This window comes from Nocardiopsis chromatogenes YIM 90109 (genome assembly GCF_000341185.1).
In the GTDB taxonomy this organism is placed as follows: Bacteria; Actinomycetota; Actinomycetes; order Streptosporangiales; family Streptosporangiaceae; genus Nocardiopsis_A; species Nocardiopsis_A chromatogenes.
Map to the genome: position 1 here is coordinate 1 of NZ_ANBH01000124.1, position 49,552 is coordinate 49,552.

Here is a 49,552-nt window from a genome sequence, read left to right on the forward strand (position 1 = left end):
TCTTCGTCTTCAGCGTCGCCGCCGCCCTGGTGTTCGGCTCGCTCTTCTTCCCCGAGTTCAGCCCGGTCGCCGGGGTGCTCGCGTCCTTCGCCACCTTCGCCGTCGGCTTCCTCGCCCGCCCCCTGGGCGGGATCATCGGCGGCCAGCTGGGCGACACCTACGGCCGCAAGCCGGTCCTGGTGTGGGCGCTGGTGGCGATGGGCGCCGCCACCACCGCCATCGGGCTGCTGCCCTCCCACGAGGCCATCGGCATCGCCGCCCCCGTGGCCCTGGTGGTACTGCGCCTGGTCCAGGGGATCGCCGTGGGCATGCAGTGGGGCGGCGCGGCCCTCCTCGCCACCGAGTACGCCCCCGAGGGCCGCCGCGGCCTCTACGGCAGCCTGGTCCAGATGGGCGTGCCGATCGGGCTCGTCGCCGCCTACGGCGTCTACTTCGCGGTCAGTTTCGCCACCGGCGAGGAGTCCTTCGCCGCCTGGGGGTGGCGGATCCCGTTCCTGCTCGGCGTCTTCGTCCTGGTCCTGGCCTGGCTGATCCACCGAAACGTCGAGGAGACCCCCGACTTCCGCCGCGCCGCCGCCGAACGGAGCGGGCAGCGCTCGCCCCTGCGCGACATCCTGCGCTCCCACAAGGCCACGGTGCTCCTGGCCGGGGGCAGTTTCGCGGTCAACTCGGCGACCTTCTACATCCTCATCACCGGAATCCTGGACTACGCGACCCGTGAACTCGGGATGGATCGGGTGCACGTGCTCGCGGTTGCCCTGGCGCTCAGCCTGTTCCAGCTCCCGTTGATGCCGATCGCCGCGTCGGTGTCCGACCGGATCGGGCGCATCCGCGTCTACACGTTCGGGATCGTCGGCCTCTGCCTGTGGGCGGTGCCGCTGTTCCTCCTCGTCGACACCGGCGACATCCTGTTCATGGCCGTCGGGATGTTCGTCGCCGGGGTCTTCCTGAGCATCATGTACGCCCCGCAGGCCGCCCTGTTCGCCGAGCTGTTCTCGGCCGAGGTGCGCTACACCGGCGCCTCGCTCGGATACCAGATCGCCTCGGTGGTCGGCGGCGGCTTCGCCCCGTTCGCGATGGTGGCGCTGCTCAGCGTGGCGGGCACGTCGATGGCGGTGTCGGCCTACCTCATCGCGCTGGGCCTGGTGGCCCTGCTCTCGGTCGGCCTGCTGGTCCGCGGCCGCAGCGCCCGTGAGGAGGCGGGCGCCGAAGGGTGAACGGGCCCGGGGGCGGCCGGTGTCCGAACAGGCCCCCGCGCCAGGGCCGGGGCGGCGCTTCCGTGCCGCCCCGGACCGCGTGTTCCGCGGCCCGGGGCGGCCGGGCCGTGGAACCGCCGGTCACGGCTGCGGCAGGGGGGCCCCCCCCCCCCCCCCGNACCGCCGCCGGGCCCGGGCCGTCCGGGCGCAGGGCGCTCAGGAGCAGGTCGGCGTAGTGGTCGCCGATCTCGGTGGGGGCCAGTTCGCCGTCGGGGCGGTACCAGGTGCTCAGGTGGTGCACCGACCCGAAGTAGAAGTCGACCACGATGTCGGCGGGCACCCGGTCGGTGAACACGCCCTCCCGCTGGCCCTCGGTGATCAGGGAGCGGAACACCTCGTGGTAGGTGCGGCGCTGGGACCGCACCTCGCGCTGCTTGCCCTCGCTGAGCTGGTGCAGGGACCGGAAGAAGATCGTCGCGTCGTCCAGGTTGGCGATGGTGGTCACCACGACGTCGGCCGCCGCGCGCCGGACCCGCTCGGCCACCGGGCCGCCCTCGGCGGCGATGGCCTCCAGGCGCTCCATCTGCATGCGCAGGACGCGGGCGTAGACCTCCGCCAGCAGGTCGTCCTTGGAGTCGAAGTAGTGGTACATGGCGCCCTTGGTGACCCGGGCGGTCTCCACGATCTCCTGCACGGAGGTGCGGTCGAAGCCCTTGTCGGCGAACAGGCGGGGGGGCACCGCCCNGGGACCGGGTTGTCGGGTGAGGCGGCGGCGATCAGCGCGGTGTCGGGCGCGGTCGCGGTCGGCTTGGCCCGACCGCCGCGGGTACGCACGGCCACGGCACGGCCTTTCTGTCGGGGGCGCGGACCGGGTGGTCCGACGGGCTGGTGGGCCTTGGGAAGGCTTGGGAACACAATAGACCGGTTGGACTGTTACCGGTCGGTCTCTTCGGTGGGATCCCTCACCGGGGGCGGGGGCGGGAGGACCCGGGGCCCTGCGAGGAGGGCTCCCGGGTCCCCGCCGCCATGACGGGCTCGTACGGCCTGATCAGTGCACGTACCGCAGCGCCGGGCGGCTCTCGTGGTGCAGGCGGTCCAGCGCCGTCACATAGTAGGTCCGGTCGCCGCCGTCGTCCGGAGCGGTGAACACCGTCTCCCCGTCGCCGGACGCCCGCACGGTGCCGATCATGTTCCTCGGGTCCTTGAGTCCGCACCACCGGTCGTGCGGGTTCGGCTTCCCGTCGAATCCGTACACGGCGTAGTAGGCCGGAGAGGAGTGCCAGTGCGGCCGGATCCTCAGCTCGGTGCCGTCCCCACCGGTCTCCGCGTCCACCACGTGCGGCCGCCACGGGGCGCGCCCGCCCAGGTCGTCCTTGACGGGCACCAGCGCCGGGTTCCCGTAGTGGTCCTCGACCGCCCGGTCCATCGCCGCGCGCGCGTTGGTCCGCAGCGACGTCGCGCTGAAGTACACGTCGCCCAGCACCTCGGGGTGCTCCCGGTTCAGGTCCAGGTGCCGGGAGAGCTCCCGCGGGTCGGACCACGCGCCGTCGTTGCCCGCCTTGTAGGCGGCCTGCCCGATGTACAGGTGCACGCCGGTGCCCTCGACCGTCTCGGCCCACCACGGAACCAGGACCGCGTAGTCGGCCACCGGCAGCCCGATCTCCCAGTACACCTGCGGGTTGATGTAGTCCACCCACCCCTCGCGAACCCATGTGCGGCTGTCGGCGTAGATACCGCTGTAGGACTCGAACCCGGAGGTGTCCGAGCCCTCGGGGTCGCTGGAGGCGTTCCGCCAGATCCCGAACGGGCTGATGCCGAACTTCACGTGCGGCTTGGCCGCGTGCACGGCCTCGTCCATCTCCTCGACCAGCAGGTCGACGTTGTCCCGCCGCCAGTCCTCGATGTCGTCGAAGCCGCGCCCGTGCTCGGCGAAGGTGTCGGCGTCGGGGAGCTCCTGCCCGCCGGAGGGGTAGGGGTAGAAGTAGTCGTCGAAGTGCACGCCGTCCAGGTCGTAGTTCTCGACGGCGTCCATCATCGCCTCGACCACGAACTCCCGGACCTCGGGCACGCCCGGGTCGTAGTAGAGCCGTCCGCCGTAGGAGAAGACCCAGTCGGGGTTCTCCCGCGCCGGGTGGTCCCCGGTCAGCCGCTCGGGGTCGTCGTGCATGGCCACCCGGTAGGGGTTGAACCAGCCGTGGAACTCCAGGTTGCGCTCGTGCGCCTCCTCCACGGCGTAGGCCAGCGGGTCGTATCCGGGGTCGCGCCCCTGCTCCCCGGTGAGCCATTCGGACCACGGCTCGTGCGGGGAGGGCCAGAACGCGTCGGCGGTGGGGCGGATCTGCACGAAGACCGCGTTGAGGCCGTCGGCCTGCGCCCGGTCGTAGAGGGCGTCCAGCTCCCGGCGCTGCTCGTCCGGGCTGAGCCCTTGCTCGCTGGGCCAGTCGATGTTGACGACGCTGGCGATCCATTCGGCGCGCATCTGTCGCTTGGGCGGTGCGTCGGCCCCCGGCGCGCATCCGCCCTCGGGCGGGCCGGGGGCGGCCGATGCCGGCGGCGCGGCCAGGAGCGGGACGGCCAGGAGGGCGGCGAGGGTGCCGCACAGGGCGGCGGTTCGGGGGGATCGGGGGATGCGGGCCGCGTCCGCGTCGCGGGGCGACGGGCGCTCGGTCCGGTCGGGGCGGGCCAAGGGGGGCTCCTTCCGCTCAACGTTATGTGCAGAGTGTAGTCAATTGACCACACGCCGCGTGTGACGCCGTGCGCCGCGCCCGCGTCCCGGCGCCCGCCGGGCGGGGCGCGCCCTCGGGTCTCCCCGCGTGAGGGGGATAGGAGGAAACCTTCACGATCGGCGCTCCGAACGCAATCCTTCTCCGGCGGTTCGGGGCGGGTGGGACGGACGGGCAGGGGGAGGCGGCGGGGGAGCGGCCCGGGTCACAGACCAAGTGGTATGTTGGTTCGCCGACCGCCCACCCCCGACCACCCCGAGCGAGGAGCACGCGTGGACGACCGCGGCACGCCCCCACCTGGACTGGACCCCGAACGCCTCCGGGCGCACCTGGACGCCGAGCGTCCGGGCCTGGCGGCCGGCCCGCTGACCGCGCGGCTCATCGCCGGGGGCCGCTCCAACCTCACCTACGAGGTCTCCGACGGCACCCGCCGGTTCGTCGTGCGCCGCCCCCCACTCGGCCACGTCCTGCCCACCGCCCACGACATGGCCCGCGAGCACCGCGTGGTCAGCGCCCTGGCCCCCACCCCCGTGCCGGTCCCGCGCACCGAGCTGCTGTGCACCGACACCGACGTGCTCGGCGCGCCCTTCTACGTCATGGAGTACGTGGAGGGCACCCCCTACCGCACGGCCGACCAGCTCACCGCCCTCGGCCCCGATCGCACCCGTGCCGTCGTGCTCGACCTGGTCGACACCCTCGTGGCCCTGCACGCCGTCGACCCCGCCGAGGTGGGCCTGGAGGACTTCGGCCGCCCCGACGGGTTCCTCGAGCGCCAGGTCCGCCGCTGGGGCAAGCAGCTCGACGCCTCCCGCAGCCGCGACCTGCCCGGCGCCGACGAGCTGCGCGCGGGCCTGGCCGCCCGCATCCCCGCCTCGCCCGCCCCCGCCGTGGTGCACGGCGACTACCGGCTGGACAACGTCCTGGTCGCCTCCGAGGGCGGCGCCGATTGCATCACCGCCGTGCTGGACTGGGAGATGTCCACCCTCGGCGACCCGCTGACCGACCTGGCGCTGATCGCCGTCTACAGCGGGGCCGAGGTGCCCTCGGTGCCGGGTGTGGGCGACGCCGCGGCCGCCGAGGGCTTCCCCGCCGTGGACGAGCTGGTGGCCCGGTACGCCGAGCGCTCCGGGCGGGACCTGTCCGACTTCGACTGGTACGTCTCCTTCGCCTTCTTCAAGCTGGCGGTGATCCTGGAGGGCATCCACTACCGCTTCACCCAGGGCAAGACCGTCGGGGGGGACTTCGCGCACATCGGCGAGGCCGTGCCCGGCCTGGTCGCCGCCGGGCTCAAGCGCCTGGGCGCGGGCTGACCACCCGCGGCCCCGCCCCGGCCCCCTCGGCCCCGCCCAGGCGGGCGCGGTCGTGCTGGGCGGCGAAGTCGGGCAGCGGCCCCGCGGGCACGATCCGGCGCGGGTTCAGCGCCCCGTGGGTGATGTAGTAGTGCCGCCGGATGTGGCCGAAGTCGGTGGTGGAGCCGAACGCGGGGTCGGCGTACAGGTCCCGCGCGTACCCCCACAGGTTCGGGTAGTCCTGCAGCCGCCGCAGGTTGGCCTTGAAGTGGGTGCCGTAGACGGTGTCGAAGCGCGCCAGCGTCGGCCACAGCCGCACGTCCGCCACGGTGAGCCGGTCCCCGGCCAGGTAGCGCCGGTCGGCCAGCCTCTCCTCCAGGCCGTCGAGTGCCTCGAAGAGCGCCGCCACCGCCTCGTCGTAGGCCTCCTGGGAGGGGGCGAAGCCGCACTTGTACACCCCGTTGTTCACGGCGGCGTACAGGTGGCGGTCGAGCGCGTCGATCTCCTCGCGCAGGTCCGCCGGGTACAGGTCGACGCGGTTCTTCGCCCAGGCGTTGAAGCAGGCGTTCAGGTCCAGCGTGATCTCGTCGAACCGGTTGGAGACGATGCGCCGGGTGTCGGTGTCCCACAGCACCGGCACCGACACGTGCCCGTCGTACCCGGGCTCGGTGCCCTCGTACAGGTCGCGCAGCAGCGCGAAGTGCCCGACGGTGTCCGGGCCGTGCCCCGGGCCCTCGCGGAACGCCCACCCCCGGCCGTCCCGGACCGGATCGACGACGGCGACCGAGACCGCGTCCTCCAGGCCCTTGAGCGCGCGCACGATGAGCGTCCGGTGCGCCCACGGGCACGCGTAGGAGACGTACAGGCGGTAGCGCCCCGCCTCGGCGGGGAAGCGCTCGGAGCCGATCCGGCCGCCGAAGCGGTAGGCAGGGCGCTCGAACGCGGCGCCCTTCGGGGAGGTCATGGAGCCTCCGTAGTCGCCGTAGCGGGCGAAGTCGACGGGGGCGGCGGTCGTGACGGTCGTCATGGTGGTCCTCCCGGGGAACTCCAGGCTCCGACCGGTGGCCGGCACCGGTGCGCGCGCCAGTCCCCCCATACCCGCTCTCCGCTGCGGCGACGCCGCGGGGACGCCCGCTACCCGCCCCGGGGCCGGGCCGGAACGGGCCCCGGGGCCCCGGCGGCGGCCGCGGTTCATATACCGGGCGGTAGCTCGATACTCTGCTGTCCGTTCTGACATGGTCTTACCGCGCTCAGCAGCGCGTACGGAGGTGCCCTTACATGTCCCGCTCGGCACTGGTCACCGGCGGCAGCCGGGGGATCGGCCTGGCCATCGCCCGTGAACTCGCCGCCGCCGGGGACGACGTCGCCGTGACCTACCGGTCCGGTGAGCCGCCGGAAGGGCTGCTCGGCGTCCCCTGCGACATCACCGACACCGCCCAGGTCGACTCCGCCTTCAAGCGCGTCGAGGAGGAGCAGGGCCCGGTCGAGGTGCTGGTGGCCAACGCCGGCATCACCAAGGACCAGCTCCTCGCACTGATGAGCGAGGACGACTTCTCATCGGTCCTGGAGACCAACCTGACCGGCACGTTCCGCGTCGCCAAGCGCGCCGTGCGCGGGATGATGCGCAAGCGCACCGGCCGGATCGTCCTCATCTCCTCGGTGGTGGGGATGCTCGGCTCGGGCGGGCAGGCCAACTACGCCGCCTCCAAGGCCGGCCTCATCGGCTTCGGCCGCTCCCTGGCCCGCGAGCTCGGCTCCCGCAACATCACCGTCAACGTGGTCGCCCCCGGGTTCATCGAGACCGACATGACCGCGGCCCTGCCCGAGGACCGCCAGGCCGAGATCAAGAAGAGCGTGCCGCTGGGCCGCTACGGCACCACCGAGGAGATCGCCAAGGCCGTCCGCTTCCTGGCCTCCGAGGACGCCGCCTACATCACCGGTGCGGTCATCCCGGTCGACGGCGGCCTGGGCATGGGCCACTAGCCGCCCTCCCCGGCCGCACGCACGAACACCTGACAAGGACTCTCATGGGAATTCTCGAAGGCAAGCGCATCCTGGTCACCGGGGTGATCACGGACTCCTCGATCGCCTACCACGTCGCCCGGCTGTGCCAGGAGCAGGGCGCCACCGTCGTACTCACCGGCTACGGCCGGCTGAGCCTGGTCGAGCGCATCGCCCAGCGCCTGCCCGACGCGCCGCCGGTGCTCGAACTCGACGTCACCGACGAGGAGCACCTGGCCAGCCTCGCCGACCGGGTGCGCGGGCACGTGGACGGGCTCGACGGCGTCGTGCACGCCATCGGCTTCACCCCGCAGTCCGGCCTGGGCGGCAACTTCCTCAACACCCCGTGGGAGGACGTGGCCAACGCCATGCACACCTCCGCCTTCTCCCTCAAGGCGCTCACCACCGCGGTGCTGCCCCTGATGAAGGACGGCGGGTCCGTCGTGGCCATGGACTTCGACAACAGCGTGTCCTACCCCATCTACGACTGGATGGGCGTGGCCAAGTCGGCGCTCACCTCCACCGCCCGCTACCTGGCCCGCTACCTGGGCGAGCACAACGTGCGGGTGAACCTGGTCTCGGCCGGGCCGCTGCGCACCATGGCCGCGCGCAGCATCCCCGGCTTCGACGAGCTGGCCGCGCACTGGCCCGAGCGCGCCCCGCTGGGCTGGGACACCACCGACCCCGAGCCGGCCGCCCGCGCCGTGGTGGGCCTGCTGTCGGACTGGTTCCCCGCCACCACCGGCGAGATCGTGCACGTCGACGGCGGGTTCCACTCCACCGGGGCCTGACACCGGCGGACACGGCCCGGCGCGCCGGGCCGGGCACGCGCTCCGGCGTAGCCTGGGAGGCGGCGGACGTCCACGCGGTGGGCGCCCCTCTGCGGAGGGGCGCCCACCGCCGCTTTCGCGGCCCCGACGGCGCCGCGGAACGAAGGGGAACGAGGGGACGAGGAGAGGACACATGGATCTGGGACTCAAGGGCGCCCGCGCCGTGGTGACCGGCGCCAGCCGGGGCATCGGCCGCGCCATCGCGCGGGTCCTCGCCGAGGAGGGCGCCGACCTGGCGGTGTGCGCGCGCTCGGCCGGGCCGCTGGCCGAGGCCGCCGAAGAGCTGCGCGCCACCGGCGCCACCGTGGTCGAGGGCGCGCTCGACGTGGCCGACCCCGAGGCCCTGCGCGCCTTCCTGGACCGGGCCGCCGACGGGCTCGGCGGCATCGACGTGCTCGTGTCCAACGTCTCGGCGGGCGGCTCGGCCGGATGGGAGGCGGGCTTCGCCACCGACGTGATGCCGTTCGTGACCATGGCCGAGCACGCCCGGCCGCACCTGGCCGCCTCCGAACGCGGCGGGTCGGTGGTGCTGGTGTCCACCACCTCGGCCCTGCACAGCGGCCCGCCGTCGGGCCCGCGCGCCTACGGCGCCCTGAAGGCGGCCCTCAACCACCACGCCGCCGCGCTCGCGCGCACCCTGCCCCCCGAGGGCATCCGGGTGAACACGGTCTCCCCGGGGCCGGTCGAGTTCCCCGGCGGGAGCTGGGCGCGGCGCAAGGAGAACGACCCCCCGTTCTACGAGGCCGTCCGCGACGCGATCCCGATGGGGCGCCTGGGCGCCCCCGAGGAGGTGGCGCGCGCCGTGGCGTTCCTGGCGAGCCCGGCCTCGTCCTTCACCTCCGGCGCCAACCTGGTGGTCGACGGCGGGTTCGTGGACCGGGTCTGAGGCGGCGCTGACCGTGGCGGGGCCGCCCCGCCCCCGTGCGGAAAGCGGGGGGCGGCCGCGCCACGGCCGGTCAGGCGAGCCCCAGTTCCCGGGCGGCCCACTCGCGGAGCTCGACCTTGCGGACCTTGCCGCTGACGGTCATGGGGAAGGACTCCACGGCCCGCACGTAGCGCGGGATCTTGTAGTGGGCCAGCCGCCCCTTGCAGAAGGCGGCGATCTCCTCCCGCGTGGGCGGGTCGGCGGGGTCGGCCGGAAGCACGCAGGCCGCCAGCTCCTCGCCGTACTTGGCGTCGGGGACGCCCACCACCTGCACATCGGCCACCTTGGGGTGGGTGTGCAGGAACTCCTCGATCTCGCGCGGGTACACGTTCTCCCCACCGCGGATCACCATGTCCTTGATCCGCCCGACGACGGACACGTATCCGTCCTCGCGCATCACCGCCAGGTCGCCGGTGTGCATCCACCGGGCCGCGTCGATCACCTCGGCGGTGCGCTCGGGCTCGTCCCAGTACCCCAGCATCACCGAGTAGCCGCGGGTGCACAGCTCCCCGGCCTCGCCGCGGGGCAGCACGGTGCCGGTGGCCGGGTCCTCCACCTTGACCTCCACGTGCGGCACCACCCGGCCGACCGTCCCGGTGCGGCGCTCCAGGTCGTCGTCGACCCGGGTCTGGGTGGACACCGGCGAGGTCTCGGTCATGCCGTAGCAGATGGCCACCTCGGACATGTGCATCTCCGCCACCACCCGCTTCATGATCTCCACCGGGCAGGGCGACCCGGCCATGATGCCGGTGCGCAGGCTCGACAGGTCGTATTCGGCGAAGCCGGGGTGGCCCAGCTCGGCGACGAACATGGTGGGCACCCCGTACAGCGAGGTGGCGCGCTCGGCCGCGACCGCCGACAGCGTCGCCGCCGGGTCGAACGCCGGGGCCGGGATGATCGTGCAGGCCCCGTGGCTGGTCGCCGCCAGGTTGCCCATGACCATGCCGAAGCAGTGGTAGAAGGGCACCGGCAGGCAGATCCGGTCGTGCTCGGTGTAGCCCAGCAGCTCGCCGACGAAGTAGCCGTTGTTGACGATGTTGTGGTGGGAGAGCGTCGCGCCCTTGGGGAACCCGGTGGTGCCCGAGGTGTACTGGATGTTGATCGGGTCGTCGGCGGACAGCCCGGCGGCGCGCTCCACCAGCTCCTGCGGGGCCACGTAGTCGGCCCCGGCCAGCAGCTCGTCCCATGCGGGGTCGTCGAAGAAGACGAGTTCGCGCAGCGAGGGCGCCAGGGGGCGGGCCTCCTCGGCCATGGCCCTGTAGTCGCTGCCCTTGTGCTCCTGGGCCGACACGAGCATGCGCACGCCCGCCTGGCGCAGCACGAACTCCAGTTCGCTGCGCCGGTAGGCGGGGTTGATGTTGACCAGTACCGCGCCGATCTTGGCGGTGGCGTACTGCACCAGGGTCCACTCGGCGCGGTTGGGCGACCAGATGCCCACCCGCTCTCCCACGGCCACCCCGGCGGCCATCAGGGCGCGGGCGGCACGGTCCACCTGGGCGCCGAACTCGGCGTAGGTCCACCGCAGGCCCTGGGCGACGTCGACGACCGCCTCCCGGTCGGGGTGGGCGGCGACCGCGCGGTCGAGGTTCTCCCCGATGGTGTCGCCCAGCAGGGGGGTCTGCGACACCCCGCAGGCGTAGGACTTCGACATGCTCCGCTCCTCCAACGCGTTCGCCGCGCCACGTGGATCCGCGGCCGACCGCCACGATGGTGGTGCATGTGAGGCAGGTCTCATTACCCCCGAACGGGGGTATGCCGGAGGCGGTATGCCGACGGGTCGGCTCGGCGGGCCTTTGCGCACCGGCGCGCGATCGTGTTGCATGTGACCCACCTCTCGAAGGACGACGGCCCCTGGACGGACCCGGGGACGGCACCCCTTGGAGCACGCCATGAGGTCTCACACCGACCGCGACGCCACCGCCGAGATCGGCTCCGCCCTGCCCGGACTGCGCCGCGCCAGCGGCCTTCCGGTGGTGTTCGGGGGAGCGGCGCGGGCCAACCAGCGCGTCCACTACACCGAGCTGTTCGGCGCCGGGACCGACGCGATCCGCGGGCTGGTCGTACAGCCCGGACGCGGGCTGGGAGGCAAGGCGGCGGCGATGCGCCGCCCGCTGTGGGTCCCCGACTACCTGCACGCCGAGCAGATCAGCCACGACTACGACGCGGCGGTGCGCGCCGAGGGCCTCAAGGCACTGGTGGCGACCCCGATCGTGGTGGGCGGCCGTACCCGCGGCGTGCTGCTGGGCGGGCTGCGCCGGTCGCTGACGCTGGGCGACCGCACGGTGGCCGCCTTCGAGGAGGCCGCGCGCGAGGCGGGCCAGCGCATCGCCGTCCGGGACGAGGCGCGCCGCCGCGCCGCCGAGGCCGAGCGCGCGCGGGCGGCCGCCGACGAGCCCGGCCCGGGGTCGCCCCGGTGGGCGGAGGTGCGGGCGCTCAACGCCGAGCTGCGGTCGCTGGCCGCCGACGTGGACGACGTGGAGATGCGGGACCGGCTGCTGGAGGTGTGCGCCCGTATGGACACCGCGGCGGCGGCCCGGACCCGACCGGACGCCCCGCGCCTGGCCCCGAGGGAGGTCGACGTGCTGGCGTGTGTGGCCGACGGGTGCACCAACGCCGACGCCGCGCGGCGCCTCGGGCTGCGCCCGGAGACGGTCAAGGCCTACCTGCGCACCGCGATGCGCAGGCTGGAGGCGCACACCCGCATAGAGGCCGTGACGCAGGCGAAGCGGTACGGCCTGCTGGCGTGAGCGGAAGGCGGGCACGTCCTCTGTGTCGGGGCGCGAGGATCGCGGTTCGCCTGGCCGGCCTTCGACGAGTCCGATGCCGCGGCCCGAGCGCGAACAGAGCGGTGGCGGCCCCCTGTGGGCAGGGATACGCTGGAGGCGGCCGAAGGAGGCGGAGATGACCACGGTGCTTGAGCAGGCCCACTCCACTTTGCGTCGCTTCGGTGATGAGGTCAAGGGCTACAAAGTGGAGATCCTCCGGGGGCACATCATGATGAGTCCGGTGAGGCCCGTGCACAATTCGACGATCCGGCGCGTATGGAACGCGTTCGAAGAGCAGGTCGGAGTTGAGTGGGGCTTCATCAGTGATGTCGGTTCAGAGTTTACGGAGGCGGACACCGAGCTCTGCCCGGACCTGGCGATCCTTCCCAAAGAGGAGGAGGTCAAGAATCTGAGTAAATACTCCCCGGAACTTTTCGAGGTCGTCGTTGAGGTGATCTCTCCAGGGAGTATTCTTCGTGATTATGATGTGAAGGCGGAGTTCTACGCTAATGCGGGAATCCCCTTCTATGTCATTCTTGACCCCTATGAAGCGCAGTGCACCTGGTTGAGTACCCCTGAAGCAGGGCGGTACACGGACCGAGGGCGATGCGGATACGGCGGCGAGGTCATCTTGGCAACGCCGGTCGGTGACCTACGCCTGGATACATCGAAGCTCCCGACCGACCCGGGCAGCTGAGGGCCCTCACCCCTCCCGGATGACGTCGCGCAGGCGGGTCGTGCGGGGCAGGGACGTCTTCTCCTTCACGGCCTCGGCCAGCTCCGGGCCCGCCGCGTGCACGATGGACACGTGGCGCACCCCCCGGGTCAGGGCCGTGTAGACCTGCGGGCGCGACCCCCGCGTCTCCGGGCCGAACACCGCCACCGCCCCGGGCCAGCGCGAGCCGTGCGCGGCGGCCACCGTCACCGCCCAGCCCGGCCGCAGGTGCGCCGGGTCCACGGGCACGGGCGCACCGCCGCCCGCGAGTTCCACGAACGGGCGGGCATCGCCCTCCGGGCCGGTGCGCAGGTACCCCACGTCGCCCGCGGAGTAGCCGGGGCCCCCGCCCGACAGCAGCACCCTGTCGCCCGCGTCCAGCCCGCCGAGCGCGCCCGGGCCGGGGTTGAAGCGCTCCTTGCAGGCCCGGTTGAGCGCGTCGGCCCCCGCCTCGCCGCCGCGCGTGGCGGCCACGATCTGCACCTGCTCGGCCGGGATGCCCAGCGCCCGGGGGATCGAGTCGCCCACGAGCTGCACCGCCCGGTGCGCCGCCTCGGCGCCCGACGACGCGGGCACCAGCACGACCTCCCGGTCCGGTGCCTCCACCCGGGCCAGGTCGCCCCCGGCGACGGCGGCGGCCAGCTCCCCGAGCGGCCCGGGGGAGGGCGCGTCGGGCAGGTCGGCCACGGCGGCCATCCGCGACTCGGCCACGTCCCGCACCACGTGGCCGGGGCGGGCCGACGGCGCCTCCGCCGGGTCGGCCAGCAGCACCAGGTGGGTGCCGTCCTCGCAGGCCTCGACCAGTGCGGCCGCCCGCTCCACGTCCAGCGCCATGGCGTCGGAGACCACGACGATCCCGGCGGGCACGGGGCCGCCGGCCTCCAGCAGCCGCCCGAGCGGGACCGCTCCGGCGGCGACGACGGGGGAGGGGGCCGCCCCGGCGGCCTCCCCGTCCTCCTCGGCGCCGTGCCCGGCATCGCCGCCGCCCGCCGCCCGCACGTCGGGTCCGGAGACGGCGCCCGGCCCGGGAACGGCGCCCGGCCCGGGAGCGGCGCTCGGCGCGGCGGCGGCCAGGGCGCCGCCCAGCAGGCCGTCGAGGACCGCCGCCGACTGCGCGGTGGGGGAGGCGACGGCCAGCCCCACCCCGCTGTCCTCGGCCGCCGCGGCCAGGCACGCCAGGGTGTGGCGCACCGCCGCGCCCGCCGCGGGGCCGTGCCGCAGCACCGTCACCCCGCGCATGATCGCGGCGATCGCCGCCGCGGAGGTCTGGGGCCCGACCTCCTCGCCGATCCGCTCGGCGGCGGCCTCGGCGGTCTCCGAGGCGGTCGCCGGGTCCATGATGGGCTCGCTGGTGCCGATCAGCCGCGCCAGCCCCTCGCCCAGCTCCTGCTCGGCCAGGCCCACACGGGTGGGGGCGAGGAAGCGGTCGGGGTCGGGCATCTCCGGCGCCTCGCCGTCCTCGAACCCGTCGTCGGCGTCCTCGGGGAAGACCTCGAACACCATGGCCGAGCCGTCGTCCAGCGCCGCCTCGACCGCCGGGCGGGGGTCGGCGACGCGCATGCCGCGCAGGGCCCGGCCCAGCTCGCGCTCGTCCACGGCCGTGGAGCCCTCCCGGACCGCGGCGGCCAGCGCCCGCCCGACCAGGGCGCGGCCGCGCCGGGGGTCGTCGGGGGCGGCGGCCTCGCCCAGGGCCCGGCGGGCGCAGAAGTCGGCCTGCTCGGGCGTGACCGCGGGCAGGGCCAGCAGCCGCCAGGGGTCCGCGGCGAGCTCTTCGGCGGCGCCGGGGCCCAGGGCACCGACCAGCGGCCCGGCCAGGGACTCCGGTGCGCCCATCCCCGCCAGCACGGCGGCGGTGCGCTCGGGGGCGTCTGACATGCGGGAAGCGTCCTCTCCACGGGGCGGTCGACGAGAGAGCAGCCTAGCGAGGAACGCCGACGACGGCGTCCCGGACGCCGCCGACCGGTGGACTGCGGGGGGCCGGGCTCCGGCGGTCCCGGGGAGGACGGTCTCATCCCGGTCGCCGTGGGGGTCGGCGCGGATCGGCCGTGCCGGTCTCGGAGGGATGCGGAGGACGCGGAGGACGCCGGGCGGACGTCGACAGGATCGCCGGCCAGGGCTCCGGGGCGCTGCGCCGCCCGTCCGCGCGTCCCCCGAACCCGACGTCCCGACAGAGGCCCGGGAGCCGTGGGGGGCCGGGACGCCCCGCTCACCCGCCCGTGCGACCCCCGTGCCGCGCGGTCTGAAGGCCCTCCCTCTGCGCCGGTTCCCCGAGCGGTGCCCTGCCTGGGGGCGGTTCGGCCTTCAGTCGACCACCCATGGCGGCCATGACCGCCGAAAACCGCACCGCGTCAGCGGAGGCCGCCCCGGCCTCCCCGAGGACGGCGGTCCCGCACGTGGGAGCTCACCGCTTCCGGGACGCGTCGTCCAGCGCCTCGCGGATCTCTTCCGGCAGGTGCACGTCGTCGCTCCCGAGGACCTCGTCGAGCTGGGCCGCCGTGCGCGGACCGATGGCCACCGACACCACCCCCGGCCGGTCGCGCACCCAGCTCAGCGCCACCGCCAGCGGCGACACGCCCAGCCCCTCGGCCGCCGTGCACACCGACTCCACCACCCGGCGGCTGGGCTCGCCCAGGTAGGGCTCCACGTACGGCGCCATCTGCGGCCGGGAGGCGCGCGAGCCCTGCGGGACGCCCCGCCGGTACTTGCCGCTCAGCACCCCGCGCCCCAGCGACGCCCAGGCGATCACCCCGGCCCCCAGCGCCGCGGCCGCCGGAAGCAGGTCGCGCTCGGGCTCCCGGCACAGCAGCGAGTACTCGGCCGCCGCCGTCACCACCGGGTTGCGCCCGGAGGCCCCCGCGCGCTGCCAGGCCGCGTAGGCGGCGAACTGCCACGCCGTCGTGTTGCCCACGCCCACGTAGCGGGCCTTGCCCGACTCCACCGCCGCGTCCAGCGCCGACAGCGTCTCCTCGATCGGGGTGGCCGGGTCGTGGGCGTGCAGCTGCCACAGGTCCACGTGGTCGGTCTGCAGCCGCCGCAGCGATGCCTCCAGCGAGGCCAGCAGGTGCCGCCGGGAGGTGTCCACCGGCCGGTGGCCGTCGGTGGCGTGCCCCGTCTTGGTGGCGATGATCACATCGCTGCGCCGCACCACCCCGTTGAGCAGGCGCCCCAGGATGCGCTCCCCCTCGCCGCCGTTGTACACGTCGGCGGTGTCGACCAGCGTCCCCCCGGCATCGACGAAGGCGGTCAGCAGATCCGAGGACTCCGCCTGGTCGGTGTCGTTGCCCCAGGTCATGGTCCCCAGAGCGGTGGACGACACCCACAGCCCCGAGCCGCCCGCCTGTCGCTGTTCCATGGCGTGCGAGGTTACCCGGTCGGCGGGCGGGCGGCCGAGGCCCGCCGGGAGAACCCCAGTTCGGGCGGGATGCGGCGGTCCGGCCGGAAGGACCCGGTGGCCCGACCGGAACGGCCGGGGCCCGCGCGGGCCCTGCTCGCGCGGGCGGAACGGGGTAGTAAGCTGCCCCAGTCGCCGCCGGACGAGGCGGCCGGGAGGCCGACGGGGCCGACCGGCCCCGCCCCCCGCGGCGGCGGACCGCCCAGCCCCCAGCCGCGAACCCCCGCCGCGGCTCTTCGCCGAACCTGCCGACTGGAGCCGAGCCCGCCGTGTCCATCATCGAGGCCATCATCCTTGGACTCGTCCAAGGGCTGACCGAAATGCTGCCGATCTCCTCCAGCGGGCACCTGCGGGTGATCTCCGCGTTCTTCGGGTGGCCGGACCCGGGGGCGGCGTTCACCGCGGTCAGCCAGATCGGCACCGAGCTCGCGGTGCTGATCTACTTCCGCAACCGGATCTGGGCGATCCTGTCCACCTGGACGCGCTCCCTGTTCGACAAGGAGCTGCGCCGCGACATCAACGCCCGGATGGGCTGGTACGTCATCATCGGCACGCTGCCCATCGGCGTGCTGGGGCTGCTGCTGGAGGAGCAGATCGACACGGTCTTCCGGGACCTGCGGCTGATCGCGCTCACCCTGATCGTGTTCGGCGTCATCCTCGGCGCCACCGACCGCTACACCCGCAAGCACCGGGTGCTGGCCGACCTGACCGTCACCCGCGGCGTCACCTTCGGCCTCTTCCAGTGCCTGGCGCTCATCCCCGGCGTCTCCCGCTCCGGCGGCACCATCACCGGCGGGATGCTCATGGGCTTCAAGCGCAAGGACGCCGCCGAGTTCTCCTTCCTGCTGGCCATGCCCGCGGTGTTCGCCTCGGGCCTGTACAAGATGACCGACATCGGCGGCAACGAGTACGCCGGGTGGCTGGCCACCGCCGTGGGCACCGTGGTGGCGGGCGTCGTCGGCTACGTCGTGGTGGCGTGGCTGATGAAGTTCATCTCCACCCACAGCTTCATGCCCTTCGTCTACTACCGCATCGGGCTGGGCGTGCTGGTGCTGACGCTGGTCAGCTTCGGCGTCCTGGACCCCCGGGGCGGCACCGAGGAGCGGCACGACAAGGGCGAGATCGTCGCCGACGCCTCCCCGGAGCCGAGCGAGGAGCCCTCCCCGTCGCCCTCGCCCGAGCCGTCCCCCTCGCCGAGCCTCGACCCGGCCACCGGGTGGGAGATCGACCCCGAGGTGGGGCTGCCGGTCAACCCCGAGTCGGGGCTGCACTACGACCCCGAGCTGCAGATGGACGTGTCCCTCGACCCGCAGACCGGACTCCCGGTCAACCCCCTGACCAACGAGGTCTACGACCCGAAGGAGCGCGACGCCGCCCAGGACGGCGCCGCCGACGGGACCGGCGGCAGCGCGGGCGAGGGCACCGTCGGCGGGCAGGACGGCCAGGACGGCACCGGGCAGCAGCAGGGCGCCGGGCAGGGCCAGGAGGGCGTCCCCACCGGCTGACCCGAGCCGGGGCGGCAGGGCCGCCCCCGCCCTCCCGCCGCGCTTCTCCCGCACTTCTCCGGTGCCGGGCCGCCCCGGCGGGCGCCCTGGCACCGTGGACTACCCTGGACGGCCATGGGCACCCCAGCGAACGCCTCCGCCACCCTCGTCCTGCTCCGCCACGGCCTCACCGCCGTCACCGGCAGCGTCCTGGCAGGCCGCAGCCCCGGCATCGACCTGGACGAACGCGGTCGGCGCCAGGCCGAGGACACCGCCCGCCGCCTGTCCGGGCTGCACCTGGACGCGATCGTCACCAGCCCGCTGGAGCGGTGCCGCCGGACCGCCGAGCCGCTCGCCGCCGCCCTGGGCCTCGAACCCGTGGTGGACGAGCGCTTCAGCGAATGCGACTACGGCACCTGGACCGGGCGGACCCTGGAGGAGCTGAAGGACGAGCCCGAGTGGTCCGTCGTCCAGCAGCACCCCTCGGCGGCCCGGTTCCCCGGCGGGGAGTCCCTCGCCCAGGTCTCGGCCCGCACGGTGGGGGCCGTACGCGACTGGAACGCGCGCCTGGCCGCCGCCTCCGACACCGGCCACCCCCGCTATCTGGTCTGCGCCCACGGCGACGTGATCAAGGCGGTCGCCGCCGACGCCCTGGGCATGCACCTGGACCTGTTCCAGCGCATCCAGGTCGACCCGTGCTCGGTCACCGCCGTCCGCTACACGCCCGCGCGGCCGTTCCTGCTGCGCCTCAACGACGTCGGGGCGACCGCCGACGGGCTGGCGCCGCCCCCGCGGGAAGGGGTCGGGGAAGAGGGCGGGGACGCCGTCGTGGGCGGCGGCGCGGGTGCCGCCCGCCCGTGACCGGGGCGGTCCCGATCGCTCTGGAGCCCGCGATCCTCTAGGGTTCTTGGCATGTCGCTGTACTTGTACGACCCGCCGAACCGCTTCGTGGCCGGGACCGTCGGCCAGCCTGGGGAGCGGACCTTCTTCCTCCAGGCGAGCGGAGGCGGCCGCATCACCTCCGTCGTGCTGGAGAAGGCCCAGGTGTCCGCGCTCGCCGAGCGTGTGGAGGAGCTGCTGGAGGAGGTGCGGGTGCGCTTCGGCGACCCGCTGCCCGAGGCCTCAGGGAACGGGGGCGACGTCGACGACGACCCCCTGGAGCAGCCCATCGACGAGGACTTCCGGGTCGGAACCCTGGCCCTGGCCTGGGACTCCGAGGCATCCCGGGTGATCATCGAGGCCCAGGAGGCCGTGCAGGAGGCGGACGGGGAGACCGAGGAGCAGAGCGAGGTGGAGGTCTTCAGCGAGACCGCGCCCGCCGACCGCGACGTGCTGCGGGTGCACCTGACGCCGTCGGCCGCGCGCGCCTTCGCCGGGCGCGCCATGCGGGTCGTCGCCGCCGGTCGGCCCAACTGCCCGCTGTGCGGGCGGCCGCTGGACCCCGCGGGGCACATCTGCCCCCGGCAGAACGGCTACCGGCCCTCGGGCGCGTGACCGGGGAGCGGGGCGTGCCGGGAGCGCAGCCCGGGGGCATGTCCGGCGCCGCGGCCGCGGAGCTGCTGCGCAGCGGCACGCTGGAGGTCGTGGGGCGGCTGACCGCCGCCTCCAACGCCACGTTCTACGCGGCCGTCTCCTCCCCGGAGGGGGAGGCCGCCTGCGTGTACAAGCCGGTGGCCGGGGAGCGGCCGCTGTGGGACTTCCCGGACGGGACCCTGGCCGGGCGGGAGGTGGCGGCCTTCGCGGTCTCCGAGGCGCTGGGGTGGGGCGTGGTGCCGCCGACCGTGCACCGGGAGGGCCCCTTCGGCGAGGGCATGGTGCAGCTGTGGGTGGACGCCGACCCCGAGGTGGACCTGGTCGCCCTCGCCCAGGACGGGCAGAGCGCGCCGCTGCGCCGGATGGCGGTCTTCGACGCGGTCATCAACAACTCCGACCGCAAGATCGGGCACCTGCTGCCGCTGCCCGGCGGGCACCTGTACGGGTGCGACCACGGGGTGGCCTTCGCCGAGGAGTACAAGCTGCGCACGGTACTGTGGCAGTGGCAGGGGGGGGCGCNNCCCTGGCGGGCCTGGAGTCCCTCTCCGGACACCTGGAGGAGCCCGGCGGCGAGCTGTCGGCGGAACTGGAACGCCACCTGACCCCTCCCGAGCGCTACGCCCTGCGCAGGCGGGTGGAGCTCCTCCTGGAGCACAAGGTGCACCCCTTCCCGTCCCCGGCCTGGCCCGCCGTCCCCTGGCCGCCGGTGTAGAGAACGAGGCGGGGCGGCCTCGGGGTCGCGACACCGGCCACCAAGCGCACCTCGACGAAGCCCTCTCGCATGCTGATACGCCGCCCCCGCCATGCGGCCCCGCACCCGTGCCGTCGCCCCGCGGCCCGGAGCGGAGTACCTGCCGAGCCGTCGCCCGCCTGCACTGCGAGGAGCCCGCCGCCCGGCAGGCAGGGCCTGGGAACCGCCTCGCTCACGCCGCCGCCGCCGATCACGGTGACCAGGCACGTGCCGGGCGCCCCACAGCGCTGCTGGAAGGGGCGCTGATCTTCGTCGCCGCCCTGCCACCCCCACCTCGACGGCCCGGTGCTCGCCCGGGGGCCGCGGGCGGGCACCGGCTGGACCGCCTCCCGGACTGCGAGGAACCTCTGTCGCTCGGCAGGGAAGGCAGGGGAATCGCTCCGCTCCCGCCGTCGTCCCGCTCAGCCGCTCGGGGTCGGCTCCATCCGGGGGTCCCGGTCGCGTTCGGCCGTCTCGCGGCGGGCCTCCTCCCGGGCGATCAGGCGGTCGTCGACCAGCCGCACCGCGGTGATCAGCGCCATCGCCGCGGCCGCCACGCCCAGCCCGGTCCAGAGCTTGTGCGGCTCGCTCACGTCCAAAGCGAAGAACGCCTGCCCCACCGGCGTCAGCATCGCCGTCAGCAGCAGCCCCACCATCGCCCCGACCAGTACGACCTTCCACCACACATACGGTTTGGCCACCAGCAGCAGCACCCACAGCGTGGTGGCGCACAGCGTGACCACCACCGCCGTCCGGTCGGCCGGGTCCGGGACCGACCGGCCGCCCAGCACCAGCAGGTAGGTCGTCACCGCCGCCGCCCCCGCGACCAGCCCCGACGGCACGGCCAGCCGCAGCGTCCGCCGCACGAACCCCGGACGCGCCCGCTCGGAGTTGGGCGCCAGCGCCAGGAAGAACGACGGGATGCCGAACGTCACCGCGTTGATCAGCGTCGCGTGCCGCGGGAAGAAGGGGTAGGCCACCGACAGCACGCTGACCATCGTGGCCATCGTCATCGAGTACACGGTCTTGGTCAGGAACAGGTTGGCGACCCGCTCGATGTTGCCGATGACCCGCCGCCCCTCGGCCACCACCGCCGGAAGCGCCGAGAAGCGGTCGCCCAGCAGCACGATCTGCGCCACCGCGCGCGAGGCCGGGCTGCCCGCCCCCATGGCCACCCCGATGTCGGCCTCCTTGAGCGCCAGCACGTCGTTGACGCCGTCGCCGGTCATCGCGACCGTGCGGCCGCGCGCCCGCAGCCCCCGCACCAGGTCCCGCTTCTGCTCCGGCGTCACCCGGCCGAACACCGAGGCGCGGTCGGCCTCCGCCGCGAACCCCTCGGCGTCGGCGGGCAGCTCCCGCGCGTCCCTGGGGTCGTCGGCCCCCGCGAGCCCGACCGACCGGGCCACCGCCCCCACCGACACCGCGTTGTCCCCCGAGACGATCTTGACCCGCACGTCCTGCTCGGCGAAGAAGTCCAGGGTGTCCTTGGCGTCGCCGCGCACCCGCTGGTCCAGGACGACCAGGGCCACCGGCCGCACCGGGCCCGGCGCCTCCGGCGCGTCCACCCGCTCGGCGGCCTGCCCCAGCAGCAGCACCCGCAGCCCGGTGCCGCCGATCCGCTCGGCCTCGGCCGCCTCCGGGCCGCCCCCGGGCGCCAGCACGTCGGGGGCGCCGAGCACCCAGTGCTCCTCGCCGTCCGGCGTCGAGAACGACGCCCCGCTCCACTTGCGCGCCGAGGAGAACGCGGCCCGCGCCACGACCGTCCAGCCGTCCGGCGGCGCCCCCAGGGCCTCGGCGACCGCCGCGACGCTGGGGTTGGGGCGCGGGTCGGCTCCGGCCAGGGCCGCCAGGGCCGCCCGCGCCGGGGCGCCCCCGGCACCGCCCATCTCGTGCACCTCGGCCAGGCGCATGCCGTTCTCGGTCAGGGTGCCGGTCTTGTCGGTGCACACCACGTCCACCCGGGCCAGCCCCTCGATGGCGGGCAGCTCCTGTACCAGGCACTTGTGCCGCCCCAGCCGCACGACCCCCACCGCGAAGGCGATGCTGACCAGCAGCACCAGCCCCTCGGGCACCATCGACACCAGGGCGGCCACCATGCCGCGCAGCGCGTCCGCCAGCGGGCCGCTGATCTGCCCCCCGCCCGCCGCGCCGCCGACCGCGCCGTCGACGGTGACCTGGCCGTTGAGGGCGAGCTGGCTGAACACCAGCAGCCCGCCGATGGGGAACAGCGCCCAGGTGATGAACCGCAGGATGCGGTCGATGCCCGAGCGCAGCTCGGAGTGGACCAGACTGAACCGGCTCGCCTCCTCGGCCAGGCGGGCGGCGTAGGCGTGCCGCCCCACCTTCGAGGCGCGGTAGCGGCCCGTGCCCGCGACGATGAAGCTGCCCGACATGACCGTGTCCCCGGGCCGCTTGAACACGGGGTCGGCCTCGCCGGTCAGCAGCGACTCGTCGACCTCCAGCGCCTCGGCGGCGACGACGGCCCCGTCCACCACCACCTGGTCGCCCGGGGCGCACTCGATCACGTCGTCCAGCACGATCTCCTGGGCGGTGACCGGGGTGGCCGCGCCGTCGCGCACCACGCGCGGGTGTGCCGCGTTCACGATCGCCAGCTTGTCCAGGGTGCGCTTGGCGCGCAGCTCCTGGGCGATGCCGATGAGCGTGTTCACCACGATCACCATCGCGAACAGGCCGTCCTGGACCGGGCCGATCACCGCGATGATCGCGAACAGCACCGCCACCATGGCGTTGATGCGGGTCAGCACGTTGCCGCGGACGATCGCGCCGATGCTGCGGCTGGCCCGCACCGGCACGTCGTTGGTCCGCCCGTCGGCCACCCGCGCGGCGACCTCGGCCGCGGTCAGCCCCCGCCCGTCGTCGGACACGGGGACGGGCGGGTCCTGCTGTTCGCGGGGGGCGGGCATGCACGCTCCAGGTGGTCGGTCGCGGGGCGGCCGGGGCCGCGTGGGCCGGTCGGCGCGCCGAGGACGAAGCAGAGGGGGCGGAGGGCGCGCGGTGGCCTCCTCCGCCGTGAAGGCGAATATCCCGGATCGTCTTCGGCCCGTGGCCGCCTGCGGCCGGGTCCGTTGACCGCCCGGGGCCGGGTCCGTGGCGCCCGCTGCTCCGGGAGGCCCGAACGGCCGCCCGGGTCGGACCCCGCGCCCCGTGACCCGGCCCGTGAGCGGAGTCCGTCCCCCTTCGCCCCTCCGCCGCCCAGGCGGCGTCGGAACGTCAGGGGGCGGCGCCGCTCGCTTGCCGAAGAGCATCCGAGAAACACGCCCTGCGGCGTGTCGCACGGGCCGTGCCCTCGCGACGGACGTGATCCGCACGACGCGCCGTAGCAGAGCTTAGGGGACACCCGGGGCTCACCGCGGTCGGGCAGGCGCGCCGTGCGCGGGTGGTGCCCGCACCCCGCCGCCGCGGCGGGGTGGCCGGGGCGCCATAGTGGTGGCAGCGCCGCCGACGGCGGCACGGAGGAACCGCGGGAGGCGCCGAATGTGCACGGTCATCACCGGATTCGACCCGTCGGCGCCGGTTCCGCTGGTGCTGGCCGCGGTCCGCGACGAGCTGCTGCTGCGGCCCTGGGAACCGCCCGCGCGGCACTGGCCCGGCCACCCCGGCCTGGTGGGCGGGCGCGACACCGAGGCGGGCGGCACCTGGCTCGCGGTGCGCACCGGCGCCGGGGCACGGGTGTGCGCGGTGCTCAACGCGGCCCCTCGCGGCGGGTCGGAGGCGGAGCCGCCCGTACGGACGGTCCCGCCCGGGGCCCAGCTGAGCCGCGGCCGCCTGCCGCTGCTCTGCGCCGACGGCGGGGCCGAGGCGGCCGAGCGCGAGGACCTGGCCCGCTACGAACCCTTCCACCTGGTCGTCGCGGACCCGTCGGGCGGTGCCGTGCTCACCTGGGACGCCCGGGAGCTTCGCCGGGAACCGCTGCCCTCCGGGGTGAGCGTGGTGACCAACTCCGGGCTCGACGCAAACGCGCCGCGAGCGGTGCGGCACGCGCCGGTGTTCGGCGACGCCCGGCCCGCACCCGGGGCGAGTGGGCTGGAGGCCGCCCGCACGCCGAAGGAGGTGTGGGGCGAGTGGCCGCGCCTGCTCGACGAGGGGGTGCGCGGCCCGGCCCGTACCGGGGGCTACGGCGCGGGGGAGGACGACCCGGCGTCGCTGGCGGCCCGCGTCGAACTGGGGCCGGACCGGGTATGGGCGACGTCGTCCATGGCATTGGCGGCCGTGGCGGTGGAGGGGGCGCGGATGGCGTTCAGCGCCGAGCCGGGCGTCCCGGAGGCGTGGCGGATGGTCGACGAGGTCCACTGAGGTGCCGCGGAGCGGTGATCGCCGGTGGTCGCCCGGTGGCCGGTACCCGGTGCCTGCCGCGCGGCGCCCGGCGCGCTGACCGGTGCCCTCGGCGCGGTGCCCGCCGCCTGGTGTGCGAAGGCGGAAGCGTTCTCGGCTGCGGCTTCCCGGGTGCGGCCCGGTGCGCTTGCCCCGCCTGGAAACGGACACGGCACCGCCGTCGAGCCCCTGCGCCCGGACGGCAGGGATGAGGGGACGACGGGGGCGGGGGAAGCGGCGGAGCCGCGGCCCCGTGCGTCGGCCGCGGCCAGATGCTGCGTTTCGGCGTTCCCCTCGGAGTGTGCGTCGGGCGAGGGGCGGGTCACACCGTGTCAACCCCGAATCCGTGGTCAACGTCTGAAAGGGGACAGAGGGGGTGACGTCCCCCTCCGGACCGAGATCGGGAACGGGAAGGCCCTATGAACCGCCACGGGATCCGGCGGACACTGACCCGCCTGCAGGAGCTGCGCGGGTGGACCGGGCTGCGTGGGCCCGCCGGGGGGCGGCCCTCCACCCGCACCGAGCGGGCCTCCTACTGGCTGCTGTACGTGGTGGCGGTCGCGGCGGCCCTGACGCACTGGAACGCGGGGAACACCCCGGTCGCGGTCGTGTGCGCCCTGGCGGCGGCCGCCGCCGTGCGCGCCATCGTGCGCGCGTCCGGCGGCTCCGGGCGGGACGGCGGGCCCGAACAACGTTCGGTCTGAGTTATTCCCGCGCGGAATCGGCGAATGATCTCGTTCGGCGCGCCCTGGGGCCGGGAGGTTTCGCCGTACTTGGCCGGATAATCTCGGTGTCATGCGTTCTTGGTCTGCGCCCGACATCGTCCGCCTGCCCGGCAGCGGCGGACCGCTCCGCATCCACGACACCGTCACGGGGGGCCGGCGGGCCACCACCCCCGGGCCGACGGCCCGCATGTACGTCTGCGGGATCACGCCCTACGACGCCGCGCACATCGGCCATGCCTTCACCTACCTGACCTTCGACCTGGTGAACCGGGTGTGGCGGGACGCGGGGCACGCCGTGGACTACGTGCAGAACACCACGGACGTGGACGACCCGCTGCTGGAGCGGGCGGAGGCCACCGGCGAGGCGTGGAGGGACCTGGCGGCCCGCGAGATCCAGGTGTTCCGCGAGGACATGGAGGCGCTGCGGGTGCTGCCGCCCCGCGCCTACGTGGGCGTCGTGGAGTCGATCGACCTCATCGCCGAGTTCGTCGACCGGCTGCGGGCCGCGGGCGCCGCCTACGACCTGGAGGGCGACATCTACTTCGCGGTCGAGGCCGCCGACCGCTTCGGCGAGATCGGCGGCATGGACCGCGACGAGATGCTGCGCCTGTTCGGCGAGCGCGGCGGCGACCCGGACCGGCCCGGCAAGAAGGACCCCTTGGACTGGCTGCTGTGGCGGGCCGAGCGCCCCGGGGAGCCCTCCTGGGACAGCCCCCTGGGGCGGGGCCGCCCCGGATGGCACGTGGAGTGCAGCGCCATCTCCCTGCACGAGCTCGGGATGGGCTTCGACCTCAACGGCGGCGGGAGCGACCTGGTCTTCCCGCACCACGAGATGGGGGCCGCCGAGGCGTGTAAGGCGACCGGCTCGCACCCGCACGCGCAGAACTACATGCACGTGGGCATGGTCGGGCTCGACGGCGAGAAGATGTCCAAGTCCCTGGGCAACCTGGTGTTCGTCTCCAAGCTCCGCGAGGAGGGCGCCGACCCGATGGCGGTGCGCCTGGCGATGCTGCCGAACCACTACCGCACCGACTGGGGGTGGACCCCCAAGGGACTGGAGGAGGCCGGTGAGCGCCTGGCGCGCTGGCGCTCGGCCGCCGCCCGGGACTCGGGTCCGGACGCCGCCCCGGTGCTGGCCGAGGTGCGCAGGGCGCTGGCGGACGACCTGGACACCCCGGCCGCCCTGGCGGCCGTCGACGCGTGGGCCGAGCAGGCCAACGCGGGCACGGGCGACGACCCGGCGGCCCCGGCCCTGGTGCGCGACACGGTGGACGCACTGCTGGGCGTGGAGCTGTAAGAGGCTCTAAGAAGACGGAGACCGTGCGCGTGGGACGCGCACGAAGGCGTGAGGCGGGCACCCGGCCGGGTGCCCGCCTCACGCCTTCCGCGGGGGTGGTGTGAGCAGGCGGTGACGGGCGGCGGTGGAGCCGGTGCCCCGCTTCCCCCGGGCCGTCCGGCGGGCCGCCAAGGTGCAAGGGAAAGGGAGAGGGCGGTGGCGGAGTGAGCGGGGCGGTTCTCCGGTCCTGCCCGCCGCCCGGCGGGCTTCTCTTGTTCCGGGAGGGGCGGTGGAGCCGGGGTTCGCGGTCGTCGGCACCCGGGGCGCGCCTCTGGCCTGCACCGCAAAACCCAGCAGTGCTGTGACATGGGCGAATACTCCGCGTTAGGTGCGGGCGGGGGTGGGGAGCACGCCCAACGACGCCCTTGGCGGTCCCGGAGCGACGATGTCGGCGATACCTGAACGGGATCGAGAGAGGAATTGCCCCGTTCGGGCCTGATTGGGGTGTTCCTGTCGGACGCAGAGGCGGGGGTGGTGCCGTTCGGGTCTCCCCGTCCGGCGCTCGGGGTCTGCTCCGGACGGATATCGGCTACACGCGGTGACATCGAGTCCGGCGAACGGCCGCGCTGTGCCGTTCAGGGGCCCGGTGGCACCGAATCCCGTTCCGGTATCGCGATGAACGCCTGTCGGGCTGCGGCGGGCCGGGGTCCTGTGGGCGGGGGGGCGGCGCGATGTCCAGTGCCGCCGCGCAGAATAGGGGGACGATGTTCCCGTACGTGACAAACGGCCGATTGTGGTCGGGAACCTGCGGAACGCCATCGTGCGATGGCATTCCGTGGTGGGATGGCACCATGACGACCACGACCCGACCGACCTCCGCCGCCGAACTCGTGTCCGCGTTCGCCGGCCCCCGCGGCGATCTGGCCGACCGCGCCGACCTCGCCCGCTTTCTGCGCGAGCACGGGCTGGTGAACGCCGGGGCCATCCCCATCACCCTGGCCGACTTCGACGAGGCCCTCTCCCTGCGCGACGGCATCCGCGCCCTGCTCTTCCAGGCCGCGGGCCGGGCCACCGACGAGGACGCCCTCGCGCGCGGGCAGCGGGTGCTGGACGGCCTGCGGGTCACCGTCCGGCTCGACCCGCAGGAGGAGCAGGGCGTGCTGGCCCCCGCGGTCGTCGACGAGGTCCGGCGCGGGCTGGCCCGTATCGCGGGCGCCTGGGCGGCCGTCGCCCTCACCGGTGAGTGGCGCGGCATCGACCTCTGAGCGCCCGCCGCACCGCGGCCCTCGGGGGGCGCGCGGGTGGGTGAACGCCGCCGGTCTCCGGCGGCTCAGCCGTGGTCGCGGCGGCGCAGGTAGCGCTGGAACTCGCGGGCGATCGCCTCGCCGCTGGCCTCCGGCAGCTCCGCGGCGTCCTTGGCCTCCTCCAGGCTCCGCACGTACCCGGCGATGTCCTCGTCCTCCGAGGCCAGCTCGTCCACGCCGGTCTCCCAGGCGCGGGCGTCCTCGGGCAGCTCGCCCATGGGCACCGGGCGGTCCAGGACGTCCTCCACCCGTCGGAGCAGCGCCAGCGCCGCCTTCGGGCTCGGCGGCTGCGCCACGTAGTGCGGCACCGCCGCCCACAGCGACACGGCCTCGATCCCGGCCTCGGCGAACACGTCGTGCAGCACGCCCACGATGCCGGTGGGGCCCTCGTACTCGGTCGGCTCCAGGCCCAGCTCCGTGCCCAGCTCCGGCGGGGAGGCCACCCCGGTCACCGGGACCGGCCGGGTGTGCGGGGAGTCGGCCAGCAGCGCCCCCAGCATCACCGCGCGGCGCACGCCCAGCTCCCGGGCGATCGCCAGCAGGTCGGCGCTGAAGCCGCGCCAGCGCATGTTCGGCTCCGAGCCGCTCACCAGCACCACGTCCACGCCGCCCGCGCGGGCCGTGCGCACCCGGGTGGCGGGCCACTCCAACCCCACGTGCCTGCCGTCGGCCACCGTGATCCGGGGCCGGGAGACCTGGAAGTCGTAGTAGTCGTCGGTGTCCAGGCGGGCCAGGTCCTCGGCCTCCCAGGCCGAGGCCAGGTGCTCCAGTGCGGCGCTGGCGGCCTCCCCGGCGTCGTTCCAGCCCTCGAAGGCGGCCACCAGGACGGGCTCGACGAGTCCGGGGACGCCGTCGTCGAGCTCAGGCACAGGCCGCCTCCTCACCGCGCCCGCCGTCCGGGCGGGCCCATCGCTTCACTCCTCGCGCGGACACGCACAACCCTACGGGGTCCCGGCCACGCGGGGGAACGCCGTACGGTATCGTTCCGTCCAGCGAAACGCGTAGCGCGGACAGAACCATTCCGGACGACGGCGTCCCGGCTGTCTGACCTGCATGAACGCGGGGATGTGACAGTCGGCTACCCCCGTATGCGCAACTGCCGCCCGGTCGTCACTACAGTAAAGGGTCATGAGCTCTCGACTCTCCTTCCGGGATGCCCTCGCCCGCCGCGTCATCGTCGCCGATGGCGCGATGGGCACCATGCTGCAAGGCCACGATCTCGGCCTCGACGACTTCGAAGGCCACGAAGGCTGCAACGAGATCCTCAACGTCACCCGCCCCGACGTGGTGCGCTCGACCCACGAGGGGTTCTTCGACGTCGGTGTGGACTGCGTCGAGACCAACACCTTCGGCGCCAACTTCGGCAACCTGGGCGAGTACGACATCGTCGACCGCACCTACGAGCTGGCCGAGTCCGGTGCCCGCATCGCGCGTGAGGTCGCCGACGACTACTCCACCGCCGACCACCCCCGATACGTCCTGGGCTCGGTGGGCCCGGGAACGAAGCTCCCCTCCCTGGGCCATGCGCCCTTCGCCCTCCTGCGCGACTACTACGAGCAGTGCCACCGCGGGCTGATCGAGGGCGGCGCCGACGCCATCCTCATCGAGACCTGCCAGGACCTGCTGCAGACCAAGGCCGCCGTGATCGGGGCCATGCGCGCCCGCCGCGCCCTGGGCAGCGACATCACGATCATCGCCCAGGTCACCATCGAGACCACCGGCACCATGCTGATGGGCTCGGAGATCGGCGCCGCGGTCACCGCGCTGGAGCCGCTGGGCATCGACATGATCGGCCTCAACTGCGCCACCGGTCCGGCCGAGATGAGCGAGCACCTGCGCTACCTGTCGCAGCACGCCACCGTGCCGATCTCCTGCATGCCCAACGCCGGCCTGCCCCAGCTGGGAACCGACGGCGCCGTCTACCCGCTGCAGCCCTCCGAGCTGGCCGACGCCCACGACAGCTTCACCACCGAGTTCGGCCTGTCCATGGCCGGGGGCTGCTGCGGCACCACCCCCGAGCACCTGCGGCAGGTGGTCGAGCGGGTGCAGGGCCGGGGCGTCAAGGACCGCAGGCCCGTCAGCCACGCCTCGGCGGCCTCGCTCTACCAGAGCGTGCCCTTCCGCCAGGACGCCAGCTACCTGGCCGTGGGCGAGCGCACCAACGCCAACGGATCCAAGAAGTTCCGCGAGGCGATGATCGAGGAGCGCTACGACGACTGCGTCGAGATCGCCCGCGAGCAGATCAGCGACGGCGCCCACCTGCTCGACCTGAACGTGGACTACGTGGGCCGCGACGGCAGCCAGGACATGCGCGAGCTGGCCTCGCGCCTGGCGACCGCCTCCACCCTGCCGCTGATGCTCGACTCCACCGAGCCCGGGGTGCTGGAGGCCGGCCTGGAGCTGGTCGGCGGCCGCGCGGTGATCAACTCGGTCAACTACGAGGACGGCGACGGCCCCGACTCGCGGTTCGCCCGCATCATGCGCCTGGTCAAGGAGCACGGCGCCGCGGTGGTCGGGCTGTGCATCGACGAGGACGGCCAGGCCCGCACCGCCGACTGGAAGGTCCGGGTGGCCTCCCGCCTCATCGACGACCTGGTGGACAACTGGGGCATGAAGGTCGGCGACATCATCATCGACTGCCTGACCTTCCCCATCACCACCGGTCAGGAGGAGACGCGCCGCGACGGCATCGAGACGCTCGAGGCCATCAAGGAGCTCAAGCGGCGCTACCCCGAGGTGCAGACCACGCTGGGCCTGTCCAACCTGTCCTTCGGCCTCAACCCCGCCGGGCGCATCGTGCTGAACTCGGTCTACCTGGCCGAGGCGGTCGAGGCGGGCCTGGACTCGGCGATCGTGCACGCCTCCAAGATCCTGCCGATGAACCAGATCCCCGAGGAGCAGCGCAAGGCCGCCCTCGACCTGATCTACGACCGGCGCGAGGGCGACTTCGACCCGCTGTCCGCGTTCATGGAGCTCTTCGACGGCGTGGACGCCAAGGAGATGAAGGCCTCCCGCGCCGAGGCGCTGGCCGCCCTGCCGCTGTGGGAGCGGCTGCAGCGCCGGATCATCGACGGCGAGCAGGTCGGCATGGAGGACGACCTGGCCGCCGCCCTGGCCGAGAAGAAGGCGCTGGAGATCGTCAACGACGACCTGCTCGCCGGGATGAAGGTCGTGGGCGACCTGTTCGGCTCCGGCCAGATGCAGCTGCCCTTCGTGCTCAAGTCGGCCGAGGTGATGAAGGCCGCGGTGGCCTACCTCGAACCGCACATGGAGAAGGCCGAGGACGACGACGGCAAGGGCCGCATCGTGCTGGCGACCGTCAAGGGCGACGTGCACGACATCGGCAAGAACCTCGTGGACATCATCCTGTCCAACAACGGCTACGACGTGGTCAACATCGGCATCAAGCAGCCGGTGTCGGCCATCCTGGAGGCCGCCGAGGAGAACCGGGCCGACATGATCGGCATGTCCGGCCTGCTGGTGAAGTCGACCGTGATCATGAAGGAGAACCTGGAGGAGATGAACTCCCGGGGCATCTCCGAGAAGTTCCCGGTCCTGCTGGGCGGCGCCGCGCTCACCCGCTCCTTCGTCGAGGAGGACCTGGCCGAGCTGTACCGCGGCGAGGTCCGCTACGCCAAGGACGCCTTCGAGGGGCTGCGCCTGATGGACGCCTTCATGGCGGTCAAGCGCGGCGAGGAGGGCGCCGAGCTGCCCGCGCTGCGCACCCGCCGGGTCAAGGGCGGCGCCAAGCTCAAGGTGACCGCGCCCGAGGACATGCCCGCCCGCAGCGACGTGGCCACCGACAACCCGGTGCCGGTCCCGCCGTTCTGGGGCGACCGGATCAGCAAGGGCATCCCGCTGGCCGACTACACCGCCTACCTGGACGAGCGGGCCACCTTCATGGGCCAGTGGGGGCTCAAGGGCTCCCGCGGCAAGGAGGGCCCCAGCTACGAGGAGCTGGTGGAGACCGAGGGCCGGCCGCGCATGCGGATGTGGCTGGACCGCATCCAGACCGAGGGCTGGCTGGAGGCCGCGGTCGTCTACGGCCACTTCCCCTGCTACAGCGAGGGCGACGACCTGGTCGTCCTCGACGAGGACGGGGGCGAGCGGACCCGGTTCACCTTCCCGCGCCAGCGCCGCGACCGGCACCTGTGCCTGTCGGACTTCTTCCGCCCGAAGGAGTCCGGCGAGACCGACGTGGTCTCCTTCCAGGTGGTCACCGTCGGCGGGGGCATCTCCAAGGCCACCCAGGCGCTGTTCGAGAAGGACGCCTACCGCGACTACCTCGAACTGCACGGCCTGTCGGTGCAGCTCACCGAGGCGCTGGCGGAGTACTGGCACACCCGGATCCGCTCGGAGCTGGGTTTCGCGGGCGAGGACCCGGCCGACATCGAGCAGTTCTTCAAGCTGGGCTACCGGGGTGCGCGGTTCTCCCTGGGGTACGGGGCCTGCCCCGACCTGGAGGACCGGGCCAAGATCATGAAGCTGCTGGAGCCCGAGCGCGTCGGCGTCACCCTGTCGGAGGAGTTCCAGCTCGTTCCGGAGCAGGCCACCGACGCGATCGTGATCCACCACCCGGAGGCCAAGTACTTCAACGTCTGACGGGCACCGGGGCCCGCAGGCACCCGACGAGCGAAGGAGGAAGGGCGCCCGCCCCCGCGTGGGGCGGGCGCCCCACCGCGATGAGCAGTACACCGACCCGCGTCCTGCCCCAGGCCGTCCTGTTCGACATGGACGGCACCCTCATCGACAGCGAGGGGCTGTGGGGGGAGGCCGAGGCCGAGGTCGTCGCCGAGCTCGGCGGCGTCTGGACCGAGGAGGACCACCGCCGCAACGTGGGCGGGGCCGCGGAGAAGGTGGGCCGCTACGTCGCCGACCTTCCGGGGGTGCGCGCCGAGCCCCGGGAGGTGATCTCCCGGATGCAGGAGGCGTTCGGCCGCCGCCTGGCCGAGGGCGCCGACCCGCGCCCCGGCGCCAAGGAGCTGGTGGCCGCGGTGGCGGCCTCGCCGGTCCCCTCGGCACTGGTCACCTCCACCGAGCGGCACCTGATCTCCTCGGCGATCGGCGCTATCGGGCTGGAGTCGTTCGACCTGTCGGTCGGCGGGGACGAGGTGGAGGCCAACAAGCCGCACCCGGAGCCGTACCTGAAGGCCGCCCGCCTGTTGGGGGTCGACCCGGCGCGCTGCGTGGCCGTGGAGGACTCGGCGGTGGGCGTCGCTTCGGCCCTGGCCGCGGGGTGCGCCACGGTGGCGGTGCCGATGATGGTCCCGATCGGGCCCGCGGAGGGCCTGACGGTGGTCGACACCCTCGAAGGCATCGACATGGAGTGGCTGGCCGACCTCGCCGAACGCCACACCGCCCGCTCCGCCGGGGTCTGAGGCCGTAGAGCACCGATGCGGGGCCGGGCGTCGCGCCCGGCCCCGCACGTGTGTCCGGCCCCTGGCCGGGGGCCGGACACACGCGCGGGAACCGCCGCGCCGCCGAGCGCGTCGAATGGGCGGAAATGTCAGAGAAAGGGCTGCAGACCCGAAATGTCGTATGAGTGGTTCCTGTGGGGGCTGGCCGCCGTGTCGGCAGCGGCCGTCTCGCTGGCGCTGGCCTCGATGGTGCGCGGATGGAGGGCCAAGGTCTTCGCCTTGGTGGTCCTCCCGCTGGCCCTGAGCGCGTACATGGCCGCGAGGTCGGCGGCGCGCGGTATCGACGAGGTCGTGGCCCTGCACATCTTCATCCTGTGCAGCCTCGGCCTCGCGCTGATGCGCCTGGTCTTCGCCGGGTGGATCCGGCGGCAGTGGGAGCTCTACGACCGCGAGGGGCGCTGGGCGCAGATGACGCCGAGGCAGCTCGCGGTCTTCTTCGCGGCGCTCATCGCCGGGATGGCCGGGCTGGGCGCGGTGATCGCGGGGGTCGAGCAGGTCCTCTTCTGATCCCCGGGGCCGTCCTCCGTCCCCCTCTGTCCCTTCCCTCGTCCACATTCGCCCGGCGGCGACGATGAACAGGCGGTACCCCGTTGACCCATGAGCAGTTCCAGTGGGCCATGGCCCTGGTGGCGGGCGTCGCGCTCGCGGCGGCCATGGCGAGCATGGCCTACGGGTGGAAGCGCACCCTCATCGCCCTGGTGTTCCCGCTGTTCGTCGCCGGGTCCCTGTTCATGAAGACGGTCGGCGGAGCGGTGCAGGACGGCGGAACGGCGCTGCGGATCTTCACCACGGTCTCGATGACCACGGTGCTGGTCCGGCTGGTGTTCGCCCGGTGGCTCCGGGAACAGCGGGAGCGGTACAACGCCGGGTACCCGCCGCCTCCGGCGACGTTCCTCAACCTCACCGTGGTCACCACGGTCGTGCTCGCCGGAGGCGCCCTGTCCTGGGCCGCCCTGTGGTGGATCGAGGTCACGTTCTTCTGAACCGGTGACCGGCCGCGGGGACCGCCCCCCACCGTTTGAGACCACGGGCCGGTCGGGGCGCAGGTGCCGGGCCGCACATAGCTCATGGAGCGACCTCGCTGCGGGCGGCTTCCAGGATGCGAGGCGGGTGAACGCACCGATCGACCGTCGGCCACGGCCTCACCGCCACCTCCACCTCAGGACGGCGGCGAGGGCGTGGGTGAGTACCAGGCCGCACGGCAGGTAGACGGCCAGCACGGTCGCGTCCGTCCCGATGCCGAACGGGTCTGCTGCGGCCAGGGCTCTCTCGGTCAATGCGGCAGGGGCGACCGGGACACCCGCGCCGACCGAGACGGCCGCGGCCGTCCCGGCCGCGACGGCGAGGAGCACGGCCGCGATGGGCACGGCCAACAGCCGCCGCCGGGTGCTCAGTGAGACGAAGGCGGGCACCGGGCGTCCCGGGTTCAGATGTGCCCGGGGAACGGGATACCGGCCAAAGAGCCGCCTTGCCGCCCACAGTGCCCCTGTTCCCACGGCCGCGACGGTGACGGCGCGCGCCGCCTCTGCGTCGAAGGGGAGGCCGGGGTCCGGCGGGCGGTCGTCCGGCGAGGCGGGGAGCAGGGGGAGCAGGTTCTGTTCGGCAGGTGTCGACAGTGCCGCCCCGTAGCAGAACGCCACCACGGCGATGCCCACGAGCGCGGGCTTCACACCCCGCGGGACGAAGGCCGCCACGGCGGCCAGGGGAGCCAGGAGCGGAACGCCCTCCCGCACCACGGCCGCCAGGCGTCGGCCGCCCTCCTCCGCACCGCCGGTGCCCTCCGGCGGGAGCGCGGCCATCACCCCCACGCACAGGTAGGCGGACGCGCTGGCCAGGATCAGCAGCGCCGTACCGAGACGCCCTGCCACGAAGTCGCAACGGCGGCGCCGCCGGTTCTTCCGGCACCGGTCCGCGGCCGTCGGCCTCCTGGGAGGGAGCGGCTCCGGACCGGCGGGACCGGGGATCACCACGGCGGCTCACCGCCGCTCCAGCCGCGCGCGTCCGGCGAGGAGGTGAGCGAGAGGGCCATGACACCGTTCCCGGTGGCGGCGAACAGGGAGCCGGAGCGCGTGAACCGCAGGTCGCACACCGTGCTGTCCAGTTCGATGCGATGGGTGGAGGTGACCGTCGCCGCCCGGATGCGGCCCCTGCGCCGTGCGGAGAAGGCCACCGCGCTGACGCGCACGGTCCCGGTGAGGTCGCCGGTGGCGACCACGAGGTGGTCGCGGGCCGGATGGACGGCGAGGTGGGCGGCGGGGTCGGAGCCCCCGGGAAGGCGGGCCAGGAGCCGGGGCGACCGGTCCCGCCACACGGCGACCTCGCCCGTCTCCCCGAGCGTGACGATCACCCGCGCGCCGCCCGGAGCGCCGGTGTAGGCGATCCGCTTGACGTGCGCCCGTGACGTCGGCACCGGGAAGAGCAGGTTCGGCACCGCGGTGAAGCGGCGCAGCAGACGTCCCTCAGGGAGGGACCAGACACACACCCTGCCGTCGTGCCCGCCCGTCACGGCGACCTGGCGGCCGTGCCGGTCGATACCCGTGGCCACACAGGACGTCCACCCGTCGTGCCCGTCCTCCAAGCCTTTGGAGGCGAACACCTTCACCTGGAACCCGGCGTCCTGCCGCGCGGTGGGTGCGGCGGACAGTCGCCAGAGGACCGCCCGGCAGTCGTGCCCGACGGTCACCACGGCGGTCTCCCCGCTGGGGAGGGGCACCGCCGCCGCGTCATAGGCGGTCGACTCGGACGCGTATCCGCGACCTGCCGCACTCCCGTCCGAGGCATCCCTGGCCGCCCAGTAGCAGCCCTGGCGTCCCTGGACGTAGAGGAGGACGACGGTGCGGCGGCGCCCCTCCACCACCGCCTCGGCGAAGGTGAAGGCCGTGACGGCCCCCTTCTCGGCCTCAGGGGCCGGGATGCGGCGGTGGTCCCCCGACACGGTGTTCAGCTCGGTCAGCTCGCTGGCGGTCAGGCACAGCAGGGAGTCGGGGTCCCGTGGGTGCGGTGCGGAGTACACCACGGGCAGCTTGTTGCGCACCATCCGAGGCGGCCCGGGGAAGACGGGGCGCCGCTCCTCTTCGCTCCGTCCTTCGTCCGTATCCTCCCCGACGCCGGTCCCGTCGACGTCGGTCCCGCTCCACACGCGGACGGTCCCGTCGGAGCCCCCGGTGAAGGAGGCGTCCGCGCCCGACGGCCCCGTCAACGTGACCGCGCCCCACACCGTCCCGAGGTGGCCGCCCTCGTCGGGGAGGGCGGCGTCGGCGGTGGCGAGGGGGTCGGTGAGCGCCACGTCCAGCGGGGTCGCCTCGTGTCCGGCGCTGACGCCGAGGCCCAGGCCGATGCCTCCCCGGCCCGGCGCCGGCTCCGCGCTCGTCCGAACCAGGTGGGCGCCGTCGGCCAGGTCCCACACGTCCACCCTGAGCAGCCTCCGGGTGACGAGGACCCTCCCGGGAGCGGCGGGCAGGGCCTCGGTGGACGGTCGGAGCGGAGCGGTGAACGCGGTCGGGCGCCGGAGCAGGGCACGCGCCCGTGAGAAGCCCAGGACGGGGAAGCGGCACACCTCCGCCAGCGAGGGGACCGCCAGGACCGACACCTGGTCGGCGTCCTCGAAGGCCACGAGCGCGGAGGTGCCGTCCGGCCGGGTGAAAGGGAGGAGGGCGAACACGGTGCGCCCCGTGGCCGCCGTGCGCTCGATGACCCGGCCCGTGTGGGGGTCGAGGAGCACGACCACACGCCCCACCGCGACCGCCAGGAGGCCCCCGCCCTGAGCCCTTGTCGCGGTTAGGGAGGTGACCGGGCCGGGGAACCTCGCCAGGATCCGGTGCGGGGCCTCGGTGCGCCAGTGGGCCCACTCGATCCACCACGGCCCGCGTTCGGGCGAGGCGGCCAACCGCTCTGCCAGGCACTCGGCGGAGACCCGGTGGGCACCGAGCAGGAGGTAGGGGCGCGCGTCCGGGCCGCCGTCCAGGTGGTGTACCGAGCGCCGGTAGGCGTCGCCCGCCCTCCGCCCCGAGTCCGTCCCCGCGGCCGGCAGCGCGCTGAGGAGTTCGTCCGGCTGCGCCGCGAGCAGGTAGTCCGGGTCTTCCAGCAGCGGATCCAGGCGCCCGCACAGCGCGGCATGGGTGGCCAGGTGGCGCCGGGCGTAGGGATGGGCCCGCTCCCACCGGCGGGTCCCGTGCCTTGGCGTGTGCCCGGCGAAGAAGTCGACGAAGCCCGAGTGCACCTCTTTAGCGGCGGCGTACCCGGCCACGAACTCGGCCATCGCGGCGTGGTAGAGCCGGTACACCGAACGGCCCTGCGCCAAGGATTCGACGATGTAGCACCCGGCGTGCTCCCTGAGCCAGAGGACATCGGCGTCGGAGAACGCCCGGCCCGCGATCCGCCCGGCGAGCCCCGCCCACACGTCCTCCCAGGGAAGGCCCGCCCCCTGGGCGAACGCGAGCGGCATCAGCAGCGCCACCGCCCGGGGCGCCTCCTCTCCGAGGCGCTCCTCCAGGTCCGTTCGCATGGCCTCGGCGGCGGTACGGGGGAGCGCGGCCCGCCAGTCGGGATCGGCGGGGGGGGGGNAGCTCCTCCCTCAAGGCCAGCGACGTCGACGCGATCAGGGCGACCAGGAACGAGGCCCCGGCCGCCTCGGCCACGGCCTGCGCGACCGCGTCGACGTACTCGGCCCCGGCCTCGGCGTACGCCGAGCCCGGGACCGCCCGCACCAGGCAGTGCCGGGAGTAGCGGGCGACGCTCTCGGGGTCGGCGTAGCCGGGCGCGTCCAGGTCGAGTGCGGGAACGTCGCCGCCCAGGTCGGGCAGGAGATGGCGACGCGTCCCCAGCAGCAGGCGCAGCCCCGTGCGGCCGGCCGACTCCGCCAGCGGGCGGATCAACTCCTTCACCAGGCCGCGGGGGTCGATCGCCTCGTCGAGGGAGTCGATGACGATGCACGCGCGGCGCCGCCCCAGACCCGACAGGAGCTCGCCCGCCGTGTCCGCCCGCACGCCCGTGATCGCGCTCAGGGCCTTGACCACCTGGAGGGTGGTCATGCGGCGAACGTGGACGGCGCCGTCGACCCCCTCCCTCGGGGGAAGGGTGTCCTGCGCCGCCCCCGCCAGAGGGACGCCGCCCGCGCGCCGGGGATCCGACAGCAGCACGACCCGCCCCAGCACGGCGGACTTGCCCGAGCCGGGATCGCCGGTCACGGCGAGCACTCCGCCGCCGTCCGCCCGGATGTGGTCGGCCACGCGCCGCAGCGCCGCGTGGCGGCCCTCGAAGCGCCAGTCGGACTCGGAGGCCGAGAGCACACCGCGGGCGCGCGGCTCGAAGTGCTCGGCCATCTCGCCCGCGCGCAGCCCCTCCTGCTCGATGCGGAGCCGGGTCAGCAGGTCCACGTCGGCGAGGCCGGGGTCGTGGCGCGGGTTCGGCAGGAACGGCGGCACATCGTCGGTGCTGAACAGCGAACTGGCGGAGACGGTCTGCCAGGCGGGACGGGACGGGTCCGCCTCGATGCGGGCCACCAGGGCGGACGGCGACAGGAACGGGGGCTCGGCGCCGGCGGTGGAGTCGTCGTGGACGGCCGCGCGGAACAGGCGGGCGAAGTCCCCGGCCCGGACCTGTTCCCTGGGGTGGGCCGAGGTGATGACCGACAGCGACTTGCCGCCGTCGCGCGCGGCCCGCATGCCCGCGGCCAGCGACTCGGCCCCGCCCTCCCCGGCGAAGCAGGCGTCCAGGATCACCAGGAGTCGGCACAGCGGCGTCCCCGCCAGCAGCAGCGTCACCAGCTCTGAGGTGCGCAGCGTCTGGGAGAGCGGGTCGGCCGTGTCGCCCGCCCAGAGCCGGTGCTCGTCGTCGACCACGTCGGCGTGGCCGGTGTGGTACAGGGCGACGGTGTCCTCGGGGGTGCACGACCGCCCGAGGGCCCTCAGCGCCTCCCGGTACCGCTGCACGCTCGGGTCGGTGCCGAACCCCGCGGCCGCGGTGTAGCCGAACTCCCCGGTGAACAGGGCGCTCATGTCGGCGACGGAGGCGGCCAGGGCGTCGGCCGTCCGCTCCAGGCCGGTGGTGACGCCGACCGCGGCGAAGAGGCGGCGCCCCCGCCCGGGCGCGTCGGCGCCCTTCACACCAGGCCTTCGGCGATCGCCCGTCCCGTGGCCGCGTCCGTCAGGTAGGGCGCCATGTCGTGGGCATGGGCGCCGTTGTGCACGCGGATCTGCGTGATCCGGCCGCCGTAGAGCGGGCGCAGGTCCTCGACGACGGCGACCACGTCCGCGGCGTCGGCGATGTTGGTCCAGGACGCCGCGCCGTCCGGCCAGGCACCCGGCCGGGGGAGCCGGTCGTGCACGAGGCGGCGCAGCCCGAGCGGTGATCCGAGGGTGACCAGCGCGACCGGGGGGATCTCGCCCGGGGAGGCGGTGCACAGCAGCTCGTAGGCGACCACCGACCCCAGCGAGTGGCCGACGAGGACCCGGGTCCGCGGCGTGATCGCGGCGCGCGCCTCGGCGACGGCCCCCTGCCGCACACCGGGGTCGGAGAAATAGGCGCTGACCTGCTTGAGATCGGCGATGAAGGCCCGTTCGGCGATCCCGCTCAGAAAGGCGGACCGGCTCATCGCGGCCAGGGCGCGTTTCGCCCACACCGGGGTCCGGAGAAGGGACTCCTCGCTCGGCGGGAGCACACGGCGGTCGGATTCGGCGGCGCGCTCCCACAGCGCGTACAGGAGGTCGGCCTCGAATCCCTCGGTGACGTCGGCGGCGCCGTACCGGGGCGGGGCGGGTGAGAGGACCTCGGCTTCCGGGCGGAACAGATGGCCGTAGCACGGAAAGGCCGCGTCCTCCGGGGAGATGTCGGATCCGCCGTAGGCCAGGCCCTGTTTCAGAAAGGGGAAGAGGCGGCTGTGGAGCGTGTGCGCCCCCTCGTTCTGTTGGCCGATCCCGTGCACGACGACGATCTTGCTCATGTGCGTCCGTCTGGCCTCTCTTGCTCGTGAGGAGAGGACAGCATCGCGTACCGCCGATGACGGTGGCAACGGTCGGCGGGAACGGCGGGCACGCGCGCGAAGGCCGGGGCGGCCGTCGCGCGCGGTCGCGCCAGGGCGGCTCCTAGCCCCACTCCCCCCGGTCCGGGTCGGCGGGGAGGATGCGGCGCAGGCCCACCTCCGGGTGGCGGGGGCGCTTCCACTCGCGCGGGTAGCCGACCGACACCTCCTCGAAGCGGACGCCGTCGTACCACGTCGTCCTCGGGATGTGCAGGTGGCCGTAGACCACACAGGCCGCGCGGAACCGCACGTGCCAGTCGGCCGTGCGGTCGGTGCCGCACCACTGGGCGAACTGCGGGTAGCGCAGGATGTCGGTCGGCGTCCGCACCAGCGGGTAGTGGTTGACCAGCACTGTCGGCAGGTCCTGCGGGATCTCCTCCAGGCGGCGCTCGGTCTCCTCCACGCGCGCCGCGCACCAGGACTCGCGGTCCGGGTAGGGGTCCGGGAAGAGCAGGTGCTCGTCCGTGCAGACGATCCCGGTGTCGTAGGCGACCTTCAGCGACTCCTCCTTCGTGTCCGTCCCCGGGGCGCGGAAGGAGTAGTCGTAGAGCAGGAAGAGCGGGGCCACCACCACCGGGCCCTCGGGCCCGTCCCAGACCGGGTAGGGGTCCTCCGGCGTGAGCACGTCCAGCTCGCGGCAGACCTTGACCAGGTGCCCGTAGCGCTCCACCCCGCGCAGGTCCACCGTGTCGCGCTTGGACGTCCACAGCTCGTGGTTGCCGGGTGTCCAGATGACCTTGGCGAACCGGTCCCTGAGCACTTCGAGGGCCCACGCGATGCGGTCGACGGACTCGGCGACGTCTCCGGCGACGATCAGCCAGTCGTCGGGGGAATCGGGCCGCAGCCCTTCGACGAGCGCGCGGTTGTCGGGGTGGGCGGCGTGCAGGTCGCTCACCGCGAGCAGGGAGCCGGTCATGCCCCGCCTCCCGTACGGTCGCCGGCCGACGGATGACAGGGGCGGCGGAGGCCGATCGCTCCGCCGCCGCGGCAGGTCGTCATGGTCGAGGACCGCCCTTCCCACGGGATCGTGTCGTAGCGGTCCCCATTCAACCCGGTCCCGTCCGGGATCCGCAGCCCGGGGCCCAGTGGGCGGAAGGGCGCGGGCGGCCGGGCCGGTGTGTCAGGCCGTCGGGGCGGTCCGGCGCTGGTGCGCGCGGCGCCGCAGGACCGTCGCCCCGGCCACGCCCCCGCCGCCGAGGAGTCCGGCGGCCGCCAGGGCGAGCGCGGTCGCCCCCATGACGGTGCCCCGGCCCTCCGCGGCCTCGACCGTGTCCATCGAGGCGATTCCGCGGCTGATCCCCGCGCCTCCGCTGCAGGCGAAGGTGTGGGTGCCCGGCTCGGAGGTGTCCAGGATGCCGTTGAGGTACCAGCGCCCGTCGTCGCTGGTGTAGGAGCCCTCGAAGGTGCGCTCGGCGGCTTGGCCCGAGGGGGTGACGTGAGTGCAGGTCCAGTCGTTCACGTCGGTCGTGAAGACCGCCCAGCGCCCCTCCTCGCCGTCGCCCACCTCGAAGGTGGCCTGCCCTTCGCCCTCGACCTCGGCGACGAAGTCGGGGACCGGGCGGGGCGGCTCCGAGCCGACGGCGCCGACGACGATGCCCGCGCCGGTGAGCACGGCGAACAGGGCACCGCCGACCCAGTAGCCGGTGGTCCGCGGCGCGGCCGTGGTGACAGAGGGGCGAGGAGATCCCTGCGCAGGGGCGGGCGCGGGGGAAGGGGAATTCGGGGATGTGGTCACAGGAAGGGATTCTTGCAGAGCCCGACGACTGCTCGTACTCCGAGCGGAGCGGGCGCGGGGGCGGCGGCCGCAGGAGGAGCGGTGGCCGCCGCGCCGCAGCAACCGGATGATCTCCAGGGCCTCGCGGAGCATCTCCTGGCGGACCTCGACAGGCCCAGGGAGGGCGGCCCAGGGCGCGGGCACCGGGTACCGGGTACCGGGTACCGGGGGAACAATCCCCGGACGGCTCCCATGTGGGGAGGTCGGCAGGGTACGCAGCGAAAGGGCCACCGACCTCCCCGCATGTGCGGACCTTACTCTCACGCGAGGGGAGAATTCGAATCGGCCGCCCCGGGGCGGCGCCCCGGCCGTCGTCGATCCCGGGGAGGCCGCCCCTGAAACCGTGCAGGTGGGGCCGGGAGACCGGCGCGGGCGGAGCCGGTCGGCGCTTCAGGGGGAGCGGTACTGCGCCCGCTGCTCGCCCAGGCGTTCGGCGAACTCCTCGGCGGCCATCAGCTTCTTGCGCAGTTCGGCGCTGCGCTCGGTCGCCGAGGTGTGGTATTCGTCCAGGCGCCGCAGCAGCTCGGCCCGTGCGCGCTCGTCCTCAGGCGCCGCGTCGAGTCCGTCCAGGACGGAGAGGAGGTCCTTGATCTCCTCCAGGGTGAAGTCCAGCGGCTTCATCCGCTTGATGAGCAGGAGCCGGTCCACGTCCGCCTCCGTGTAGAGGCGGAAGCCGCCCTGCGACCGCGCCGAGGGGCGCACCACGCCCACGTCGTCGTAGTGGCGGATCGTGCGCAGCGACAACCCCGTGCGCTCGGCGACCTCGCCGATGCGCATGAGCGCGTCGCCCATCGAAGCCCTCCCCCTGTACCTGTCCGACCCCGCCGGGGCGCCTGTACGGCGCCCGCCCGCAGGCCGGTCTCCATCGTGGAGAGTCTGCCATGCGGCCGGGCCGTCGCCGCACAGGCGAGGGCGGTGCGGCGGGAGGCGCAGGGGGAGGGGGAGAGGCGCCCGGGACGCACTCCCGGCGCGGCCGCGTCCGCAGCGGAACGCGTCGACCCTGTGATCGCACGTGCGATCGGGAGATCAGGCGGAGGGGGTGTGGCCTGCCGCACCGGGCGTGTGCGGCGGCGGTGCGCGGGTGAAGCGGCGCTATGGTCACGCCTGAAGCCGCCATGAATGCAGGGGGTCACCACCCGTGGTGGGGCGTAGTAGTTACCTGTTCTTAGACGAACTGTGATTTAACTCCTCCTAAATTGGCCGCAGCGTGCATCAGAGGCCGAAACCGACTCACGCCTGTCGAGGGGCCGGTGCTCTGACCGGGCACTGCCTCGCAGGGTGTGCCGCTCGCTGATGCGTACGACGGTTGTTTCGAGAGAGGCGGGACATTGAAGAGAACAGCGCTGGGCACGGTCGCGGCCACAGCCGCGACGGCCCTCCTGCTGTCGGCCTGCGGTGGTGGCGGGGGCGACGGGACGGGCGCCTCCGACGCGGAGTTCGACCAGGGGCAGACAGAGATCGTCAACGCCTCCGACGAGAAGGGCGGCACCCTCCGGTTCGCCATCTCGGCCAACATGGAGAACGCGGACCCGGGCAACATGTACTACGGGTACATGTGGAACTTCTCCCGCCTGTACGCCCGGACCCTCTACACCTATGACGCGCAGCCGGGCGAGGCGGGCCAGAAGGTCGTGCCGGACCTCGCCGAGGGCGAGCCCGAGGTGAGCGAGGACGGCAAGACCTGGACCGTCAAGCTCAAGGAGGGGCTCAAGTACGAGGACGGCTCGGACATCGTCGCCGAGGACGTCAAGTACGCCATCGCCCGCAGCAACTTCGGCCCCGAGGCCCTGCCGAACGGCCCGAAGTACTACAAGGAGCACCTCGCCGAGTCCGACGACTACGAGGGCCCCTACGAGGACACCGACGACCCGCTCAAGGGCTTCGGCGGTATCGAGACCCCGGACGACCACACCCTGGTCTTCCACCTGAAGGAGACGTTCTACGACTTCAGGTACGTGCTCGTGCAGCCGCAGTCCGCGCCGGTCCCGGCCGAGGCCGACAAGGGCGAGCAGTACCAGCAGAACGTGGTCTCCTCCGGGCCCTACAAGTTCGAGGGCGACTACACCCCGGGCAGCGGCCTGACCCTGGTGCGCAACGACCAGTGGGACCAGGAGACCGACCCGATCCGCACCGCGCTCCCGGACCAGATCACCGTCCAGGAGGGCGTGGAGCAGAACGAGATCGACCAGCGCCTGGAGAGCGGCGATCTCGACGTCGACCTGGGCGGCACCGGGCTGGGCCCGGCCAAGAAGGGCGAGCTGCTCCAGGACGAGGACGCCAAGGCGCGCATCGACAACCCGACCAACGGCGGGCACTACTACCTGTCGGTCAACACCCAGGTCGAGCCGTTCGACAAGCTGGAGTGCCGCCAGGCCGTCCAGTACGCGGTCGACAAGAGCGCCGTGCACCGCGCCTGGGGCGGCGCGGCCGGCGGCGACATCGCCAACACGATCCTGCCGCCCGTGGTCCCCGGCCACGACCCGGACAGCGACCTCTACCCGGCCGAGGACCCGGAGGCCCAGCAGGGCAACCCGCCCGAGGCCGAGGCCAAGCTGGAGGAGTGCGGCGAGGACGGCGGCTTCGAGACCAACCTGGGCGTGCGCAGCGACCGCCCGGCCGAGGTCTCCGCGGCCGAGGCCATCCAGCAGAGCCTGGACAAGGTCGGCATCACGGTGAACATCAAGCAGTACCCCTCGGACACGTTCACCAACACCCAGGCGGGCTCCCCGAGCTTCGTGCACAAGGAGGAGCTGGGCCTGAACATCTACGGCTGGCTGCCCGACTGGAACACCGGGTACGGCTACATGAGCCAGATCCTCGACGGCGGCGCCATCAAGGAGGCGGGCAACTCCAACATCTCCGAGCTCGACGACGAAGAGGTCAACGACCTCCTCGACGAGGTCACCAAGATCGAGGACACCGACGAGCGCGACGAGATGTCGAAGGAGATCGACAAGCTCGCCATGGAGCAGGCCGTCATCGTCCCGATGGTGTACAGCAAGGCCGTGCTGTACCGGCCCGACAACGTCACCAACGTCTTCTTCAACCCCAGCTGGAAGATGTACGACTACGCCACCCTCGGGACCACCGACACCGGCTGATCCCGGGACCGGCACCTGAGGCGGTGGGCCCCGGCAGGGGTCCGCCGCCGCCCGGGGGAACGGCGCCGACGGCGCCGCGCCCCCGGGCCTCGTCGGTTCCCGGGGCCTGTGCCCCCTTGCCCTGTCCGGTGGGCCTCCCCGAGGGCGTCCCTAGGGACCGACCCCGATGCGCGCGGCGGGTCCCGGTGCGAGACTGGGGGTATGCCGGAAACATTGCCGATCGCAGGTCCGATGCTCGGGGCGGCCATCACGATCGTGGGGCTGCTGATCTCTTGGGTGGTCTGGCGCCGCCGGGGCGCTGCGGCGGGGCTGCGCGGCGTGGCCTGGTCGCTGGTGCCGCTGGCCGCCGGTCTGCTGGGACTGATGGCCACGGTGTGGCGGGCGGTGGCCGACATCGTCGGGATCCTGGCCGGGCTGCTGTTCAACCCGATGGTCTGGGGCGGTGTCGCGGTCGCCGCGCTGGCCGCGGTGCTCTTCCTCGTCTCCGGCGTCATGCGCGCCAAGGGCAAGGGCGTGCGCCCGGCGCGGGGCGGCGGCGAGCCGAAGCGCGGGAAGAAGGCCGCCGAGGGCGGCGCGGCCCCCGGCCTCGAGGGCGGCGGCGCGACGCAGGACCCCGCGGCCCAGGCCGCAGGCGGCGCCCGCGGCAAGAAGGCCAAGGCCGGTGGCGACGACGACATGGGCGATATCGAGGACCTGCTGCGCAAGCACGGGATCGAGTAGGCGGGGCCGAGTCCTCCGCGCGCGGCGCCCCCGGCGGGGGCGGCCGCCGGGCGCACGCGCGTCCCCGGTGCTGTCGGGGGCGCGCGATTTAATGTCCGCTTCATGGTGTTTTATACCTTTTCTTGTCGTATGATGTGCGCCATGGAGCGGCCGCCCGCGCCGCGCCCCTGCGGGCGCGCCGACGCCGGACGGCGGCCCTGTTTCGTGCAGACTGGGTGGCACCCGGTGAGTGCCTGCCGACGTGTCGTGACATGACGGATTCGTTGGTGAGCAGTCACGATTCAGCCACAAGAGTGTGATTTGGACGGTCCGCGATGTGAGCGGGCGTACATTGATCGCGGTGCAAACTGATCTGCACGAATCCTGTTAGCCACGTCGAGCTTCGGTGTTAAGCCGACGGGCGGGCTGGCAGATCCGGCGGCGGCCCGCGGCCCCGCCGGACACGACCGGTCAGCCCGGGGCCGGCCCACCGGCCGGACCCGAGCCGGCCCGGCCGACCCATCACCGGCCTGCCGCCGGTGCCGAAGCCGCGACACCAAGCGGAAGTAGTGGGGGAGTAGTGGTGCCATGAGCGCGCCTTCGGACGCACCTGAGAAGCAGGTGGAGGACAACGGCGCAGCGGCCGGGGCCGCCTCCGGCAAGGCGCCCGCGGCGGCCGAACGGTCCCTCCGCCAGATCGCCTGGCAGCGCTTCCGCCGCGACAAGGTCGCCATGGGCGGCGCCATCGTCGTGGTCCTGCTCATCGCCATGGCGGTGCTGGCCCCGCTTCTCACCAGACTCTTCGGGTTCCCGCCCAACGAGTTCCACCAGAGCCTGATGGACCCGCTCACCGGCGGTGCCCTCAACGACCCGGCCGACCCGGCCTCGGGGATCGACCCCTGGGGCGGCATGTCGTCCGAGCACCTGCTGGGGCTCGAACCGGTCACCGGCCGCGACATGTTCAGCCGCATCGTCTACGGCGCGCAGATCTCCCTGCTGGTCGCCTTCGGCGCCACCGTGCTGTGCGTGGTCATCGGTACCGTCCTGGGCATCATCGCCGGGTACTTCGGCGGGATCACCGACACCATCATCAGCCGGGCCATGGACATCTTCCTGGCCTTCCCGCTGCTGCTCTTCGCCATCGCCCTGGCCGGGGTCGTCCCCGACGGCGCCTTCGGGCTGCAGGGCAACGCGCTGCGGGTCGGCCTGCTGATCTTCATCATCGGCTTCTTCAACTGGCCCTACATCGGCCGCATCGTGCGGGGGCAGACCCTCACCCTCAAGGAGCGCGAGTTCGTCGAGGCGGCGCGCAGCCTCGGTGCCGGGAGCGGGCACATCCTCTTCCGCGAGCTGCTGCCCAACCTCATCACGCCGATCCTCGTCTACTCGACGCTGCTCATCCCGACGAACATCATCTTCGAGGCCTCCCTCTCCTTCCTCGGCGTCGGGATCAACCCCCCCACCCCGAGCTGGGGCGGCATGCTGTCCAACTCGCTGGACTTCTACACCACGTCGCCCCATTACGTGATCATCCCGGGTCTGGCCATCTTCCTCACCGTCCTCGCGTTCAACCTGTTCGGTGACGGCCTGCGGGACGCCTTCGACCCCCGCTCGTCCGACTGAGCGCACGGGGGCGGCCGCCCGGGGCGGGCCGGGGGCCGCGGCGCACGATCACGCATTACGAGAAAGGCACGGAATTGAGCAAGTCAACACTGGGGCTGGCCGCGCTGGGGGTGTCGTCGGTGCTGCTGCTGAGCGCATGCGGCGGCGGTGGCGGCTCCGATAGCGGAGCGTCGGGCTCCTTCGACCAGGCCACCACCGAGGTCGTCAACGCCTCCGACGAGCAGGGCGGCACTCTGCGGTACGCCATCTCGGCGAACATCGAGAGCACCGACCTGGGCAACACCTACTACGGGTACGTCTGGAACTTCAGCCGGTACTACGCGCGGACGCTGCTCACCTACAGCGCCGAGCCGGGCAAGACCACCGAGACGGTCCCGGACATGGCCGCCGAGATGCCGAAGATCAGCGACGACGGCACGTCCTACACCGTCAAGCTGCGCGACGGCCTCACCTACGAGGACGGCTCGGCGATCACCAGCGAGGACGTCAAGTACGGCATCGCGCGCAGCAACTACGGCGACGACGCCCTGCCCAACGGCCCGCGCTACTTCAAGGAGCTGCTGGCCGACAGCGACGACTACCAGGGCGTCAACGCCGACCCGTCCGACCCGCTGGCCGGGTTCGGCGGCATCGAGACCCCGGACGACCAGACCCTGGTCTTCCACCTCAAGGAGCCGTTCGCGGACTTCCCCTACGTCCTGGTGCAGCCGCAGACCGCTCCGGTTCCGGCCGACGCCGACAAGGGCCAGCAGTACCAGGAGCACGTCCTGTCCTCCGGCCCCTACAAGTTCGAGGGCGACTGGAGCCCCGGCAACGGCCTGACCCTCGTGCGCAACGAGGAGTGGGACCCCGACTCCGACCCGGTCCGCCCGGCGCTGCCCGACAAGATCACCGTCGAGGAGGGCGTCGACCAGAACGAGATCGACCAGCGCCTGGTCAACGGCGAGCTCGACGTCGACCTGGGCGGCACCGGCCTGGGCCCGGCCAAGAAGGGCGAGGTCCTCACCGACGAGGCGGCCAAGGCCAACGCGGACAACCCCGAGAACGGGTCGCTGCGCTACGTCGCGGTCAACACCGTCGTCGAGCCGCTCGACAACGAGGCCTGCCGCCAGGCCGTGATGTACGCGGCCGACCACGACTCGCTCCAGCGCGCCTGGGGCGGCGCCGCCGGCGGGGAGATCCCCAACGACGTCATCCCCCCGGCGATCGAGGGCCACGACCCCAAGCTCGACCTGTACCCCTCCGAGGGCGACAAGGGCGACGTCGAGAAGGCCAAGGCCAAGCTGGAGGAGTGCGGCCAGGAGGACGGCTTCTCCACCAACCTCGGCGTGCGCAGCGACCGCCCCACCGAGGTCGCCGCGGCCGAGGCGCTGCAGGCCAGCCTGGACCGGGTCGGCATCGAGGTCGACATCAAGCAGTACCCCTCGGACACCTTCACCAACACCCAGGCCGGCTCGCCGGACTTCGTCCACGACAACGACCTGGGGCTGAACGTCTACGGCTGGATCCCGGACTGGCCCACCGGCTACGGGTTCCTCAGCTACATCGCCCACGGCGACAACATCAAGAAGGCCGGCAACTCCAACGTCTCCGAGCTGGACGACAAGGAGATCAACGAGATGCTGTCCGACGCGGTCAAGACCGAGGACACCAGCGAGCAGGAGCGCCTCTACAAGGAGGTCGACCGCCGGATCATGGAGACCGGCGCCATCCTGCCGATCGTCTTCGAGAAGTCGGTGCTGTACCGGCCCGAGAACCTGACCAACGTCCGGTTCAGCGCCGGGTACGCGATGTACGACTACATGCCGCTCGGCACGACGAACTCCTAGCGGCTCCCGGAACCCCGATCCTTCGACCTGAGAGTTAGGCAGGTGAAGGCCGCGGGGGCGGCCGGGCCCGTACCGGGCCCGGCCGGCCTTCGCGGCCGGATACGTTGGTCACTTATCTTCTTCGTCGCCTCGGCGCCGGCGTCCTGCTGCTCGCCATCGTCACCCTGGTGACCTTCCTGATCTTCTACGTGGTGCCCCGGATGGCCGGGCAGACCGTCCAGCAGCTGGCCACGATGTACGTGGGCAAGGCGCCCACCGAGGAGGCCATCCAGGCCACCATCGACCGGCTCAACCTGGACCAGCCCATCGCGTTGCAGTTCTGGGAGTTCATCAAGGGCATCTTCGTCGGCGCCACCTACAACTTCGGCGGGCGCGAGGTCGTGTGCTCCGCGCCGTGCTTCGGCTACTCCTTCCAGAACTACACCGAGGTCTTCCCCGAGATCGTGGCCCGGCTCCCGGTCACCTTCTCCATGGCCGTCGGCGCCGGCATCATGTGGCTGGTCGGCGGCGTGTCCGTGGGCGTCATCTCCGCCATCAAGAAGGGCAGCATCTTCGACCGCGTCAGCATGGGCCTGGCCCTGGCGGGCGTGTCCCTCCCGGTGTTCTTCACCGGCCTGCTGTCGCTGGCCTTCCTGGTGCACTCCTGGGAGTTGTTCGACACCCCGCGCTACACCCCCTTCTTCCAGGACCCGATCGCCTGGGCGAGCGCGCTGTTCCTGCCCTGGGTCACCCTGGCGTTCCTGCACGCCGCCCAGTACGCCCGCCAGACCCGCGCGGGCATGCTGGAGACGATGGGCGAGGACTACATCCGCACGGCGCGCGCCAAGGGCCTGCCCGAGTGGAAGGGGATCCTCAAGCACGGGCTGCGCCCC

The 49,552-nt window shown here is 73.4% G+C and carries 36 protein-coding genes and 2 pseudogenes; 24 read left to right on the forward strand and 14 right to left on the reverse strand.

Annotated features, from left to right (window positions below; all coding sequences use genetic code 11):
- A partial coding sequence (locus tag D476_RS0112620) for an MFS transporter (RefSeq protein WP_017624300.1) occupies nt 1–1,217 on the forward strand: 1,217 nt, incomplete at its 5' end.
- A 178-nt stretch (nt 1,218–1,395) separates the two neighbouring features.
- Here the strand turns inward: D476_RS0112620 and D476_RS33110 are convergent.
- Nucleotides 1,396–1,976: pseudogene (locus D476_RS33110) on the reverse strand (TetR/AcrR family transcriptional regulator); the annotation flags it as partial.
- Nucleotides 1,977–2,244: 268 nt separating this feature from the next.
- The gene (locus D476_RS0112630; protein ID WP_017624302.1) at nt 2,245–3,882 is read right to left on the reverse strand and encodes a glycoside hydrolase family 10 protein; all 1,638 of its coding nucleotides are present in this window, start codon (nt 3,880–3,882) and stop codon (nt 2,245–2,247) included.
- Nucleotides 3,883–4,191: 309 nt separating this feature from the next.
- Here D476_RS0112630 and D476_RS0112635 point away from each other — a divergent pair, with 309 nt between their 5' ends.
- On the forward strand, nt 4,192–5,229 hold the full coding sequence (locus D476_RS0112635) for a phosphotransferase family protein (protein ID WP_017624303.1): 1,038 nt from the start codon (nt 4,192–4,194) through the stop codon (nt 5,227–5,229).
- Here D476_RS0112635 and D476_RS0112640 read toward each other — a convergent pair.
- On the reverse strand, nt 5,207–6,235 hold the full coding sequence (locus D476_RS0112640) for a glutathione S-transferase family protein (protein WP_040726218.1): 1,029 nt from the start codon (nt 6,233–6,235) through the stop codon (nt 5,207–5,209). The genes D476_RS0112635 and D476_RS0112640 overlap by 23 nt on opposite strands.
- Before the next feature lie 251 nt (nt 6,236–6,486).
- On the opposite strand from D476_RS0112640, the gene fabG reads away from it, so the two are divergent.
- The 3 genes from fabG (at nt 6,487) to D476_RS0112655 (ending at nt 8,925) form a co-directional block, all read left to right on the forward strand.
- A complete protein-coding gene (gene fabG, locus D476_RS0112645; protein WP_017624305.1) occupies nt 6,487–7,191 on the forward strand; it encodes a 3-oxoacyl-[acyl-carrier-protein] reductase in 705 nt (234 codons plus the stop codon).
- A 44-nt stretch (nt 7,192–7,235) separates the two neighbouring features.
- The gene (fabI, locus tag D476_RS0112650; protein ID WP_017624306.1) at nt 7,236–8,000 is read left to right on the forward strand and encodes an enoyl-ACP reductase FabI; all 765 of its coding nucleotides are present in this window, start codon (nt 7,236–7,238) and stop codon (nt 7,998–8,000) included.
- A 172-nt stretch (nt 8,001–8,172) separates the two neighbouring features.
- Entirely contained in the window at nt 8,173–8,925 is a 753-nt protein-coding gene (locus tag D476_RS0112655; RefSeq protein ID WP_017624307.1) for an SDR family NAD(P)-dependent oxidoreductase, read from the forward strand.
- A 70-nt stretch (nt 8,926–8,995) separates the two neighbouring features.
- Here D476_RS0112655 and D476_RS0112660 read toward each other — a convergent pair whose 3' ends face one another.
- Complete coding sequence (locus D476_RS0112660) at nt 8,996–10,615, reverse strand: AMP-binding protein (RefSeq protein WP_017624308.1); 1,620 nt, start codon at nt 10,613–10,615, stop codon at nt 8,996–8,998.
- Nucleotides 10,616–10,853: 238 nt separating this feature from the next.
- Here D476_RS0112660 and D476_RS0112665 point away from each other — a divergent pair, with 238 nt between their 5' ends.
- On the forward strand, nt 10,854–11,711 hold the full coding sequence (locus tag D476_RS0112665; RefSeq protein ID WP_017624309.1) for a helix-turn-helix transcriptional regulator: 858 nt from the start codon (nt 10,854–10,856) through the stop codon (nt 11,709–11,711).
- Nucleotides 11,712–11,865: 154 nt separating this feature from the next.
- Nucleotides 11,866–12,426 (forward strand): Uma2 family endonuclease, encoded by a 561-nt coding sequence (locus D476_RS0112670; RefSeq protein WP_017624310.1) that lies wholly within the window; start codon nt 11,866–11,868, stop codon nt 12,424–12,426.
- A gap of 6 nt (nt 12,427–12,432) precedes the next feature.
- Here the strand turns inward: D476_RS0112670 and D476_RS0112675 are convergent, their stop codons facing one another.
- Entirely contained in the window at nt 12,433–14,319 is a 1,887-nt protein-coding gene (locus D476_RS0112675; protein WP_017624311.1) for a helix-hairpin-helix domain-containing protein, read from the reverse strand.
- A gap of 526 nt (nt 14,320–14,845) precedes the next feature.
- Complete coding sequence (locus tag D476_RS0112680; protein WP_192826380.1) at nt 14,846–15,796, reverse strand: aldo/keto reductase; 951 nt, start codon at nt 15,794–15,796, stop codon at nt 14,846–14,848.
- Nucleotides 15,797–16,104: 308 nt separating this feature from the next.
- Here D476_RS0112680 and D476_RS0112685 point away from each other — a divergent pair, with 308 nt between their 5' ends.
- The 4 genes and pseudogenes from D476_RS0112685 to D476_RS33115 all read left to right on the forward strand — a co-directional run bounded on the left by D476_RS0112685 (nt 16,105) and on the right by D476_RS33115 (nt 19,564).
- Nucleotides 16,105–17,340 (forward strand): undecaprenyl-diphosphate phosphatase, encoded by a 1,236-nt coding sequence (locus D476_RS0112685; RefSeq protein WP_017624313.1) that lies wholly within the window; start codon nt 16,105–16,107, stop codon nt 17,338–17,340.
- Nucleotides 17,341–17,454: 114 nt separating this feature from the next.
- Nucleotides 17,455–18,180 carry a histidine phosphatase family protein gene (locus D476_RS0112690; RefSeq protein ID WP_017624314.1) on the forward strand — a complete coding sequence of 242 codons (726 nt, stop codon included), beginning with the start codon at nt 17,455–17,457 and terminating at the stop codon, nt 18,178–18,180.
- A 51-nt stretch (nt 18,181–18,231) separates the two neighbouring features.
- Complete coding sequence (locus tag D476_RS0112695; protein WP_017624315.1) at nt 18,232–18,813, forward strand: DUF3090 domain-containing protein; 582 nt, start codon at nt 18,232–18,234, stop codon at nt 18,811–18,813.
- A 38-nt stretch (nt 18,814–18,851) separates the two neighbouring features.
- Nucleotides 18,852–19,564, forward strand: a pseudogene (locus D476_RS33115) (SCO1664 family protein).
- 440 nt (nt 19,565–20,004) lie between these two features.
- On the opposite strand, the gene D476_RS0112705 reads toward D476_RS33115, so the two are convergent.
- Complete coding sequence (locus tag D476_RS0112705) at nt 20,005–22,506, reverse strand: HAD-IC family P-type ATPase (RefSeq protein WP_017624317.1); 2,502 nt, start codon at nt 22,504–22,506, stop codon at nt 20,005–20,007.
- Between the two features lie 571 nt (nt 22,507–23,077).
- Between D476_RS0112705 and D476_RS0112710 the strand changes: the two genes are divergently transcribed.
- The 4 genes from D476_RS0112710 (at nt 23,078) to D476_RS0112725 (ending at nt 27,180) form a co-directional block, all read left to right on the forward strand.
- Nucleotides 23,078–23,896 (forward strand): NRDE family protein, encoded by an 819-nt coding sequence (locus D476_RS0112710; protein WP_017624318.1) that lies wholly within the window; start codon nt 23,078–23,080, stop codon nt 23,894–23,896.
- A 437-nt stretch (nt 23,897–24,333) separates the two neighbouring features.
- Nucleotides 24,334–24,618 carry a hypothetical protein gene (locus D476_RS0112715; RefSeq protein ID WP_017624319.1) on the forward strand — a complete coding sequence of 95 codons (285 nt, stop codon included), beginning with the start codon at nt 24,334–24,336 and terminating at the stop codon, nt 24,616–24,618.
- 91 nt (nt 24,619–24,709) lie between these two features.
- Complete coding sequence (gene mshC, locus D476_RS0112720; RefSeq protein ID WP_017624320.1) at nt 24,710–25,936, forward strand: cysteine--1-D-myo-inosityl 2-amino-2-deoxy-alpha-D-glucopyranoside ligase; 1,227 nt, start codon at nt 24,710–24,712, stop codon at nt 25,934–25,936.
- 830 nt (nt 25,937–26,766) lie between these two features.
- A complete protein-coding gene (locus tag D476_RS0112725) occupies nt 26,767–27,180 on the forward strand; it encodes an ABATE domain-containing protein (protein WP_017624321.1) in 414 nt (137 codons plus the stop codon).
- A 65-nt stretch (nt 27,181–27,245) separates the two neighbouring features.
- Here D476_RS0112725 and D476_RS0112730 read toward each other — a convergent pair whose 3' ends face one another.
- Nucleotides 27,246–28,088 carry a PAC2 family protein gene (locus D476_RS0112730; RefSeq protein WP_017624322.1) on the reverse strand — a complete coding sequence of 281 codons (843 nt, stop codon included), beginning with the start codon at nt 28,086–28,088 and terminating at the stop codon, nt 27,246–27,248.
- 259 nt (nt 28,089–28,347) lie between these two features.
- On the opposite strand from D476_RS0112730, the gene metH reads away from it, so the two are divergent.
- The 4 genes from metH to D476_RS0112750 all read left to right on the forward strand — a co-directional run bounded on the left by metH (nt 28,348) and on the right by D476_RS0112750 (nt 33,619).
- On the forward strand, nt 28,348–31,821 hold the full coding sequence (gene metH, locus D476_RS0112735) for a methionine synthase (protein ID WP_083939502.1): 3,474 nt from the start codon (nt 28,348–28,350) through the stop codon (nt 31,819–31,821).
- Between the two features lie 80 nt (nt 31,822–31,901).
- The gene (locus D476_RS0112740; protein ID WP_017624324.1) at nt 31,902–32,597 is read left to right on the forward strand and encodes an HAD family hydrolase; all 696 of its coding nucleotides are present in this window, start codon (nt 31,902–31,904) and stop codon (nt 32,595–32,597) included.
- Between the two features lie 153 nt (nt 32,598–32,750).
- The gene (locus tag D476_RS33120) at nt 32,751–33,143 is read left to right on the forward strand and encodes a hypothetical protein (protein WP_017624325.1); all 393 of its coding nucleotides are present in this window, start codon (nt 32,751–32,753) and stop codon (nt 33,141–33,143) included.
- Nucleotides 33,144–33,226: 83 nt separating this feature from the next.
- Entirely contained in the window at nt 33,227–33,619 is a 393-nt protein-coding gene (locus D476_RS0112750; protein WP_040726211.1) for a hypothetical protein, read from the forward strand.
- Nucleotides 33,620–33,778: 159 nt separating this feature from the next.
- Here D476_RS0112750 and D476_RS0112755 read toward each other — a convergent pair whose 3' ends face one another.
- From D476_RS0112755 to D476_RS0112785, 6 genes are all read right to left on the reverse strand, one after another.
- Nucleotides 33,779–34,504: a hypothetical protein gene (locus tag D476_RS0112755; RefSeq protein ID WP_017624327.1), complete on the reverse strand. Its 726-nt coding sequence runs from the start codon at nt 34,502–34,504 to the stop codon at nt 33,779–33,781.
- A 95-nt stretch (nt 34,505–34,599) separates the two neighbouring features.
- Complete coding sequence (locus tag D476_RS35640) at nt 34,600–36,936, reverse strand: hypothetical protein (RefSeq protein ID WP_160167442.1); 2,337 nt, start codon at nt 36,934–36,936, stop codon at nt 34,600–34,602.
- 1,800 nt (nt 36,937–38,736) lie between these two features.
- Nucleotides 38,737–39,576 carry a hypothetical protein gene (locus tag D476_RS0112770; protein ID WP_017624328.1) on the reverse strand — a complete coding sequence of 280 codons (840 nt, stop codon included), beginning with the start codon at nt 39,574–39,576 and terminating at the stop codon, nt 38,737–38,739.
- A 142-nt stretch (nt 39,577–39,718) separates the two neighbouring features.
- The gene (locus tag D476_RS0112775; protein ID WP_017624329.1) at nt 39,719–40,570 is read right to left on the reverse strand and encodes a metallophosphoesterase family protein; all 852 of its coding nucleotides are present in this window, start codon (nt 40,568–40,570) and stop codon (nt 39,719–39,721) included.
- Nucleotides 40,571–40,774: 204 nt separating this feature from the next.
- Entirely contained in the window at nt 40,775–41,389 is a 615-nt protein-coding gene (locus tag D476_RS37430; protein WP_160167443.1) for a hypothetical protein, read from the reverse strand.
- 429 nt (nt 41,390–41,818) lie between these two features.
- Nucleotides 41,819–42,220: a MerR family transcriptional regulator gene (locus D476_RS0112785; protein WP_017624331.1), complete on the reverse strand. Its 402-nt coding sequence runs from the start codon at nt 42,218–42,220 to the stop codon at nt 41,819–41,821.
- Nucleotides 42,221–42,756: 536 nt separating this feature from the next.
- Here D476_RS0112785 and D476_RS0112790 point away from each other — a divergent pair.
- The 5 genes from D476_RS0112790 to D476_RS0112810 form a co-directional block, all read left to right on the forward strand.
- Nucleotides 42,757–44,529, forward strand: a complete 1,773-nt coding sequence (locus D476_RS0112790; protein ID WP_017624332.1) for an ABC transporter substrate-binding protein — start codon at nt 42,757–42,759, stop codon at nt 44,527–44,529.
- Between the two features lie 231 nt (nt 44,530–44,760).
- Nucleotides 44,761–45,249, forward strand: coding sequence for a hypothetical protein (locus tag D476_RS0112795; protein ID WP_017624333.1), 489 nt, complete (start codon nt 44,761–44,763; stop codon nt 45,247–45,249).
- A 567-nt stretch (nt 45,250–45,816) separates the two neighbouring features.
- On the forward strand, nt 45,817–46,851 hold the full coding sequence (locus tag D476_RS0112800; protein WP_017624334.1) for an ABC transporter permease: 1,035 nt from the start codon (nt 45,817–45,819) through the stop codon (nt 46,849–46,851).
- Between the two features lie 74 nt (nt 46,852–46,925).
- Nucleotides 46,926–48,680 carry an ABC transporter substrate-binding protein gene (locus D476_RS0112805; protein WP_017624335.1) on the forward strand — a complete coding sequence of 585 codons (1,755 nt, stop codon included), beginning with the start codon at nt 46,926–46,928 and terminating at the stop codon, nt 48,678–48,680.
- A 104-nt stretch (nt 48,681–48,784) separates the two neighbouring features.
- Nucleotides 48,785–49,552, forward strand: a 768-nt coding sequence (locus D476_RS0112810) for an ABC transporter permease (RefSeq protein WP_017624336.1), incomplete at its 3' end; no start/stop codon positions are given.

Excerpts from the sequence above, each read along its gene's own strand:
- D476_RS0112705 (WP_017624317.1), bottom strand. The coding sequence starts at position 22,506 with ATGCCCGCCCCCCGCGAACAGCAGGACCCGCCCGTCCCCGTGTCCGAC.
- D476_RS0112655 (WP_017624307.1), top strand. The coding sequence starts at position 8,173 with ATGGATCTGGGACTCAAGGGCGCCCGCGCCGTGGTGACCGGCGCCAGC.
- D476_RS0112695 (WP_017624315.1), top strand. The coding sequence starts at position 18,232 with ATGTCGCTGTACTTGTACGACCCGCCGAACCGCTTCGTGGCCGGGACC.
- D476_RS0112785 (WP_017624331.1), bottom strand. The coding sequence starts at position 42,220 with ATGGGCGACGCGCTCATGCGCATCGGCGAGGTCGCCGAGCGCACGGGG.
- D476_RS0112740 (WP_017624324.1), top strand. The coding sequence starts at position 31,902 with ATGAGCAGTACACCGACCCGCGTCCTGCCCCAGGCCGTCCTGTTCGAC.
- D476_RS0112670 (WP_017624310.1), top strand. The coding sequence starts at position 11,866 with ATGACCACGGTGCTTGAGCAGGCCCACTCCACTTTGCGTCGCTTCGGT.
- D476_RS0112640 (WP_040726218.1), bottom strand. The coding sequence starts at position 6,235 with ATGACGACCGTCACGACCGCCGCCCCCGTCGACTTCGCCCGCTACGGC.
- D476_RS0112675 (WP_017624311.1), bottom strand. The coding sequence starts at position 14,319 with ATGTCAGACGCCCCCGAGCGCACCGCCGCCGTGCTGGCGGGGATGGGC.
- D476_RS0112715 (WP_017624319.1), top strand. The coding sequence starts at position 24,334 with ATGAACCGCCACGGGATCCGGCGGACACTGACCCGCCTGCAGGAGCTG.
- fabI (WP_017624306.1), top strand. The coding sequence starts at position 7,236 with ATGGGAATTCTCGAAGGCAAGCGCATCCTGGTCACCGGGGTGATCACG.
- D476_RS0112775 (WP_017624329.1), bottom strand. The coding sequence starts at position 40,570 with ATGACCGGCTCCCTGCTCGCGGTGAGCGACCTGCACGCCGCCCACCCC.
- D476_RS0112710 (WP_017624318.1), top strand. The coding sequence starts at position 23,078 with ATGTGCACGGTCATCACCGGATTCGACCCGTCGGCGCCGGTTCCGCTG.
- D476_RS0112770 (WP_017624328.1), bottom strand. The coding sequence starts at position 39,576 with ATGAGCAAGATCGTCGTCGTGCACGGGATCGGCCAACAGAACGAGGGG.
- fabG (WP_017624305.1), top strand. The coding sequence starts at position 6,487 with ATGTCCCGCTCGGCACTGGTCACCGGCGGCAGCCGGGGGATCGGCCTG.
- mshC (WP_017624320.1), top strand. The coding sequence starts at position 24,710 with ATGCGTTCTTGGTCTGCGCCCGACATCGTCCGCCTGCCCGGCAGCGGC.
- D476_RS0112725 (WP_017624321.1), top strand. The coding sequence starts at position 26,767 with ATGACGACCACGACCCGACCGACCTCCGCCGCCGAACTCGTGTCCGCG.
- metH (WP_083939502.1), top strand. The coding sequence starts at position 28,348 with ATGAGCTCTCGACTCTCCTTCCGGGATGCCCTCGCCCGCCGCGTCATC.
- D476_RS0112680 (WP_192826380.1), bottom strand. The coding sequence starts at position 15,796 with ATGGAACAGCGACAGGCGGGCGGCTCGGGGCTGTGGGTGTCGTCCACC.
- D476_RS0112665 (WP_017624309.1), top strand. The coding sequence starts at position 10,854 with ATGAGGTCTCACACCGACCGCGACGCCACCGCCGAGATCGGCTCCGCC.
- D476_RS0112660 (WP_017624308.1), bottom strand. The coding sequence starts at position 10,615 with ATGTCGAAGTCCTACGCCTGCGGGGTGTCGCAGACCCCCCTGCTGGGC.
- D476_RS33120 (WP_017624325.1), top strand. The coding sequence starts at position 32,751 with ATGTCGTATGAGTGGTTCCTGTGGGGGCTGGCCGCCGTGTCGGCAGCG.
- D476_RS0112800 (WP_017624334.1), top strand. The coding sequence starts at position 45,817 with ATGAGCGCGCCTTCGGACGCACCTGAGAAGCAGGTGGAGGACAACGGC.
- D476_RS0112795 (WP_017624333.1), top strand. The coding sequence starts at position 44,761 with ATGCTCGGGGCGGCCATCACGATCGTGGGGCTGCTGATCTCTTGGGTG.
- D476_RS0112690 (WP_017624314.1), top strand. The coding sequence starts at position 17,455 with ATGGGCACCCCAGCGAACGCCTCCGCCACCCTCGTCCTGCTCCGCCAC.